This is a genomic window from Streptomyces sp. NBC_01142, from assembly GCF_026341125.1.
Lineage (GTDB): Bacteria > Actinomycetota > Actinomycetes > Streptomycetales > Streptomycetaceae > Streptomyces.
This window is the reverse complement of record NZ_JAPEOR010000003.1, coordinates 1079657-1136873: the sequence shown is the minus strand read 5'-3', so window position 1 is coordinate 1136873 and position 57217 is coordinate 1079657. Positions and strand designations below refer to the sequence as shown.

Annotated in this window: 49 protein-coding genes and 5 pseudogenes (2 of these 54 cut by a window edge); 25 read left to right on the top strand and 29 right to left on the bottom strand. The window is 69.9% G+C overall.

What is annotated here, in order from left to right; genetic code table 11:
• The 6 genes and pseudogenes from OG883_RS39250 to OG883_RS46910 all read left to right on the top strand — a co-directional run.
• On the top strand, window positions 1-193 hold the end of the coding sequence (locus tag OG883_RS39250) for a MarR family winged helix-turn-helix transcriptional regulator (RefSeq protein WP_266551752.1). Its footprint begins 335 nt before the window's first position; 193 of the gene's 528 nt are visible here — the last part of the coding sequence; the start codon falls outside the window, past its left edge; its stop codon occupies window positions 191-193.
• A 507-nt stretch (window positions 194-700) separates the two neighbouring features.
• Window positions 701-943: a hypothetical protein gene (locus tag OG883_RS39245; RefSeq protein ID WP_266551750.1), complete on the top strand. Its 243-nt coding sequence runs from the start codon at window positions 701-703 to the stop codon at window positions 941-943.
• Between the two features lie 56 nt (window positions 944-999).
• Complete coding sequence (locus tag OG883_RS39240; RefSeq protein ID WP_266548504.1) at window positions 1000-2235, top strand: IS701 family transposase; 1236 nt, start codon at window positions 1000-1002, stop codon at window positions 2233-2235.
• Between the two features lie 231 nt (window positions 2236-2466).
• Window positions 2467-2776 (top strand): annotated as a pseudogene (locus tag OG883_RS39235) (transposase); the annotation flags it as partial.
• Between the two features lie 242 nt (window positions 2777-3018).
• The gene (locus OG883_RS39230) at window positions 3019-3630 is read left to right on the top strand and encodes a hypothetical protein (protein WP_266551748.1); all 612 of its coding nucleotides are present in this window, start codon (window positions 3019-3021) and stop codon (window positions 3628-3630) included.
• A 6-nt stretch (window positions 3631-3636) separates the two neighbouring features.
• A pseudogene (locus tag OG883_RS46910) lies at window positions 3637-3975 on the top strand (DUF4158 domain-containing protein); the annotation flags it as partial.
• 108 nt (window positions 3976-4083) lie between these two features.
• Here OG883_RS46910 and OG883_RS39220 read toward each other — a convergent pair.
• Complete coding sequence (locus OG883_RS39220) at window positions 4084-5169, bottom strand: helix-turn-helix domain-containing protein (protein WP_266551746.1); 1086 nt, start codon at window positions 5167-5169, stop codon at window positions 4084-4086.
• Between the two features lie 99 nt (window positions 5170-5268).
• Between OG883_RS39220 and OG883_RS39215 the strand changes: the two genes are divergently transcribed.
• Entirely contained in the window at window positions 5269-6510 is a 1242-nt protein-coding gene (locus tag OG883_RS39215; protein WP_266551744.1) for an MFS transporter, read from the top strand.
• Here OG883_RS39215 and OG883_RS39210 read toward each other — a convergent pair.
• Window positions 6473-6798, bottom strand: a pseudogene (locus tag OG883_RS39210) (site-specific integrase); the annotation flags it as partial. The gene OG883_RS39215 and the pseudogene OG883_RS39210 overlap by 38 nt on opposite strands.
• Window positions 6799-6968: 170 nt before the next feature.
• Between OG883_RS39210 and OG883_RS39205 the strand changes: the two are divergent.
• Window positions 6969-7706, top strand: coding sequence for a cyclopropane-fatty-acyl-phospholipid synthase family protein (locus tag OG883_RS39205; RefSeq protein WP_266551742.1), 738 nt, complete (start codon window positions 6969-6971; stop codon window positions 7704-7706).
• Window positions 7707-7773: 67 nt separating this feature from the next.
• Here the strand turns inward: OG883_RS39205 and OG883_RS39200 are convergent, their stop codons facing one another.
• From OG883_RS39200 to OG883_RS39180, 5 genes are all read right to left on the bottom strand, one after another.
• Window positions 7774-8748 (bottom strand): carbohydrate kinase, encoded by a 975-nt coding sequence (locus OG883_RS39200; protein WP_266551740.1) that lies wholly within the window; start codon window positions 8746-8748, stop codon window positions 7774-7776.
• 3 nt (window positions 8749-8751) lie between these two features.
• Complete coding sequence (locus OG883_RS39195; RefSeq protein ID WP_266551738.1) at window positions 8752-9582, bottom strand: carbohydrate ABC transporter permease; 831 nt, start codon at window positions 9580-9582, stop codon at window positions 8752-8754.
• Window positions 9579-10451, bottom strand: coding sequence for a carbohydrate ABC transporter permease (locus OG883_RS39190; RefSeq protein ID WP_266551736.1), 873 nt, complete (start codon window positions 10449-10451; stop codon window positions 9579-9581). The genes OG883_RS39195 and OG883_RS39190 overlap by 4 nt, the downstream gene beginning before the upstream one ends.
• A 62-nt stretch (window positions 10452-10513) precedes the next feature.
• Window positions 10514-11845 (bottom strand): sugar ABC transporter substrate-binding protein, encoded by a 1332-nt coding sequence (locus OG883_RS39185; RefSeq protein ID WP_266551734.1) that lies wholly within the window; start codon window positions 11843-11845, stop codon window positions 10514-10516.
• Between the two features lie 191 nt (window positions 11846-12036).
• Window positions 12037-13056 carry a LacI family DNA-binding transcriptional regulator gene (locus OG883_RS39180; RefSeq protein ID WP_266551732.1) on the bottom strand — a complete coding sequence of 340 codons (1020 nt, stop codon included), beginning with the start codon at window positions 13054-13056 and terminating at the stop codon, window positions 12037-12039.
• A 213-nt stretch (window positions 13057-13269) separates the two neighbouring features.
• Here OG883_RS39180 and OG883_RS39175 point away from each other — a divergent pair, with 213 nt between their 5' ends.
• Both OG883_RS39175 and OG883_RS39170 read left to right on the top strand, forming a co-directional pair.
• On the top strand, window positions 13270-14598 hold the full coding sequence (locus tag OG883_RS39175) for a mucin-1 (RefSeq protein ID WP_266551730.1): 1329 nt from the start codon (window positions 13270-13272) through the stop codon (window positions 14596-14598).
• A gap of 335 nt (window positions 14599-14933) precedes the next feature.
• Window positions 14934-15494, top strand: a complete 561-nt coding sequence (locus tag OG883_RS39170; protein WP_266551728.1) for a hypothetical protein — start codon at window positions 14934-14936, stop codon at window positions 15492-15494.
• A 121-nt stretch (window positions 15495-15615) separates the two neighbouring features.
• On the opposite strand, the gene OG883_RS39165 is transcribed toward OG883_RS39170, so the two are convergent.
• Window positions 15616-16455 (bottom strand): LysR family transcriptional regulator, encoded by an 840-nt coding sequence (locus OG883_RS39165; protein WP_266551726.1) that lies wholly within the window; start codon window positions 16453-16455, stop codon window positions 15616-15618.
• A gap of 93 nt (window positions 16456-16548) precedes the next feature.
• Between OG883_RS39165 and OG883_RS39160 the strand changes: the two genes are divergently transcribed.
• Window positions 16549-17286 (top strand): SDR family oxidoreductase, encoded by a 738-nt coding sequence (locus tag OG883_RS39160; protein WP_266551724.1) that lies wholly within the window; start codon window positions 16549-16551, stop codon window positions 17284-17286.
• A 97-nt stretch (window positions 17287-17383) separates the two neighbouring features.
• Here the strand turns inward: OG883_RS39160 and OG883_RS39155 are convergent, their stop codons facing one another.
• The 6 genes and pseudogenes from OG883_RS39155 to OG883_RS47075 all read right to left on the bottom strand — a co-directional run.
• On the bottom strand, window positions 17384-18550 hold the full coding sequence (locus OG883_RS39155; RefSeq protein WP_266551722.1) for an oxygenase MpaB family protein: 1167 nt from the start codon (window positions 18548-18550) through the stop codon (window positions 17384-17386).
• A gap of 49 nt (window positions 18551-18599) precedes the next feature.
• Complete coding sequence (locus OG883_RS39150) at window positions 18600-19652, bottom strand: polyprenyl synthetase family protein (protein ID WP_266551720.1); 1053 nt, start codon at window positions 19650-19652, stop codon at window positions 18600-18602.
• Window positions 19645-19929 carry a polyprenyl synthetase gene (locus OG883_RS39145; RefSeq protein ID WP_266551718.1) on the bottom strand — a complete coding sequence of 95 codons (285 nt, stop codon included), beginning with the start codon at window positions 19927-19929 and terminating at the stop codon, window positions 19645-19647. The genes OG883_RS39150 and OG883_RS39145 overlap by 8 nt, the downstream gene beginning before the upstream one ends.
• A gap of 709 nt (window positions 19930-20638) precedes the next feature.
• A complete protein-coding gene (locus tag OG883_RS39140; RefSeq protein ID WP_266551716.1) occupies window positions 20639-21112 on the bottom strand; it encodes a nuclear transport factor 2 family protein in 474 nt (157 codons plus the stop codon).
• Between the two features lie 20 nt (window positions 21113-21132).
• A complete protein-coding gene (locus tag OG883_RS39135) occupies window positions 21133-21867 on the bottom strand; it encodes an SDR family oxidoreductase (protein WP_266551714.1) in 735 nt (244 codons plus the stop codon).
• Window positions 21868-21903: 36 nt separating this feature from the next.
• Window positions 21904-22047, bottom strand: a pseudogene (locus tag OG883_RS47075) (Atu4866 domain-containing protein); the annotation flags it as partial.
• A gap of 183 nt (window positions 22048-22230) precedes the next feature.
• Between OG883_RS47075 and OG883_RS39130 the strand changes: the two are divergent.
• Together OG883_RS39130 and OG883_RS39125 are read left to right on the top strand one after the other, a co-directional pair.
• Complete coding sequence (locus tag OG883_RS39130) at window positions 22231-23130, top strand: helix-turn-helix transcriptional regulator (protein WP_266551712.1); 900 nt, start codon at window positions 22231-22233, stop codon at window positions 23128-23130.
• Window positions 23131-23627: 497 nt separating this feature from the next.
• Complete coding sequence (locus OG883_RS39125) at window positions 23628-24011, top strand: hypothetical protein (protein WP_266551710.1); 384 nt, start codon at window positions 23628-23630, stop codon at window positions 24009-24011.
• A 144-nt stretch (window positions 24012-24155) separates the two neighbouring features.
• Here OG883_RS39125 and OG883_RS39120 read toward each other — a convergent pair whose 3' ends face one another.
• From OG883_RS39120 to OG883_RS39100, 4 genes are all read right to left on the bottom strand, one after another.
• On the bottom strand, window positions 24156-25013 hold the full coding sequence (locus tag OG883_RS39120) for an endonuclease I family protein (protein WP_266551708.1): 858 nt from the start codon (window positions 25011-25013) through the stop codon (window positions 24156-24158).
• Window positions 25014-25436: 423 nt separating this feature from the next.
• Window positions 25437-26552 (bottom strand): AI-2E family transporter, encoded by a 1116-nt coding sequence (locus tag OG883_RS39115; protein ID WP_266551706.1) that lies wholly within the window; start codon window positions 26550-26552, stop codon window positions 25437-25439.
• A 118-nt stretch (window positions 26553-26670) separates the two neighbouring features.
• Window positions 26671-27144, bottom strand: a complete 474-nt coding sequence (locus OG883_RS39110) for a S26 family signal peptidase (RefSeq protein ID WP_266551704.1) — start codon at window positions 27142-27144, stop codon at window positions 26671-26673.
• Window positions 27145-27470: 326 nt separating this feature from the next.
• Window positions 27471-27686, bottom strand: coding sequence for a hypothetical protein (locus OG883_RS39100; protein WP_266551703.1), 216 nt, complete (start codon window positions 27684-27686; stop codon window positions 27471-27473).
• 288 nt (window positions 27687-27974) lie between these two features.
• Here OG883_RS39100 and OG883_RS39095 point away from each other — a divergent pair, with 288 nt between their 5' ends.
• Entirely contained in the window at window positions 27975-28190 is a 216-nt protein-coding gene (locus OG883_RS39095) for a heavy-metal-associated domain-containing protein (RefSeq protein ID WP_266551702.1), read from the top strand.
• A 109-nt stretch (window positions 28191-28299) separates the two neighbouring features.
• Here the strand turns inward: OG883_RS39095 and OG883_RS39090 are convergent, their stop codons facing one another.
• From OG883_RS39090 to OG883_RS39060, 7 genes and pseudogenes are all read right to left on the bottom strand, one after another.
• Entirely contained in the window at window positions 28300-29115 is an 816-nt protein-coding gene (locus OG883_RS39090) for an ABC transporter ATP-binding protein (RefSeq protein ID WP_266551701.1), read from the bottom strand.
• Window positions 29112-29806, bottom strand: a pseudogene (locus tag OG883_RS39085) (FecCD family ABC transporter permease); the annotation flags it as partial. The pseudogene OG883_RS39085 and the gene OG883_RS39090, both read right to left, overlap by 4 nt.
• Window positions 29807-30193: 387 nt before the next feature.
• Complete coding sequence (locus OG883_RS39080; protein WP_266551700.1) at window positions 30194-32722, bottom strand: acyl-CoA reductase; 2529 nt, start codon at window positions 32720-32722, stop codon at window positions 30194-30196.
• Window positions 32719-33867, bottom strand: a complete 1149-nt coding sequence (locus OG883_RS39075; RefSeq protein ID WP_266551699.1) for an acyl-protein synthase — start codon at window positions 33865-33867, stop codon at window positions 32719-32721. Before OG883_RS39075 ends, OG883_RS39080 begins: the two co-directional genes overlap by 4 nt.
• A complete protein-coding gene (locus OG883_RS39070; protein WP_266551698.1) occupies window positions 33864-35000 on the bottom strand; it encodes a GNAT family N-acetyltransferase in 1137 nt (378 codons plus the stop codon). The genes OG883_RS39075 and OG883_RS39070 overlap by 4 nt, the downstream gene beginning before the upstream one ends.
• The gene (locus OG883_RS39065) at window positions 34997-36331 is read right to left on the bottom strand and encodes an MFS transporter (RefSeq protein ID WP_266551697.1); all 1335 of its coding nucleotides are present in this window, start codon (window positions 36329-36331) and stop codon (window positions 34997-34999) included. Before OG883_RS39065 ends, OG883_RS39070 begins: the two co-directional genes overlap by 4 nt.
• Window positions 36328-37599 carry a phenylacetate--CoA ligase family protein gene (locus OG883_RS39060; protein ID WP_266551696.1) on the bottom strand — a complete coding sequence of 424 codons (1272 nt, stop codon included), beginning with the start codon at window positions 37597-37599 and terminating at the stop codon, window positions 36328-36330. Before OG883_RS39060 ends, OG883_RS39065 begins: the two co-directional genes overlap by 4 nt.
• A gap of 1007 nt (window positions 37600-38606) precedes the next feature.
• Between OG883_RS39060 and OG883_RS39055 the strand changes: the two genes are divergently transcribed.
• The 8 genes from OG883_RS39055 to OG883_RS39020 all read left to right on the top strand — a co-directional run bounded on the left by OG883_RS39055 (window position 38607) and on the right by OG883_RS39020 (window position 50733).
• The gene (locus tag OG883_RS39055; RefSeq protein ID WP_266551695.1) at window positions 38607-39605 is read left to right on the top strand and encodes a 3-oxoacyl-ACP synthase III family protein; all 999 of its coding nucleotides are present in this window, start codon (window positions 38607-38609) and stop codon (window positions 39603-39605) included.
• Window position 39606: 1 nt separating this feature from the next.
• Window positions 39607-40554 (top strand): hypothetical protein, encoded by a 948-nt coding sequence (locus tag OG883_RS39050; protein WP_266551694.1) that lies wholly within the window; start codon window positions 39607-39609, stop codon window positions 40552-40554.
• The gene (locus OG883_RS39045; RefSeq protein ID WP_266551693.1) at window positions 40554-42515 is read left to right on the top strand and encodes a fatty acid CoA ligase family protein; all 1962 of its coding nucleotides are present in this window, start codon (window positions 40554-40556) and stop codon (window positions 42513-42515) included. Before OG883_RS39050 ends, OG883_RS39045 begins: the two co-directional genes overlap by 1 nt.
• Window positions 42512-43546: an NAD(P)-dependent oxidoreductase gene (locus OG883_RS39040; RefSeq protein WP_266551692.1), complete on the top strand. Its 1035-nt coding sequence runs from the start codon at window positions 42512-42514 to the stop codon at window positions 43544-43546. The genes OG883_RS39045 and OG883_RS39040 overlap by 4 nt, the downstream gene beginning before the upstream one ends.
• A 2-nt stretch (window positions 43547-43548) precedes the next feature.
• Complete coding sequence (locus OG883_RS39035; protein ID WP_266551691.1) at window positions 43549-46701, top strand: non-ribosomal peptide synthetase; 3153 nt, start codon at window positions 43549-43551, stop codon at window positions 46699-46701.
• Window positions 46698-47381 carry a formyltransferase family protein gene (locus tag OG883_RS39030; protein WP_266551690.1) on the top strand — a complete coding sequence of 228 codons (684 nt, stop codon included), beginning with the start codon at window positions 46698-46700 and terminating at the stop codon, window positions 47379-47381. Before OG883_RS39035 ends, OG883_RS39030 begins: the two co-directional genes overlap by 4 nt.
• A gap of 190 nt (window positions 47382-47571) precedes the next feature.
• Entirely contained in the window at window positions 47572-50076 is a 2505-nt protein-coding gene (locus OG883_RS39025; protein WP_266551689.1) for a SpoIIE family protein phosphatase, read from the top strand.
• 309 nt (window positions 50077-50385) lie between these two features.
• Window positions 50386-50733 carry a hypothetical protein gene (locus OG883_RS39020; RefSeq protein ID WP_266551688.1) on the top strand — a complete coding sequence of 116 codons (348 nt, stop codon included), beginning with the start codon at window positions 50386-50388 and terminating at the stop codon, window positions 50731-50733.
• A 93-nt stretch (window positions 50734-50826) separates the two neighbouring features.
• Here the strand turns inward: OG883_RS39020 and OG883_RS39015 are convergent, their stop codons facing one another.
• Window positions 50827-52059: an MFS transporter gene (locus OG883_RS39015; RefSeq protein WP_266553230.1), complete on the bottom strand. Its 1233-nt coding sequence runs from the start codon at window positions 52057-52059 to the stop codon at window positions 50827-50829.
• A 55-nt stretch (window positions 52060-52114) separates the two neighbouring features.
• On the opposite strand from OG883_RS39015, the gene OG883_RS39010 reads away from it, so the two are divergent.
• Window positions 52115-52870, top strand: a complete 756-nt coding sequence (locus OG883_RS39010; protein ID WP_266551687.1) for a helix-turn-helix domain-containing protein — start codon at window positions 52115-52117, stop codon at window positions 52868-52870.
• 333 nt (window positions 52871-53203) lie between these two features.
• Here OG883_RS39010 and OG883_RS39005 read toward each other — a convergent pair whose 3' ends face one another.
• A complete protein-coding gene (locus OG883_RS39005; RefSeq protein WP_266551686.1) occupies window positions 53204-53875 on the bottom strand; it encodes a nitroreductase family protein in 672 nt (223 codons plus the stop codon).
• 68 nt (window positions 53876-53943) lie between these two features.
• Here OG883_RS39005 and OG883_RS39000 point away from each other — a divergent pair, with 68 nt between their 5' ends.
• Together OG883_RS39000 and OG883_RS38995 are read left to right on the top strand one after the other, a co-directional pair.
• Complete coding sequence (locus tag OG883_RS39000; RefSeq protein WP_266551685.1) at window positions 53944-54336, top strand: helix-turn-helix domain-containing protein; 393 nt, start codon at window positions 53944-53946, stop codon at window positions 54334-54336.
• A gap of 591 nt (window positions 54337-54927) precedes the next feature.
• Window positions 54928-55497, top strand: coding sequence for an SMI1/KNR4 family protein (locus tag OG883_RS38995; protein ID WP_266553227.1), 570 nt, complete (start codon window positions 54928-54930; stop codon window positions 55495-55497).
• A 97-nt stretch (window positions 55498-55594) separates the two neighbouring features.
• Here the strand turns inward: OG883_RS38995 and OG883_RS38990 are convergent, their stop codons facing one another.
• Complete coding sequence (locus OG883_RS38990; RefSeq protein WP_266551684.1) at window positions 55595-55795, bottom strand: hypothetical protein; 201 nt, start codon at window positions 55793-55795, stop codon at window positions 55595-55597.
• A 662-nt stretch (window positions 55796-56457) separates the two neighbouring features.
• Window positions 56458-57217: the 3' portion of a hypothetical protein gene (locus OG883_RS38985; RefSeq protein WP_266551682.1), read on the bottom strand. It continues 95 nt past the right edge of the window; only the last 760 of its 855 coding nucleotides appear in the window; its start codon lies off the right edge, out of view; its stop codon occupies window positions 56458-56460.

Below are 57217 nucleotides of genomic sequence, written 5' to 3'. Positions count from 1 at the left end.
CGACGACGTCACTGCCAGGCGCCGCCAGGAGATCGCATCGATTGTGGAGCGCATCGCCCCCGAACAGCGGTCCGCCCTGATCGGCGCTCTGACCGCGTTCACGGAGGCAGGCGGAGAACCGGATGCGACCACGGGAGACGGCGGCCTCCACCCCCTGGGCTGGCCCGATGCGCCCCTGAATCAGGGCAGTTGAACGACTGCGATCGCCTCGATCGCCGGCATCAACCCCGCGTCACCGAGCGCGCCCGCCATACCGTGAATCTTCTCGCTGATGAAGCAGGGCATGCACCGCCGACGAAGACGACGATCCCTGCCCAGTTCCGGCAGTCGTTCACGATCCTCCGATCAGTCACTCCATGAGGCGGGCGGCGGTCATGGCACCTACCACCTGATCCCCCTCGCGGTCGATGACCGGTAACCAGCGGACTGGGCGTCCGGTCCACCTTCACCTCGTTCATGCTGCCGGTGGCCGTAGCCCTGAGCGCCGACTGGACTCCGCCTTGGATGCCCAGTCCCCACGGGCCGGTCCGGCTGTTCGGAGCGGCAGGCTGAGTGCCGTAGGGCGATTGTCCTGGTCAACAGCGTTCCACGCCTGGCGCGGGGGCCTGCGGAGATCCTCGGCTGCGCCGGGACGGCAGTCATCTGAATGTCTCCCTCGACCGGGAGATCACGCACAAGTGACACAGGGAAGGGCTGGAACATGGATAGGGGGCAGGCGGCCGAGGACGCGTTCCACTTCTACGCGGAAGTCCGGGTGGTCAGTTCACCCAGGCGTCCGGCACTGAAGGGCCGGCTGGGGGCCATCCTCGGAATCACCGAGCCCACCAAACCGGACATTCCGCCGGCCTACGCGGTGATGCTGGACGACCACGACTTCTTGGTGCAGTTCGAGCGGGAGGAACTGCAACCGACGGGACGGGACCGCAAGCAGGACGACTACTAGTAGTACTTCGTTAGGTCGATTTGGGGGTGTGGTGTTGGTTCGGGCATGGTGGTGCGGTGGACTTGGGGGAAGTTGAGGGACTGCGGGGCGAGTTGGCTGCGTTCGTGGCTGAGGTGTTCGCTTCGGTGCCGCGCCGGGATCAGCGGGCGAAGGGCGACTGCTATCTGCGTGGGTTGATGCTGGACGGGCGGAGGAAGTCGATCCAGCCGATGGCTGAGCGGCTGCCGGATGGTGATATGCAAGCCTTGCAGCAGTTCGTGAACCAGTCGCCGTGGGACCACGCAGCGGTGCTGCGGGCGGTTGCCGTCAAGACGGTGCCGGTCGTCGATCCCATGGTGTGGGTGATCGATGACGTGTCGTTCCCGAAGGACGGGAAGATGTCGGTGGCAGTGGCCCGGCAGTGGTGCGGGGCCCTGGGGAAGCAGTCGAACTGCCAGGTCGCGGTCAGCTTGCATGCCGCGTCGGACACTGCCTCCGTGCCGGTCTCGTGGCGGCTGTTCGTCCCGGCCGAGTGGGATCAGGATGCTGAGCGCCGGGCCAGGGCAGGGGTGCCCGAGGAGGTGGGGCACCGGGAGAAGTGGCGCCTGGCTCTGGATCTGATCGACGAGGCGATCGCCTGGGGCCTGGCGCCCAGGGTGATCGTTGCGGATGCCGGATACGGCCAGAACACCGCGTTCCGTCAGGCACTGTGCGACCGCGGTCTGGACTTCATCGTCGCCGTGCGGGCCGACGAATCCGCCCACCGTCACGATGCAGTGCCCACGGCGCCGGTCTGGAGCGGAAGGGGACGCAAACCGGCTGCCCGCTACCGCACCCCGGCGCTGCCGCTGAAGGCCCTGGCCCCTGCAGAGGGACGCAGGAGCTACCGCCAGGCGACCTGGCGCAAGGGCTCCAAAGGCCCGATGCGCTCGCGGTTCAAGGTCCACACGGTGCGTCCGGCCGGCGTCGCGACCCGCAGAGTTGCGATTGCCCAGGCGGGCGGCTCCACCGCCTGGGACGGCGTTCTGCCTACGACCACCCTGCTGAGCGAGTGGCCCACCGGAGAGAAGGTGCCGACCGAGTACTGGCTGACCAGCCTGCCCGCCGACACCCCGTTGCGAGACTTGGCCCGTCTGGCGAAGATGCGCTGGCGTATCGAGCACGACTACCGAGAGATGAAACACGGCCTGGGCCTGGACCACTTCGAAGGCCGCACCTGGCGCGGCTGGCACCACCACGCCACCCTCGTCACCGCCGCCCACGCCTTCCTCACCCTCCGCCGCCTCGACCCAAAAGCAACAGCGCCGGCCTGACCTTCTACCAAGTCCTCCACACCTTGCAGGACCTGCTGTTGTGCTGGACCGGCGCGTGCCCCACCTGCCACCGCCAGTTACCAACACCCACGAGGAAACAACACCCCCCACCCGACTCAACCTAACGAAGTACTACTAGCTGATCATTTCAGAATTGAGATCGGTGTGTCGGCTGGCAGTTGACGATGCATCTGGGCAAGGTCTGCGGGGTGTCTGCGGGTCTTGTTCCTGATGCCCCTCTGGGAGCGCATAGCCCCGCTGTTGCCCGAGCGGCCGCCCCGACGCCACCGCCGTCCCGGACGGCTGCGAGTGCCGGACCGGGACGCGTTGACCGGCGTCGTCTACGTGCTGCGCAAGGGCGTGACCTGGCGCGACATGCCGACCCGGGTCGTGGGCTGCTTGGCGGAGGCTGCGGGACTGGACCGAGGCCGGCGTCTGGCGGGGGCGGCGCGGGCGCCCCCGCAACCGGCCCAAGCGGCTCTTCGCCGACCGGGGCTACGACTACGACGAGTACCGCCGCCTGCTGTGGAAGCGCGGCATCAAGCAGGTGAGGGGCAGCCTGCTGACCGGCCTTGCCGAGTCCGGCGACGTTGTTGCTGGCGCCGGTTTCCAGCCGTGGCGGGTGAGAGAGCGCGGCGGACTTCGTCGGTCCCTCGGCGGCCGCACCCCCGGCTTGCCGACCCGGCCAACCGAGCGGGATTTCCGAGCAGGTCCGGCATGGTGCCGGGCCGACGGCACGAGGTGACCGGATGCTGGCGGCCTCCGAGCCATGCGGGAGAGACCGTGGACGACCCCAGCCTTCAACGAGCCGGGAACCAGGCAACCACCGGCGCAGGCCATGACACTCCCAGTCAGCCGGGGGTCATCGGCATTGCGCTCGCCGCCGTGCTCACAGCCGCGCTCGCACAGGGTTCCTGGCAATGGTTCGCCACATACGTCGGGGTGACGCTTCTTACGCTGATCTTCACCTTCTACCGGCTGCCGACATGGATGCCTGGCGTCGCTCTATCTGCGTACATGCGGAATCTCACTGCGTACTCGCTGATCGTCGGCCTGTGCGTAGCGATCACATTGGCCCCGGCGCTGCAGCGCTGGGCGTGGCTGTTCCCGATGCAAGGCACCCGCGCCGCATGTCCTGAGCTGGGCAAGTACGAGGGCATCCACGCGGAGGCCGCACTGGCCAACCTCGCCGGTCGCGACCGTGCCGCCATGATTCACGCGCAGGAAATCCAGAGCCATACCGCCGTTTCCGACTGCCCGTCAGCCACTACGACCCAGTGGCTGCCGGTCTACGCAGCCGGGGCGGCCGTACTGGTGGGCCTGAGCGCGTGGTCCCTTGACCGAGCTCGGGTCAGGAAAGAGGCGGCCGCGGCCGGCCGACCACGCCAGGACTGAACGCGAGTGCGAACATCACAGGGCAGCGAGGAGCAACTGCCGGTCCGCTGCCGACCTGTGAGCGACCGCGACGATCGGCGCCCCCTGTCCACCTGGTCGGGTCGGGGAGAGCTCTGTCGAACGACGTGTCGGCCGAACACGTCAGATGCGTGCCGCTGTCGAACACTATCCAGTGCTCATCACCGCACGGTGGTTCACCCCTCGCGAGCGGCAACGGATTTTCGCGGGGTGGCCACGCTGAGCGGCGAGTTGGGGCGGTTCTTCGTCCTGGACGACGCCGCCCGGGAATTGATCGAGACCAAGCGTCGGTCCCACAACCGGCTCGGCTTCGCGGCGCGGCTCACGAGCGTGCGCTATGCCCTGGCCCGCACCAACGGACAGGGCTCGGCTGCCTGCCGATCGGACGATGCCGCGAAGGCGGCGGTCGCCCGTGTTCTGGCAGACCGAAGCTGCTCAGCGCAGTACGGCCGCCAGCAGGTCGGCGCCCAGCGCCGTCAGAGCGGGCAGATTGAGGGTGTGCCGGACGTAACGACCGTCCCGCCGGGCCGTGAGCAGGCCCGCGCGGCGCAGGACGGCGAGGTGGCGGGAGACCTCCGGGGGTGAGAGTTCCCAGGCGTGGGCCAGCTCGCTGGTGGTGTGCGGGCCGCGGGCCAGGGTGCGCAGCAGCCGCAGCCGTACCGGATGTGCGAGTGCCTCCAGCCGTAGTGTGACCGTTTCCAGCGATACCGGCTCTGAGGGACTCGGCTCGGCCACGGGGTATTGCACCACCGGCTGCCACCCGGGCGCGTGGACCGCCACCAGGTGCGGGCGGCCGAAGACACTGGGGATGAAGGTGACCCCGGTGCCGTGGGCGGCGGTCGCCTTGTCCTGCACCTTGTCCACGATGATGCAGTCTCCGTCCGGTGCCAGGGTGACTGCGGCGGAGACCGATGCGAGTGCCGACCCGATGCCCTGGCGCTTCAACAGGTCGTTCTTCAGGCGCAGGTCGGTGGCGAGCTGCACGGCGACGCCCGTCCAGGCGGCGTCGAAGAAGGCCTCGGCGCACTGTTCGAGGGTGTGGCGCACCCGCGCCCGCACAGCGGCCGGGTCCGCGAGCAGCCGTTCCGCGAAGGCCTCTTGCAGCGCGCCGCGGGCCTGGGCCAGGTCCAGGGCCCGCTCGCGCGCAGTCGCGTCGGTGAGCGGCGACGGCGCAGCGAAGTGGACCCGGCTGCTGCCGCACGTGGTGACGAGCGCAGCGGTCACATACGTTTCGTCGTCGATCCGGTCCACGTCGTCCAACTCCTCGGCGAGGGTCGGCCGAGGTCGGGCGGGGAGCAGGAAGTCGGCTTGTGAGGAACGCCAGAGGAACTCGGCCTCCCGCAACCGCTCGGCCAGCTCCGGCCGCAGCCCGGCCCAGACATCGCCGGCCCAGCCGGCGAGCTGCGGATGATGCCCGGGTTCGGCCAGCACGTGCAGCATCGCGGTCAGCTCGGCCAGCGGGGAGGCGGCGAACCGCAGTCGCTCGGACGGCAGGCCGCTGATGTCGATCCTCAACGTCATCCCCCCAGCATCCCTGACCGGATGGCCGGCGACGGCGTCGGTTGACGGTGTCCGTCAACCGACGTAGCAAGCCAAGCGGCCGTACGCACCGTTGACGCCATGGCAACCACCACCAAGATCCAGCCCCGCGCCCTCGTCCGTGCCTCCGGAGGCCCCCGCTATGCCGTCGCCCTGGCCGTGGACGCGCTCGGCACCGGCCTGCTGCGGCCCTTTCTGCTGCTCTACGGGGTGACTGTGCTGAGGCTGTCCGCGCCGGCCACCGGCATCGCCATGACGGTCGGCATCGTCGTGGGTCTGGTGTGCATGCCCGCGGTGGGCCGATGGCTGGACCGGGGCGCACGCAGCACGGTCGTGGCAGCGTCGATGCTGGTGCGGGTGCTGGGCGTGGCGCTGCTGCTGGCCACCCCGGCGGGGCACGCCTGGCTGTTCGCGACGGCGGCGCTCTTCCTCGGCATCGGCAACCAGGCATGGCCGGCCGCCCACGCAGCTCTCGTGGCCACGGTCGCGCACGGCCGGGAACGCGACGTCGCTCTCGCGGGAGGCCGCGCCCTGCGCAACGCCGGCCTGGGCGCGGGTGCGCTCCTCGCCACCGCATGCCTGGCGGGCGGCACCACCGCATTGCAGGCGCTGGCAGCCGTCACCGGGCTCGCCTATCTCACTGCGGCGGCCTTGGCGTGGTCGGTCCACCTACGCGCGCATCCGGCCGCTAGCCCGGCCAAGGACAGGGACGACGGGCCAGCACCCCGGATGCGCGCGCTGCTGGCCGCCAACGTGGTCTACGTCTTCTGCCTCAACATCCCCGAAATCGCGCTCCCTCTGGTCCTGGTGACACAGTTGCACGCATCCCCGGTGTGGTCGGCAGCCATCTTCGTGGCCAACACGGTGCTGGTGGTCACCCTGCAGGTTCCGGTCACCGTCCTGATGTCCCGCTTTTCCCGGCGGACCGTGCTGGCTCTCGCCGGCGTGGTACTCACCGCGTCCTATCTCGGCTTCCTCGCGGCCACCTCGCTGGGACACGGCTGGGGTGCCCCGGCCGTCGCCGCGGTGTCCGTGCTCTGCACTGTCGGCGAGATCATCTATGCCGGCAGCGCCACCGCGCTCGTCACCGACCTCGCCCCGGCCCAGGTCCTGGGACGCACCCTCGCCCGCTTCGAGCTCTCCACGGGCTTCGGCCTCGCCGTCTCCCCGGCGGTCATCACCACTCTCGCACCCCACGGCTCGGCCGCCCTCTGGGGCAGCCTCGCCGCTGCGACGCTCCTGTCCGCCTCCGCCGTTGCCACCGAGAAGGATCAGGGAACGCGGCTCAGCGGTTGCTGCCGCCGGGCGCGAGCAGGCTCGTGAGCCCGGCAATCGCCTCTGGCGACGGTTTGACGTATCTGAAGTACCGGCGGACGCTCTCCGGCTTCTTGTGCCGGGACTTCGCCATCAGTATCAACAGGGACGCGCCCTGCTCGCCGCGGTGGGTCAGCGAGGAGTCGCGGTACTCGTGCAGATCCCAGCCTGTGCCCGGCCCCGAAGGGCGGTGTACTCGTCCAGCAGGGCGCGCGCCTGGCCGTAGGAGAGCCGGGCCGGCCCGGTGTCCGGGCATACGTCGCGCGGGCTGACGACCTTGCCGGGGCCGGGGCGGCGGCCATGGCCACGCCCCGGAGAGGGGGATCGGCGGGAGCGGCGTTCACCGCACTGGCGACGGCGCTGATCCTCGCCCTGTCCGGATGCCGGGGCGGCTCAGCGGCATCACCCCGCTCCTCCGTGGCGGAAATGCAGATGCGCGGCCCGTACGGCCCTGGCAGGCTGCGCCGGTGAACCGTGATGAGATCTCTCTGCTCGCCCATGCCGACCACCCCATAGCCGCCCCGCTCGACGACGACTCGGTGCGCCGACTGCTGGAGCGCGCCGTTCCGCGAGGCGACGAGCGCGTACTCGACCTCGGCTGCGGCAGCGGCCAGTGGCTCCTGCACGCACTGGCCGCGCATCCTCGCCTACGGGCCGAAGGCGTCGACCTCTCCGAGGCCGCCCTCGCTCGTGCGCGCGAGCATGTGAAGGACCTCGGCGTCGAGGACCGTGTCGTCCTCCACCGGGGCGACGCTGCGGAGTTCGCCTCCCCGCACCCGTTCGACGTGGTCCTCAGCGTCGGGGCTGCGCACGCCTTCGGCGGACTGCTGCCCACGCTGGCAGCGGCCCGCAAGCACCTGGCGCCGGGCGGGTGCGTCCTGATCGGCGACGGGTTCTGGCACCGCGAACCCACCCCGGAGGCCGTCGAGATGCTCGGCGACTTCGGTGATCTGCCGACCACCGTGGACCGCGTCGTCGCCGACGGATGGACGCCGGTGTACGGCCACGTCAGCACCCGCGCGGAGCTGGACGAGTACGAGTGGAACTGGACGGGGACGCTGGCCGCCTGGGCGCTCGGCCACCCGGAGGATCCCGACGCCGCCCAGGCGCTCGCCGCGGCTGCCGCCCACCGCTCCGAGTGGCTGCGGGACTACCGGGAGAGCTGGGGCTTCGTCAGCCTCGTCCTGCGGCGGACCGCCGACTGACCTCCGGCGGCCGGCCGCCGACCGACCTGAGACCGCCCCCCGGCGGAATTCGCCGCCCCGCTCCGGGTCAGAGCACGCGCCCTGCGCTGCGCTCCGCGTCGGCCATCTCCGCGGCGGCCATCTCCGCGGCGGTCGGCGGCCTCGCCCCCGGGCGGGTGCAGGTCACGGCGGCTGCCAGGACCGCGGTGCGCAGGATGCCGTCGAGGTCGCTCCGGTCGAGGGACGCGAGAAGAGCGCGGCGGGAGGCCCCGAGGCAGCCCGCGGTGCCGAGGCCGTGCAGGAGCGCGGACATGAAGGCGTCTCCCGCGCCGACGGTGTCGGCGACGGCGACCGGGACCGCGGGGCATTGGGCCTCGGCGGCTCTGCCGAAGGCCAGTGCGCCCCGGCCCCCGCAGGTGATCACCACCAGGCCGGGTCCCCGGTCGAGCCAGTCCGCGACGACCGCCTCGGGCGGGGAGTCGCCGTACAGCCAGCGCAGGTCCTCGTCACTGGCCTTGACGACGTCGGTGAGCGCCAGCAGGCGTTCGAGCCGTCGGCGCGCCGTGTCCCGGTCGCCCATCAGGGCCGGGCGGCAGTTGGGGTCGAACGTCACCGTGGCTCGTCCCCGGGCCACGGTGAGCATGTCCTCCACCGCGGTCGCGCCCGGCTCCATGAAGGCCGCGATCGACCCGGTGTGCAGGGCGACGGCGTCCGACGGGGCGAGGGGGACGGGCGGGTTCCACCTGACGCGGAAGTCGTACGAGGCGGAGCCGTCGGGGCCGACCGCGACGAGGGCCATCCCGGTGGCGACGGCGGGGTCGGGCGGCACGGCGAGTTCGACCCCCGCTTCGGTCAGATGCTGGTGCAGCAGCCTGCCGAAGGGGTCGTCCCCCATCTCGGTCACCAGGGTCACCGGTCGGCCCAGCCGGGCCAGGCCGTAGGCGACGTTGGCGGGGCTGCCGCCGGGGTGGGCGATGAAGGTCCGCCCGTCGGGAGCGCCCTTCAGATCGATGAGGGCCTCTCCGACGACGACGATCCTGGATGTCTGCTGCGACTGCGTCATCCTTCAGCCCTTCACTGCCGAGCCGGCGACACCCTGGACGAACCAGCGCTGGAAGAACGCGAAGACGATGAGCACCGGGGTGACCAGCAGCACGCCGAAGGCCAGGATCTGTCCCCAGTCGGGAGGCTGCTGGCCCTGGAAGACGCTCATCTCCAGTGGCAGCGGACGCAGGGCGGGCTCGGAGATCATCAGCACCGGCCAGAGGAACGAGCCCCACGACATGAGGAAAGTCAGGATCGCCACCGAGGCGAAGACCGGTTTGCTCATGGGCCAGATGACCGAGAACAGAATCCGCCAGGGGCCCGCTCCGTCGAGCCGTGCGGCCTCGTCGATGCTGCGCGGGATGCTGCTGAACGCGGTGTGGAACTGGTAGATCGAGAAGGCGTTGGCGATGAACGGCAGGGCGAGTACGTACAGCGTGTTCCGGTGGTCGCCGAGCAGATGGAACAGCGGTACGGCCACCGACTCGAACGGCACCAGCATGAGCAGCAGGACGACTGTCAGAACCGGTTGCCGGCCATGCCATCGCAGCCGTGACAGCGCGTAGGCGGCCATGGAGTTGATGACCAGTCCGCCGACGACGACGATCACCGACACGGAGACCGACACGGCCATGAACTGCCAGAAGTGGCCGGTGCTGTCGGAGGAGAGTCCGTCGAAGACCGCGCGGTAGTTGCGCAGGGTCAGATCGGTCGGCAGGAAGCCGGTGAGTCCGTCGAGCACCTGGTTCGACGGCTTGAAGCTGCCGAGGACCAGATAGAGCGCGGGCAGCGCGAAGACGAAGGCGAGAGAGCCGAGTACGAGATAGTCGGCCGCGCGACGCAGCTTGGTCATGATTCCTCGCTCTCGGGCCGGACGAGGCGGCGCTGGAGCATGGTCAGGGCGATCACGATCACGAAGAAGACCACGGTGATCGCGGACGCCATACCGATGTTGTTCTGGTCGAATGCGGTGGTCACCGCTTGGTACATGACCGTCCTGGCGGAGTCCTCGTCGAGCCCGCCGCCTCGGATGAGGACGTAGACCTGGTCGAACACGCGGAAGGCGAGCACCAGGGTGAGCATGGCGACGAAGACCAGCGTGTTGCGGATGCCCGGCAGGGTGACATGGCGGAACTGCTGCCACCGCCCGGCCCGGTCCAGCCTCGCGGCTTCGTAGAGTTCGCCGGGGATGCCCTGCAGACCGGCGAGGATGATCACCATCTGGAAGCCGACGCCCTGCCAGACGGACAGCACGATCACCGATCCCATGCCGGTGGCGGTCGATCCCAGCCAGTCGAACGCGCCCCAGTCGCCGAACGTGAGGGCGGACAGCGCCGCGTTGAGCATTCCTTCGTCGCTGCGGGACAGGATCAGGCGCCAGATCACGGCGACCAGCGCCATCGGGAAGACGACCGGCATGAAGAAGACCGAGCGGAAGAATCCGATGCCCTTCAGCTTGCGGTTGAGCAGCAGGGCCAGTGCGAGGGCGAGGCCGGTCTGCAGCGGGACGACCACCGCCGCGAAGGTCAGGTTGTTGAACAGCGCGCGCAGGAACGGGCCCGACAGATCGGGGTCGGTGAAGAGCCGGCGGTACTGCTCCAGTCCGACGAAGGACGGGGGCCTGGGCGAGCCGAGGCGTACGTGGTGGAAGGAGAGGAAGACGGCGTAGAGGAACGGTACGCCGACGAGGGCGACCAGCCCGGCCAGGGCGGGCGCGGACATGAGCAGTCCGTGCCACCCGTCCCGGCCGTGCCGTCGGCGCCCGGCCTTCGAGGAGCCGAGCATCAGTACGCGTACCCGTCGTTGTCGGCGAAGTCGCGGTCGATCGCGCGTGCGGCCTTGGAGAGTTCGGCCTTCGGGTCGGCCCCGCCGTAGATGGCGTTGAGGGCCTTGCTGAACTCGCCGGTGACGACGGGGTATCCGGCGGTCACGGGCCGGGTGGTCGCCACGCACGTGGGGGTGATCCGGTTGACGCCGCAGGGGACCGAGAGCTGCTCGGCGAAGAGCTGAAGCGGGCCGTTCTCGCCGTACAGCCGGCTCTTGGCGAGCGCCGACTCCGTGGCGGGCGGTGCGCCGTTGGCCTCGGTCATGGCGGTGACGTTGTCGTCGTTCAGCAGGAACTCGAGGAACTTCCCCGCCGCCTTGCCGTTCTTGGTGTCCGAGCCGATGCCCCAGGCCCAGGACCCCTGCCCGGTCTTGGGACCCTTGCCGAAGTCGGGCAGTGGCATGACGACGAGGTCCTTGCCGAGCGCCTTGTCGTACGCGGGGTACATCCAGTGCCCCACCCAGCTGAGCGCCACCTTCCGCTCGGCCATCGCGTTGCCGTCGGTGTTGGGGTCCACGAGCGGCTTCCAGGACTGGAACGTCTTCAGTCCCGCCACTGCGGCGTCGCTGTCGAGCGAGCCGGACGCCTTGCCGTCGTCGCCGACGAGACGGCCGCCCGCGGACCAGAGAACCGGAGAGAAGCCGTACGTACCCCACTCGGTGGCCATGCCGTTGGCCTCCTGGAGGTCGAGGACCTTGCGGTCGGGGTCCTTCGCCGCCAGCTTGGTCAGCGCGGCGCTGAACTCGTCCGCGGTCCAGGCCTCCCCGGCGCTCTTGGGATAGTCGACGCCGGCCGCGTCCAGGAGCTTCTTGTTGCCGTACAGACCGAGCCCGGAGTCGTACATCGCCAGCCCGTACAGGTCGTCGCCCACCGTGCCCTGCTGGGCGATGGCCTTCGTGGCGTTGGCGACTGTGCCCTTCGGCACGAAGTCGTTCAGGGGCGCGAGCTTCTCGTTGTAGACGAAGTTCGCCATATTCGGTCCGTCGAACTCCATGACGTCGGGGAGTTCGGAGGGGGCCGCCGCGGTGATCGTCTTGGTGTAGTCGTTGCCGGGGATGAGCTTGAGGCCGGCCTTCACCTCGCTCTGTGTGCGGTTGAAGGCGGCGACCGCGTTCTGCAGGGCCTTGTTCTCGCTGTCCTGGCCCTGGTGGGCCCAGACGCTGATGCTGCCCCTGCCGTCCCCGGCTTCGACTCCGGAGGTCGAACCGCCGCCGCAGGCAGCCAGCGCCCCGACCGGGAGTGCGAGTGTCACGCTCAGGCATATCGCCCGTCGCCTACGTCCTGTGGGCATGGTGAATCTCCTCATGTGTGCGGGTGTGTCCGGTGCGGCTGTCGCGATCCGGGTGGAATCGAGGAAGTCGGGGAGGCGGGAAGCGGGGGAAATCGGCGCGCCTGAGCGCACCGGCCACTCAGCCGCTGCGAAGCAGCACAGCTGGGCCGGTCGAGGTCACGCCAGTTGACGGGTAATCAGCTGTCGTCGCGTCAGTCGTGATCGCGGCGGGGCGGGGCGGTCGTCTCGCGGAGCACGAGCCGAACCGGCATCTCGACGTACTCGGGCGCGGGTTCGGACGGCGACGCCAACTGCTTCAGCAGCAGCCGGGCCAGCTCGGCGCCCTGCTCCGCCACGGGCTGCGCGACGGTGGTCAGACCCACCACCTCGGCCAGTTCGTGGTCGTCGAAGCCGACGATCGAGATGTCCTGCGGGGTCCGCAGCCGGTGGCGGCGCAGGGCACGCAGGGCACCCATCGCCATCTCGTCGGACTGAGCGAAGACTGCGGTGGGCGGGTTGTCCGCGGCCAGCAGTTCGGTCATGGCCCGTTCGCCGCCCTCGACCGTGTATCCACCGTCGAGGTCGAGCCGGGGGTCGTAGGGGATCCCGGCGTCGGCGAGCACGTCCAGGTACGCCGCCCGCCGGGTGAGCGGGGTGGTCCAGTGCATCGGGGCGGTGGGCCCGGTGCCCAGCATCCCGATCCGGCGGTGCCCGAGGTTGACCAGGTGGCGGACCGCGAGGCGGGCGCCGGCGTGGTCGTCGATGCCGACGGTGGTGAAGCCGGGTCGCGGCTCGCCGACGACGATGCCGAGGGGAAGGCCCAGCGACCGCAGGACGTCGGCCTCCTCCTCGGTCGGGATGAGCAGGGAGAGGACGGCGTCGACGCGCTTGCGGGCGGGCATCCGGGTGAAGAAGCGATTCCGGGTCTCGTCCGTGGCCACGTTGTAGAGCAGCAGGTCGTAACCGGCCGCGCTGAGCTCGTGCTCCGCCGCGTCCAGTACGTGGCCGAAGAACCAGCGCCCGACGTAGGGGGCGATGACCCCGACCGTGGACGTCCGGCCGCTGGCCAGGCTGGACGCGTACCGGGAGGCGGTGTAGCCGAGCTCCGCCGCGATGCGGGTGATCTCGTCGCGTACGTCCTCGGAGACCCCCGACCGCCCGCGCAGGGCACGGGACACGGTCGACGCCGAGACTCCGGCCACACGGGCGACCTCGGTGATCTTTACCGTCACTGCGCCTCTCCTCATCTCTGGCGGTCACACTCTGCCACCCGTCGTCCGGGGGTGACCAGAACGTAAACCCGAGGATGGTGTTGCGCAAGCGTTTGCGTTCATATTTATCAGCGATGTTTCTGCACCATGACGTCGATGTACGCTCACCTGCGCACACGTTTGCGAACCCCTCTTTCCGCCCGCTTCGGGCGACGGACCGACAGGAGCTCCCCCATGCGCTACGCGCCGCCCGGCCTGTGTGTGAACGACTTCGCCCTGCTGGCCGGCGAGGACGGATACACCGTCCTGCATCTGCAGGGCCCCTGGACCGACCGCTTCGACCATCTGCGGATGGAGACCTCCTACGGGCGCGCCACCTCGGCCGACCTCGTCGCGTGGGAGCCCGCGGGCCCCGCGTTCGGCGTCGGCCTGCCGGGACGCTTCGACCAGCAGGCGGTGTGGACGATGCACGCCTTCCCCCACGGCGAGGGGATGGCGATGCTGTACACCGGTGTCGAAGGAACCACCCCGGGCGGCTGGCCCCTGCAGTCCGTGGGCCTCGCCTGGTCGGACCGCCGCGACGGGACCGGCTGGCGTCGGCACTCCGCCGACCCCGTCGTACGAGCCGACCCCCGCTGGTACCGCACCGGTGAGCAGATGGGCTGGCGCGACCCCTTCGTCGTCCGCAACGACGACGACAGCGGCTGGGTCATGGCGGTCTGCGCCAGCGACGCGTCCCTGCCCGTGGAGCGCGGCGGCTGCGTGGGGCTGGCGACCTCCGACGACCTGGTGCACTGGGAGGTCCGCCCGCCGCTGCTCTCCCCCGGCGACGTCGACGAGTTCGAGTGCCCGGTTCTCGAACGGCTCCCCGACGGCTGGCTGTTGCTCGGCTCCGTCGGCGGCGCCCACACCATCGAGGCGTGGACCGCACCCCGGCTCGACGGCCCCTGGCACCGGCACGGCCCGCTCGCCCCGGCCGGTGCGTACGCCCCCCGCGTGATCACCGCGCCCGGCGGCGGACGCGTCGTGCTGCACACGACACCGCGCCGCGTCGGCCTGCGGGACGAGGGCGAGCGCTGCCGCGGGATGCTCGCCCAGCCCAAGGCGCTCGTCGTCCCCGCCGACGGCGCCCCGCGGCTGGAGTGGTGGACCGGCCTGGACCGGTGGCTGGAGGCGGCCACGGACCGCCCTGTCCTGCACGCCGTCGGCGAAGTCGAGCTGAACGGCCCGGCCGACGTCGCACTGCGCACCGATGGGGCGGAGACGGTGCTGGCGATCGGCTACGACGGCGCGGCGGTTCGGGTCACCGGCGCCGGCGGCGCCGTGCTGCGGGAGGCGGCTCTCCCCTCCCCCGCGCGGCGGCTGCGCATCCTCACCGTCGGCGAGTACGTCGAGGTCTACGCGGACGAGGTCTTCGTCCTCACGGCACTGAGCTACCGCGGCCGGCCCGCGCAATGGACGGCGACGGCCGAGGACGGGACCCGCACGAGCGTGCCCGTACGCCCGGTACGGCTGCCGCAGCCACACCGTGACGATGCGTCAGCCGTCTGGCCGGGCCGCTGAGCCGCGCCTGCTCCTCGCTGTTCTCCCGGGTTGAGGTTCACACCGGTGCGCGGGTCGAAGGCATGCATCGGGGAGACGTCCACCCACAGCTCGGTGTGACTGCCCTCCCTGATCCGGGCGTCCGTGCTGAGCCGGGTGATGATCTGGTGGCCGCCTGCGCCGGTGTCGGTAACGCCGGAGTAGGTGGCGAGCTCCTGGAGGTGTCCTGGCGGCCGTCGGGGCTTCGTGGAGTGGACGGCCGCCTCCGGTAGGCGAGTGCCCTTGTCGTGGTAACTGTCTCTCCTTGAGGGAAGCCAGTGGCATTGCGGTGTCCGGCGCTGGATAACGTTGTGGACATGGCAACTGACGGAGTGGGACAGCAGCCTGTCGACGCGCTCTGCCCGGGCTGCGGCGGGGCAGAGGTGCATTCGGTCGAGGAGGCGCGCAGCGACAAGAGGGCTTCGGGCAAGAACCTGCACAGCCGACTGGAGAAAGGGCCGGACAAGAACGGCGATGGCTGCCTGCATTTTGTTGAAGGCATGGTCCTGGTCGGCCTCGGGGTTGGTCTCGCGTATACGGGGGTGGAACGAGAGGAGCCGCTGTACACCCTCGGCGGCGTTGTGCTGGCGGTGCTGATGCTCATCGGGACCATAGCTGTGGTTCGCAGTGACGGGCAGGAGAAGGCCGCCGCGGAAGCCGGGGAGGCGCGGGCCGACCGGCTGTGGCGGACAGCGCTCTACTGCTACGGGTGCGAGTCGGTGTTCTGCCTCGGCGGCTCGCCGTGGCGGGGTGCGCTGACGCCGGAGCAGTTCAAGAAGCTGGTGTGGACCGAGTCCGGTTACGGCGACCAACTCGTCGCCGGAGACAAGGCGAAGGACGCCGAGGTGCCCCCGGGCATTGTGCCGCCTGGGCGTTAGCTTGTTCTTCAACGCCCGGCCCGGGAGCGCTCCATGAGCGTCTCGGGTCGTTTGACGGTTTTGCCGACCGACGATGCGGACAGTCGGCAGCATTCCACGCGAGCGGAGAGAGAACAGCCGGTCAAAGACGTGTTGCTACGCGGATCAGGTCGGCGACTGCGCGAAGTCGGCTCTGCGACGGCCAAGCGATCACCGTTGTCACGGGCGGAGCATCCAGGACCGGCACGGCGGCGAGATCCCGGCGCAGGTCGGTGCTGGCGGACTCGGGCATGATCACGGTGGTACGGCCGAGCGCGATCAGCTGGAAGAGCTGCGTCAGGTTCCGTACCTCTGCCCCTGGTCCCTCCGGGTAGCTGCCGCCAGGACCGGGCCAGCTAGCCATCGGGAGTTCCGGCAACGCGGTGACCTCAGCCACCCGGATCCGAGAGCGGCCGGCAAGGGAGTGAGAGGTGGGCAGGATCGCCACCTGTCCCTCGGTGTACAGGGTTTCGGTGTCGAGTCCGACCGTCGAATCGAATGGCAAGTGCAGCAGAGCCACGTCGGCTTGCCCATCCTGCAGCAATTTCTGTTGCTGATGCGCCTCACAGAGCAACAGATCGACGGTGGCTGAGCCGGGCTCCGCGCGGTAGGCATCGAGCAGTTTCGCCAACAACTCGCCGGCGGTGCCGGATTTGACGGCGAGGGCGAGGCGGGGGCGCCGTTGCGCAGCCTGCTGGGTACGCCGCTCAGCTGCGGCTACCGCGCTGAGGATCGCGCGCCCCTCGGACAGCAGCACGGCCCCGGCCTCGGTGAGCGTGACCTTGCGGCTGGTGCGCTCCAGCAGCGTGACCCCGAGCTGTCGTTCGAGCCGGGTGATCGCGCGGGACAAGGGCGGCTGGGCTATCTCCAGACGCCGGGCAGCCTTGCCGAAGTGCAGCTCCTCGGCGATGGCGACGAAGTACCGCAACTCCCGTGTCTCCATGCATTCACAGTAACTCCGGCGGACGGTCGATCGATGTCGCTCAGGTAATGCTGCATTACCGAGATGGTGTTGGTGCCTGGTCGAAGCACAGCCATGCTCGCTGTCATGAGTGAGAAGACAATCGCGCTGGTCACCGGCGCGAACAAGGGAATCGGGTACGAGATCGCGGCCGGGCTGGGCGCATTGGGCTGGAGCGTCGGTGTCGGCGCTCGAGACGAGCAGCGCAGGAAGGACGCCGTGGCGAAACTGCGCGCGGCAGGTGCCGACGCGTTCGGCGTGCCCTTGGACGTGACCGACGACGAGAGCGTGACCGCTGCAGCGCAGCTCATCGAGGAGCGAGCGGGACGCCTTGACGTGCTGGTCAATAACGCCGGCGCTGCAGGCGGTTGGCCGGAGGAGCCCACAACCATCGACCTCGAGACCGTGCGGCGGCTGGTGGAGACCAACGTCATCGGCGTCATCCGGGTCACCAACGCGATGCTGCCGTTGCTGCGCCACTCGGCGCACCCGCGGATCGTCAACCAGTCCAGCCATGTCGGCTCGCTGGCCCTGCAAACCACACCCGGTGTCGACCTTGGAGGGATCAGCGGGGCGTACGCGCCGACGAAGACCTACCTCAACGCCGTCACCATCCAGTACGCCAAGGAGCTGAGCGACACCAGCATCTTGATCAACAACGCCTGCCCCGGTTACGTGGCCACCGACCTCAATGGGTTCAGCGGTACTCAGACCCCTGAGCAGGGCGCGGTGATCGCCATCCGGTTGGCGGCTCTGCCTGACGACGGCCCTACCGGCCAGCTGTTCGACGACAATGGAGCCGTGCCATGGTGATTTCCTGATGTGTTTCCGCTCGACTGGGCTGCGGCTCAACGCGTCCGATCAGCGCCCTGTGGGCAGCACCGCTACGAGGAACTCACCTCCTGACCCGTCAGAGCGCGGCAACGGCGGGGGCCGGGGGTGTCCAGCGGCGGGTGCGGGGGACGCTGGAGGGGACGTCGTAGTCCTTCTTGAGGTGCTCAGGAATGGCGTAGTGCATGACTCGGCCGCGGGTCAGTGAGCTGAGTTCGAAGAGGGTGGTCAGGTGGCCGAGCCGGTCCAGGGCCCAGGCGCCGAGCGGGGAACTGTCCTCGATCGTCTCCAGGATGCCCAGGAGCGCCGGCGCGGCTTTGACGGCGGTGTCCCATGGGGTGCGCGGGACCTGCAGCCAGTCGGCGCAGGTGTCGCCGATGAGGTGGCGGATGAGGGCGCCGACGAGGGGATCGAAGAAGGTGCCCGGGACGACCTCTTCGAAGAGGTCGATCAGCTGGCGGGTCAGGTGGGCGCCCTCCTCGGAGGGCCCCATGTGGCGGGTCATGTACAAGTCGGAGAACTGCCGGGCTTGTTCCAGATCCTGTGGCGCGTGGGCCTGGTCGATGCCGAGCATGGCACCCACGACCCGCCAGGCGTAGTAGTAGGACTCGGCTCCTTCGGTGGTCATGTGGATGCCGAGCCGGTGCAGGGCGTCCAGGACCTGGATGGAGAACATCATCTGTCCGCCGATCATGTCCTCCTGGCAAATCGCGGTGCCCAGGTTGTCGGTGTCCCAGCGGTCTTCGCGCCGCAGGTGGTGGCGGATGGACGCGTGCAGGAGACGGACCTTCTGGGCTGCCGGGATGAAGCGGCTGCCGGCTTCGAAGGCATCGGGTTGCATGAGGTAGACGGTGAACTGCCCGGTCTCCGCCATCCGCTTGGAGGGGTACTGCAGCCCATGGGTCGCGGACAGGAGTTTGGCGACGTGCGGCAGGACGTAACAGGCCGGCATCGAGGCGAAGGACAGGGCCGTGGAGATGTGGACGTTGTTGTCGATGAAGAACAGCCGGGCCTTTTCCATCTCGTCCCAGTCCACCCAGGCCGGCGGGCTGCTGGTCTCATGGAGGTACTCGCGGGCCACGTCCGGCAGCCCCTCGGGCAGGTCCTGGCCCGCGGTGGAGACGTATCGCATGAGGTTGTTGAACGTGCCGACCTCTCCGCGTTCGAAGAGGGTCGCCACCGTGGCGTCGGCCAGCTCGTCGCCCGTCAGGCGCAGGCTTTGGAGGGACTGCTCGGTGTAGGGCATAGGGGCTCCTTGCAGGAAGAGGCGAGAGGTGCGCCGGAGGGAGGAGTGTTCAGTGATGGCGAACGGTGGCCATCTGCGCCAGGTCGGCCAGCGCCCGGGCGGCTTCGGCAGGCAGGCTGGTGTCGTCCAGGACGGCCGCGGCGATCCGGATGCGCTCGCCGATCATGTGCTCGATGCGGGCAGGAGCGCCGGCGGTGTGCATGATCTCCCGCACCCGCCGCAGCCCCTCCGCGTCGAGGTCCCGCGAGCCGAGCAGCTGCCCCAGCTCGCGCCTCGCCCCGGGTGAGGCGTTGTGCCAGGTGTGTGCCAGCAGTGCGGTGGGCCGGTGTGCGGTGATGTCGTCCGCGTTCGCCTTGCCGGTCCGCTCCGGGTCTCCGAACAGCCCGAGCAGGTCGTCCCGTAGTTGGAACGCCTCTCCCAGCGGCAGCCCGTAGTCGGAGAAGGCCTCGCGTAGACCTGGGGAGGCTCCGGCCAGGGCGCCGCCGATGTGCAGCGGGTGTTCCACCGTGTACTTGGCGGTCTTGTAACGGATCACCTTCAGGGAAGCGTCCGTGTCGGGGCGGGCACCGGTGTGCAGGATCTCGAGGCACTCCCCCGCCAGGAGCTCGCGGGCCAGCACGGCCCACAGCGGGCGTGCCCGCGAAAGGTAGGCACCCGGCAGACCGCAAGTGGCAAACAGCTGCCCGGCCCAGGACATCAGCAGGTCACCCACCAGCATGGCCAGTGAGCGGGCAGCGGCCTTCGGGTGCGGGCCGGCGGCCGTGGCGGAGCGCAGCGCCATGTGGGCGGTGGGCACACCGTGCCGGAGCGCGCTGTGGTCGATGAGGTCGTCGTGCACGACGGCTGCGGCGTGCACGAGTTCCATCGCGGCCGCTGCCCGCACGAGGGCGTCGCTGTCGGGTTGCCCAGCGGCCCGCCATCCCCAATAGCAGAACGCCGCCCGCAACCGCTTGCCGTGGGCGGTGGCGACATGGAGCTGGTCGGCCATCGGAGCCAGGTCCACGTCGATCTCCAGCAGCGCGTCGGTCTCCTGCCCGACGAAGTGCTGGAGCACCTGGTCCACCCGGGCCTTGAGAGCCGCCTGCCAGGCGCCTTCAGACATCGTCGGGTTCACTGCGCCGGGCGACCACATGCCGGGCGAGCACTTCCATGTGCGCCGGTGGAACCGTGGCGTAGCGGTCCAGGGCCAGCCGCCCGCGGGCCTTGATCTCCTGCTGCCCCTCCTCCGCCAGCCCGGCCACGTCCGACCGGCCCAGCAGCCCCCGTACTTCCCCCACCGCACTGCTCAGCGCGGTGACCGCGATGTCGGCCAGGCCCGCCACCAGCAGCACCGCATCGCTCGGTCGTGTCCCGTGCGCCGGTCCACTCTCGTATGGCATGACTTCTCCCCTTCGGCCACCTGCCGTCCGACAGCACGCGGCCGGCTGCCGAGGCGGGGGCCGGTGGCCCACCCCCGTTCTCGTAAGAGAGCCTGACCGGGTGCGACCGGCGCCGCACAGAAGATCACCTTTCGCGTGACCCGCCGGACTCATGTGCCACCTTTGGGGCGCAGTCACACGTGCCCGGCGTCTCACCCGTGCCCTCGGCCGGGAGGGGGAGGGGGCCGGCCGGGGCGACGCCTCCAGGAGACGGCCGCGCTCCTCGACATGCGCGCCATGAACGGTCTTCAGCGTCCGAGGACGCGCAGGACGGCCGCGGCCCCGGCCTCATGGAACGGAGACCTGACGGGCGGCACATGAGCTCCCGGACGGCGTACCCGCGGGCCGCGGAAGACCCGGTCAGGACGAGAGGATCGCCGAAGCCGTGGTCCGCCAGCCGGCGTCCGTCCTGGCCGCGAGGTACAGCACGCGGACCCGCACGTGCCGTTCACGTACCGCGTCCCGTCCGGGGAAAAGGCGGAGACCGACTCTCGGTCATCGGCATGCGCTGGACGCAAACGCCGGCGCCCCCGATACGGGCCGGGCGGAGAGATTCTGCCCAGCCCGTTGCTGACCGGTGCCGACACAAGAAGGTGCTCGGCCAGCAGATGCGAACGAGCATCGATCGAGGCAACCAGCGGAGGGCGTCCTGCGAAGCGGGGACCGGTGTCTACTCGAAGGCCCTCTGGGTGTCTTCGCCGTTTGTCCACCAGACGCCGAGCCGTTGGCGGGTCAGGAGCCAGCCGTTCGGGCTCCGCCTGAACTCCCAGTCGTAGGGGCCGCCCATGGAGTAGGGGGAAGAGGTCTTCCCGGGTTCGGTGACCGCGACGAACCACATGTAGCCGATGCCGGTCGCCCGGTCGCCCTCTACGTCGAAATGCATGTTCAGGATGTGGTGCTGCATGCTCGGATAGGGCGATTCCGCCGCTGCCACCTTCGCCCGGACAGCGTCCTTCCCGTGGGTCTTCTCCCAAGGCCCGAACTCGAGGACCGCCTCCTCGGCCCAACATTCGCTCCAGGTCTGCCAGTCCTTACGGTCCAGCGCCCTCCATCCGTGGATCATGAGGGCGCGCAGAGCTTCTTTGTCCTCCAGTTCCCGCAGTCTTCGCACCAGGCTGTCGTAGTCGGCGTCAGTGGGCGGCATGTCTGTCCTTCCGAGGTGGGTCACTGGGCGCTTGCGGCGGGACGGATCACGATTTCATTCAGGTCGACCTGTGAGGGCTGGGCGAGGGCGTAGGCAATGGCGTCCGCGACGGCCGAGGCGGGCAGCGCTACGGCGCGGTAGGTCTTCATCGCCTCCCTGGCCTCGGGGTCGGAGATGCTGTCGGCGAGTTCGGACTCGGTCACGCCCGGAGAGACGAGGGTGACCCGGATGTCTCCGCCGGATTCCTGGCGCAGTCCTTCGGAGATCGCCCGGACGGCGAACTTGGTGGCGCAGTAGACGGCGGCGGTGGGCGAGACCTCGTATGCGCCGACGGAGGCGATGTTCACGAAGTGCCCACCGCCCTGTGCGCGCATCGCGGGCAGGGCGGCGGCGATTGCGTGCAGGACTCCCCGGACGTTCACGTCGATCATGCGGTCCCACTCATCGGTCTTCAGCGCTTCCAGCGGAGAGAGAGGCATCACGCCCGCGTTACTTACGACGGCATCGATCCGTCCGTACGCGGAACACGCCGCATCGATGAACGCACGCATGCTTGCCGCGTCGGTGACATCCAGCTTCTGGAAGGAGGCGGTCCCGCCCTCGCTGGTGATCTCCTCGACCAGCCGCTCCAGCCGGTCGGTTCGTCGTGCCCCGAGAAAGATCCGGTGTCCGTCTGTCGCCAGACGGCGTGCCGTCGCCTCACCGATACCGCTGCTCGCACCGGTGATCGCTACAGCCTTGGTTGCCCGCGTCATGCTTTTACTCCTTGTAGAGAACGGGTGCTCTTGGGGGAGCACTTCGTGACGGATGTCGCCCGTGGTGGTGAAACCGGTGTGATCCACACCGTCGAGGGGACTGCCGGTCATCTTGTAGCGGCCGGCAAGGGGAACTGCGATGCTGCTGCGGGCCGCATCACGGCGGTCGCGAGTGCGCAATCGGCCTGTCTGCGGCCAACCCCGGCCCCTCCCGCGGAGCTCGACTGCTCGCTCACCACGTCCCGTTTCCGTTCACGGATGCTCTTCGGAGTCTGGGAGATGACGAAAGGATCGGCCAGGACAGGCTGTGCCTGGGTACGGCGCACCCAGGCACACCACCGAGAGCCGCTCTAGCCTGTAAAGATGACCAGTAACGATCTAGGGGACTTCCTTCGCGCGCACCGCGCACGACTGAGGCCGGGCGACGTAGGGCTGGCCTCCTACGGCCGACGCCGGGTGGCAGGGCTGCGGCGGGAAGAGGTCGCCGTTCTGGCCGGCATGAGCGCCGACTACTACACCCGTCTGGAACAGGGCCGCGAGCACAGCCCCTCGCCCCAGATCCTCGACGCCCTCGGTGAAGCCCTGCGCATGAGCCACGAGGAGCGCGACCATCTGTACCGCCTGGCCGGCACCGTGTCGGACAGCCACCGAAGGCAACCGGCGGAGACCGCAAGTCCCGTGCTGAGACAGTTGCTCGACGGGTACACGAACACTCCCGCGTTCGTCCTCAACCCCGCTCTGGACCTCCTGGCGGCAAACGTCCTGGCCGACGCCCTCTTCTCCCCGTTCCGGGAAGCGGACAACCTCGCCCGTATGACCTTTCTCGACCCCGCAGGCCGAAGCTTCTACGCCCAATGGCACCGCGCGGCCGAGTCAGTCGTCTCCCACATGCGCCAGACCACCGGCCTCGAACCCCACTACCCGCCGCTGCACGAACTGGTGCGTACCCTCATCGATACCAGCGAGGAATTCGCCACGCTCTGGACCTCGCACACCGTCTATGGAAAGACCCGCGACGCCAAAGAACTCATCCACCCCGAAGTCGGAGCCCTGTCCCTGAACTACCAGTCCTTCGACGTCCGCGGAGCACCTGGTCAACAGCTCGTGATCTACCACGCAGAACCCGGAAGCCCCAGCGCTCAGGCGCTCTCCCTGCTCGGCACCCTCAACGCGACACACCGCCGGGAATCGCCGGCACACCAGGCCGACCACGTCACCACGGCACCCCGCCCCACGAAGTCCGCATCCAGCGGACCGATGTGACACGCGCCAGCCCTCCACCCAGGCGGCAGCTTCCCTTCGCGATCAGCCTCTCGTGCCGGGCCACTTCGAGCCTGTCGTAAAACCACGAGATGGGGAGCGTGCAGTCTCGGCGGGTCCGCGGAAGCCTGGCCCAACCGAGGCGGCGCCCCCGCCTGACCCCACCGGTCGCCCCGTAGGCTCGAGAGCTTGCGGATCTCCGCGGGTTGCTGCGTGGTCGAGCGGGACAGGCTGCTCTCACGCCTACACCGAACGGGGTGCAACAAGCGGTCTGCTGGCGTGTCCGACATGCCGCTGAGCCGCGCAAGCCTGGGCTGCGGACCACGTGCCGAGTTCCGACAGGCGGGCGGTTCCCGGAGGGAACGGCGGCCTGGCAGATCCCCTCTTCGAGTGCGCCCCCGACTGTCAGTTTCCCCGGAGAAGGAGCACAGATGGCCCGCGCAGAACTGGACAGGTCTCGGTCGCCGAGGGCCGTGGGGTTGGCGTTCACGCTGTCAGTCGTGGCGATTGCCGTGGACGTGATCGGCTGGGGACTGTGGGCGTGGGTCATTCACCCCACAGGGTTTGAGGAAATGCGTCACGAGATGGGCCTGCGCGGCGCGAAACGGCAACTGGCTACTTCGGCCGGTGCCCTGGTGGTCGTGAATGCGCTGTGGCTGGGCTTCGCCCTCAGCATGCGTGCAGGCCGTAACTGGGCGCGGATCGTGCTGGCTGTCGTCGGCGCTCTCAGTGCCCTCTGGCTCCTCAACAGCGTGAGTATGAGCGGCATCGAGAGTTCTGCGATACCCGAGGTCATCCACGATCTGCTGGCCATCTGCGCAGCTGTGCTGATGTTTCTGCCGACATCCCACTCGTACTTCTCCACACCGGCGCACACTGACTGATCGGGTGTTCACGATGCCCCGGACGCCGAGGGCGCGGCACTCGCGCGCAACGGGCTCGGAGCCCCGATCGAAGCGGCCCAAGCGTGGCGGCGCCCCCGAGGGTGGCGCGTCGCTGTGGATGCGCCACCCTCTGAGGAGGTCTGGTCAGGTCGAGGCGTTGTCCTTCTTCCAGATCTCGTCGACCCATTCGGGATGGTCGATGAACGGGTTCCGGTTGTGCTGGAACGTGTCGTAGATGATCTGGTTGCGCTTCTGCTCGAGGGCGTCCGGCGGGTCCTGCTTGCTCCATTCCTTCAGGACCGACAGACGGCCGATGTGCGGGGCGGAGCCGTTGCCGACCTTGTCGTTGGGCTCGAGGTCCACGAAACCGTCCTCGCCGTCATAGCGGACAGCCATGTAGAAGATCATGCGTGCGACATCGCCCTTGACCGCGTCGCGAGGCTCGAACGAGTCACTGTCGGAGTAGTTTCCCGGCGCTTCCTCTACCGCGTCGCCGCCGGCGTCGAAGTCCTTGTTCCCACGGGTGCTGTTCACCGACACGTCTGCCGGGCGCAGGTGGTGGACGTCCGTGCCCGGGCCTACGTCCGTGCCGAGGTCGCCGTGGGACTTGGCCCACACGTGCTCGCGGTTCCAGTCGTCGTTCCCGGCGCCGTTGCTGTCTTTGCTCTGTGACCGGCCGGTGTAGAGGAGGATGACGTTCGCGGAGTTCTTGGGGTCCTCGTCAGTGGCCTTCAGGGCGTCCCAGACCTCGTCGTAGGAGAGTTTGGTCTGGTCGCTGACTATGGTGTGCAGCGCCTTCTTGAGTTCCGGGCCGGTCTTGCCCAGCGCGTCCTTGTAGTAGGTGTCGTCAAACGCACCCACTGCGGCCGCCGACCGGGTGTGGACGGGCGTGGGGGAAGTCTGGGTGGCGATCGCGGCGGTAGGTGCGGCGATGCCCGCAGCGGCCACGGCGACGGCGGCCATGCGCCAGGGTTTACGACGGTGCAAGCGGTGGGTGGACATGGTGTGGGGGGTGTCCTCTCCCTGGACGGGCGTCCCCATGCCCTCAACAGCGGGTGCAGGGACGCAAGTACGGTTGTTCGAACTCTGGGAGCCTTCCATGCACCGGGCCGCACTGCGTGGACACGCTGCGCCCATCGTGTGCCGACACCGTGAACGAACAAGGCCGCGCAGCCGCGTAGTTACCCCCGGTCCGAGCACCCCAGGTCCGCTTCGCCCAGCACTGTCATGCCGTTGCGCTTGCCATGACTGATCTCATCGAGGGGCCGCCAGGCCTGATCCGGTTCGAAATCACCGCGGACGACATGAAGGCTGTCGAGCCACGAGGCTGAGATACAGGTGACGCCGTTGTCCCCCGACGCCGGGAACAACGGCTCCCGCCTTGGACCGTAACCATGCCGCCGCCGTCCGGACCCGTCGTGGCTCTCACGACGGGACAGCGGCTGCGGTGTGCGACTCGTCGGTCTCCGGCTCCTGCGGCGGATCACTGAGCTGCTCGCGCAGGTAGTTCCAGACCACCGCGATCAGCGCGGCTACCGGTACCGCGAGCAGACTGCCCACGACGCCGGCCAGACTGCCGCCCAACGTGACCGCCAGCAGGACCACCGCCGCGTGCAGGCCGAGCCCGCGGCTTTGGATCATGGGCTGGAACACGTTGCCCTCGAGCTGCTGCACCACGACGATGATCGCCAGCACGATCAGCGCGTCCGTCAGGCCGTTCGAGACCAACGCGATGAGCACCGCGACCAAACCGGCGAACAGGGCACCCACGATCGGCACGAACGCGGAGACAAAGGTCAGCACCGCCAGCGGGAGTACCAGTGGAACCCCCAGGACCCACAGGCCGAGGCCGATGAGGACGGCGTCGAGCAGGCCGACGAATGCCTGGGAACGCACGAACGCGCTCAGAGTGTCCCAACCGCGCGCGGCCACGATCGGGACGTCGGTGGCGAGCCGGCCGGGCAGCTGGCGGCTGAGCCACGGCAGGAACCGCGGGCCGTCTTTGAGGAAGAAGAACATCAGGAAGAGCGCCAGGACGGCAGTGACCACGCCGTTGACCACGGTGCTCACCCCCGTGACGACAGTGGTGACCATGCTGCCGACGCTGTTTTGCATGCGGGCGACCGCGGCGTCGAAGGCTCCTGTGATCTGGTCGTCGCCGATGTTCAGCGGCGGCCCGGCGGCCCACTCGCGCACCTTGTGGATGCCTTCGACCACACCGTCGGTCAGCTCGCCGGACTCGGCCGCCACCGGCACCGCGATCAGCGCCACGATGCCCGTAGCGACCAGGAGGAACAGCACGGTCACCACCGACGCGGCCAGGGCGGGACGCCACCCGTGCCGACGCAGGAAACGAGCCAGGGGCCACGTCAACGTCGTGAGGAACAGGCCCACTATGAGCGGCCAGACGACCGACCACATCCGGCCCAGAACCCACAGGGCCACCGCAGCCATCACGAGGACCAGCAGCAACTCAACGGAGACACGCGCCGATGCGTGGAGGGCGGCGCGGGTTCTCGTGGAACTCAACGTGGGAGACATAGGATCAGCCTATTAGTACTCCGTTCACGCTTCGCTATCGCTACTGTTCAGGGGCTCCTTTGCGGGTTGGCGGTGGTGTCGCCAGCCGTTGCATCGCGCTTGCTTCATAGCGCAGAGATCAAGCTTGGTGCCCGACCACCGTGCCCAGCACCCGTTCCACCGGGAAGTAGCCCGCCTGGCGCGAGTCGTCACTGTTCATCGGATTGTCGCCGAGGAGGACGAGTCGACCAGGCGGCACCATGTGGTCCGCTGACGGTCCAGGGCCGGCACGCGGTCCAGCGGGCTGGGTCGCCGGGGACCGCCCCACGCGTTTGATGATCCACCGCCGGGCCGCCACCGCGCGGGACGAGGCGGCGCGGTGCACCGACGGCAGGTGCCGGCTCACGGCCGGCACGGGGCACTCCAGCACGACCACCCGCCCCACCGCGATCCGGCCGCCGCGGTGTACGAGGACCCGGGCACCGGCCTCGCACACCGGTGCCATGCTGCTGCCGCGCACGGTTACCCGGACCACCGTGTACCGCAGCAGCACGGCGACGCCCGCCAGGCTGAGCGCGGTGGCGGACACGGCCCAGTACCTACGGCGCGCCACCGGCGGCCTACTTCCTCGATACCGGGCCGACTGTCCTCCACCCGGTAGCCGGACGCCTGGAGGGCGAACAGCCGCGCGTACTCTCCGCCCGCCGTCATGAGGGCCGCGTGGCTGACTCGTTCGACGACCTGTCCTGCCGCCAGCACCACGATCAGGTCGGTCTGTTCCCCCCAACTTCCGCCGGAGGTCCGCCATGTGACCACCCCTCCCCCTGCAGCGGTCCGCGCCGGCGCGTTCGCCGGTGCCGGCGCAGGCTGCGGAAGAGTCCGTCCCCCACACCGTGCACCGAAACCGGCCGCCCACCGGCCACGGACCGGAGGGAGGCGTCAGGCCGTGGCTAAACCGTCCAGCTTTCCGGACTTGGCATCCTCGACCAGCGACGAGAACTGATCCGCACTCATCTGCACGCGCTGCCCGAAGTCGTCCGTGAGAACCACGCGGCGCTCTACCGGAGCAGCGGAGTCGACGAACAACTGCGGACAGCCGCAATTGCAGTTTCCACAGAACGTCGCCACGGGCTCCAGGCCATCGATGTCGCTCATCGTTCACAACCCTTCGGGGCTTGGGGGCGCTCACGGGTGTGACCGCCGGGACTGACCCGGGGATACCCCCGCTCGCGCGCCGCAAGTCTCCGAAACGGATGCTCCATGTCACAGCAACTCTCCGGAACTCACCCTCCCGCTCGGCCGACTGCTGAGGTGGAACGGCCGCTTCCGTCGTACGCGCCCGGCTACTACGTGCCGCTGCTGCGCGCGGTTCCGGACCTGAGCACCTCCACCCGTCCATCCGTAAGCCACCAAAAGCCCCTGCTGGCACCAAGGAGTCACCCCATGGCCCAGAAGCGCTACAACGTCACGGGAATGAGCTGCGAGCACTGCGCGGCGAGCATCACCGAAGAGGTCTCCGACGTGCCCGGTGTCAGCGAGGTCGTCGTCGACCTCGCCGCGAACGCCGTCACCGTGCGCGGCGCCGACCTGGACGACGAACTGGTGCGGGCCGCCATCGTCGAGGCCGGGTACGGCGTCGGCGAGCCGACGGCGGCCTGACGTCGATAGGTGCCGCGACCCGGCGGAGAAAACGGGCCGCGGCACCCGTCGCAAGCAGCCGGCGGGGCCGCCCCTCAGGAGGCGGGCATGAGCCGGACCGGCCACCGGCTCACGCTTCCGCCGCCGCGGCCAGGTCCTCTCCCACCACCCCGTCCGCCGGGGCCCGGTGGTCGAAGGCGATCAGCGGATCGCCGGTCAGCGGGTGGTCCACCACTGCTGCGCGCACGCCGAACACCTCGGCCAGCAGGGCAGGGGTGAGCACCTGCCGCGGCGGGCCGGAGGCAACCACGGTGCCACCGTGCAGAACGTGCAGCCGGTCGCAGACGGAGGCGGCCGCGTTGAGGTCGTGCAACGACACCAGGGTCGTGCGGCGCCGGGCGCGCAGCAGGGCGAGCAACTCCACCTGGTGTCGTACGTCGAGGTGGTTGGTCGGCTCGTCCAGGACCAGGACGTCCGGGTTCTGGGCGAAGGCGCGGGCCAGCAGGACGCGTTGGCGTTCACCGCCGGACAGCTCCGTGAACCGGCGGTTGGCCCGGCCGTCCATGCCGACCTCGATGAGGGCCCGCGCGATCGTGTCGCGGCCGGTCGCGTCCTCCCCCGTGAACGCCCGCTTGTAGGGGGTGCGGCCCATCGCGACGACCTCGCGCACGGTCAGCTCGAAGTCGCCGCCCCGCTCCTGCGGCAGTGGGGCCACGTGGCGAGCCGTCTGAACGGGGGTGAGCTCGCGAAGGTCGGTGCCGGACAGCAGCACTCGGCCCGTGATGGGTCGCAGATGCCGGTAGACCGTGCGCAGGAGTGTGGACTTGCCGCTGCCGTTCGGCCCGACCAGGCCCGTGATCTCGCCCTCGGCCGCGAGCAGATGCGCCCCCGCCACGACCGTACGGCCACCGTACGCGACGTGCAGGTCTTCGATGTCGATCCTCAACTTCCGTTCCCCAGCCGCCGGTCCAGCAGATACAGCAACGCCGGAGCGCCGATCAGCGAGGTGACCACACCGACCGGCAGTTCCTGCGTGTCCATGGCGGTACGGCACACGATGTCGACCACCACCACGAGCAGCGCGCCGAACAGCGCGGAGACCGGCAGCAGGCGGCGGTGGTCGCCGCCGACGAGCAGGCGGCAGGCGTGCGGGACCATCAGGCCGACGAAGGCGATGGCGCCGGAGACGGCCACCAGGACGCCGGTCAGCACGCTGGTCACCAGGAACAGCTCTCGGCGCAGTCGTACGACGTCGATGCCGAGTCCGGCCGCCGTCTCGTCGCCCATCAGCAGGGCGTTGAGTCCCCGGGCCCGTGCCTGGAGCAGCAGCAGAGCGGCCGGAACCGTCACTGCGGGGACGGCCAGTAGCGGCCAACTCGCCCCGCTCAGGCTGCCCATGAGCCAGAACAGGACGCTGTGCGTCTGCTGCTCGTCCCCGGCCTGGAGCACCAGATAGCTGGTGAACCCGGACAGGAATGCCCGATCGCCACCCCGGCCAGCACCAGCCGCAGCGGCGCGAACCCGCCGCCCCGCCGGGCCACCGCCCACACCAGGGCGAAGGTCAGCAGAGCTCCCGCGAACGCCGCTCCCGACAGCCCGAGTCCGAGCACCCCGCCCGCCCCGGCACCGAGTACGATCGTTCAGACGCGTTGCCATCAGCGCCGTGCGTTCCGCCGCGGCTCGGCTGGGCGCGTGCTGCGGGGCACTGGCCCCGCCAGACGACATTCACCCCGTGACCGGGGAAGGGGCCCTGTATCCAGTTGGTCATGCGAGCACCCTAGGCTCGGAGACTGACAGCCGAACGCCGCTCCCGTTCCTGGGACGCCGACACCGGAACGACACCGCGAGGATGCGTCCCCGACTGCCAAGCGTGCAGCCAGTCGTTCTTGAGGCTCGTGGGTCGGCCGCCGCCGCATTGGCGCGTTGCACTTCTTACTGCGTCCACGAGCGCTCGAGGCCGCGCCCACCGCCCGCCTCCCGGCCGGCGCGGTCCCGGTGACCGCGCCGGCCGGGAAGACAGCCGCCTATCGGCGGGCGTCCACCACTGAGCGCAGCTTGCCGCTGGTCGGGCTGCGGTCCAGGGACGAGCCGTCCACCGCCTCGATCGTGAGGTCGAGCAGCCGCTCCTCCACTGCCGCGCGCAGCTCGGGGTAGCCGGCCAGGAAGGCCTCCCGCAGCCGCTCGGGGGCCGGTGTGCCGGAGCGTTCGACGCGGACGGTGAGGTGTTCGCGGGTGTCGGGAGCGGTGAGCAGGATCTGGAGTTCGCCGGTGTAGCGGCCCTGCTCCTCGGCTATCGCCACGAAGCGGCGGTGATTGAGCAGATACGTGGCCACGCGCATCACGTCCCCGGTCCTGCCGCGCAGTTCGAAGCGGGGGGCGTGGCTGCCGCAGGGGCAGCGGCCGGGGACGATCCGGCCGAGGTCGCCGATGACGTAGCGGCCGAGGTTCTGGCCGCGCCGGGCGTGCGTGGCGAAGACCAGGCGGCCGGTCTCCCCCGGCGCTACCGGCCTGTCGGAGGTGATGTCGAGGATCTCCATCGTGTGCAGGTCGGCGTGGAGGTGGTGGACGCCGCCGGTGCTCTCGGCGCACTGGTAGCCGAGCGGGCCCAGGTCGGTGCTGCCGTAGGTGATGGAGCGGACGACCTCGATGCCGAAGGTGTCCTTCAGGGTGCGCTGCTGTTCGGCGGTGAAGTGCTCGCCGCCGTAGAAGATCTTCCGGAGGCCGCCGTATGCGCGCAGAGAGTCCTTCTCCTCGTGCAGCAGCTGCCACAGGTAGGAGGGCATTCCGAAGAGAGTGTCCGCCTGGTGGGCGATCAGAGCCTGGGCCGTGGCCCGGTGGTCGGGGCCGGCGGACAGGGGCAGTTGGACGCCGCCGAGACGCTCAAGGATGGAGAAGAAACTGATGAAGCTGCCGTACATGCCCCCGCAGTAGAAGAGGTTGGCCGTGCGGTCCGCCACCGGGTCGTAGCCGGCGGCGAGCAGACCGCGGGCGGCGGCGTGCATCTGGGTGTCGTAGTCGTCGTAGCTGAAGAGGGACAGTGCCGGGGCGCCGGTGCTGCCGCCGCTGCGGAAGTACAGCTCGGCATCGGCTCGTGCGACGTGGCGGTTGAGTTCCTGGACTTCTTCCTTGCCGAGCAGCGGCCCGCCGGGCGGCGGGAGGACGACCGGGCGGGCCAGGTCGTCCAGGCAGGCGGTGGTGGCAAAGCGGGCGTCGGTCTGGACCGCCACGCGGCGGCTGTAGCGCTGGAGCGCGTAGACGCCGTCGTGGGGCTCGCCGGGGTAGCTGGCGAGCATGGCGCCGATGGGCGTGATGCGGGTGACGCCTGCGGCCAGGACGGTGCGGGAGAGTTCGGCGATGTCGATGCGACTGCCGGCGATGCCCGCGGTCTGCAGGTAGCGGCGCATGGGCCGCAGTGCGCCGAGCAGTTTCTTGCGCGGCAGCGGCTTGATCCACACGCTGCGGTGCAGGGGGGAGGCGGTGAGGGCGGGCCTGGTGTCGGCCATGACGCGCCAGGAACCGTCGGGGGCGGCGAACACCCGGGTCAGGTCGAGGTGTTCCTCCAGTCGGGCGATCAGCTCGGTGGTGGTCAGCTCGGCCTGTTCGGCGGGGTCGAGATCATGGCCGTCGGGCGGGGGCGCGGCGGCGGGCCGGGTGGCGAGCACGCCGGCGAAACGCTCGGCGAAGGCGAAGACGTCCCGCTCGTCCTCGGTGTCGAGGTAGACCACCTGGGGGCTGGAGCAGGCCTGTTGCTCGTACAGGCACACGTCGGCTGCCAGGGCGCCGAGCGTGTCCGGGTCCTGCCAGGCGTCGCGGGTGAGGTAGGCGAAGGAGATGCGGTGGCCCCACTCCACCAGGCGGCAGCCGGGCGGGACATGGGCGGCGACCCCTTCGACGGCGCTCTCGCCGCCCCAGACGGCGATGGCGTCGGCGGGTGCGCACATCAGGCGCAGCCACTCCTGCCGGGAGGAGGAAAAGCGCAGCACGACGACGCGGTCGGCGATGGCGCCGGTGGGGTCCAGGGCGGCGAGCTCGGCCAGCAGATGCTGGGTGAGCAGGGTGTCGCCACTGCTGGTCTTGAGGATGTTGACGTTGCCGGCGAGCAGGCCCTCGACGATGCTGAGCGGGGCGACGGTGGCTGCGTTGCCCGGGGCGATGTGGGCGACCAGGCCCACGGGGGCCCATGCCTCGTAGACGGTCTCCCGTGCGTCGGGGCGGTTCAGCCGGCCCGGTGCGGCGCCGCCGAGTTCGCGACGGAGCTTGCGGGTGAGCTCGGTCCGGCTGAGATGGGCGGCGAGTTCGGTGAGGACGGCCGGGTCCTCGCCCTCGGGCAGGTGGCGGGCGAGCCGGGTGCGCACCGGGTGCTCCGGGGCGCGCAGGACGGTGGCCAGGGCGTCGCAGGCGGCCAGGACGGTCTCGGTCTCCAGCGGGGTGCCGAGGGCGGCCTCGACTGCGGTGGACAGGCCGGCCAGACGGCGCCCTGCCTCCTCGTCGCCGATGAAGGCGCCCTGCCAGTAGTGGTGTTCGTGGGTTTCGGCGGGGTGGTGCACGGTCACGACATTCCCTTCATCAGTTCGGCGGCGGCCACCGCGCAGCTGCGGTTGCGACTCACCCCGGCGCGGCCGTGGACGGTGAACCAGTCGGTGGTCAGCTCGCATCCGCACGCGTCGCCGGGGTGCAGGGAGGCGAGGTCGCCCATGAGGACGCTCTGCGCCGGTACGGAGGTGATGTAGGGCGAGACGAGGTGCAGGTAGCCGATCTCGCCGTACGGCAGGGGTTCGAGGGTGCGGGTGGAGCGGATGGCGACCCGGGACCAGACGGGGGCGTGCAGGCGGTGGTGGTCGCATTCGATGTACGGGATGCAGTGCTCGACGGATCCGAAGGTGTCACGGATGCGCTCGCCGGGGATGCCGAGCTGCTCGGTGACGCGGGCGTACAGCTCCTCCTTGCCGATGCGCCGGTCGGCGTGGCCCTTCCAGCCGCCGCCGAGGACGACCAGCGAGCCCTCGGGCAGGCCCAGCGGCGGCAGCCCCATGGCGCTCATCCGCTCCAGGGTGAAGAAGAGGAAGGCGGGAAAGCCCAGGATGCGGACCGGGGCGTCGTCCCGCTCGAAGCGGCGCAGCGCGGCGACGCAGCCGAAGGGGTCGAACTCGTGGTCGTTGCCGGTGTTGCGCAGCGCGTACTCGACGGTGCGGGCCGGGGCGAAGTCGCAGAGGTAGTTGTCGGTGAAGGAGGTGCCGAGATTGAGGGCGGGGGCCGGCTCGTAGCTGTAGAGGAGGTAGTTGACCTCCTGTTCGGGGGTGATCCAGCCGTTGCGCTCGAAGATCCGGGCGACCATGCGCTGGGCGGAGCGGATGGTCCAGTTGTCGAAGAACATCTGCGACTTCTGGCCGGTGGTGCCGGAGGAGGTCAGGTGCAGGTCGACCTCGTCGCGCGGGATGGACAGCACCTCGTGGCGCTTGAAGAAGTTGGCGTGCACCAGCGGGGCGCGGTACGGCTGCGCGGGCTCTGTGGCTTCGTACAACGAGCGGAAGAACGGGGAGCGTTCTGCGTGCCAGGCGTTGGTCTCCGCCATGGCCGCGGCGAACAGTTCGTCCTCGGCGGGCCCGCAGGTGTACGGGTCGGCCAGGTCGCACAGTTGCTGCACGTGCGGCAGGAGGGAGGGGTCGGGGACGCCGACCGGGGCGAGATGGGGGTTCATGAGGCAACCTCGAGTGTGGGCAGGTAGGTCGACGCCCAGGCGGACAGGTAGCAGTCCAGGTAGGGCTGGAGGGGCGGTTCGACGACCACGCCGCGGAAGTCGATCTGCTCGGTGGAGCGGGAGAGGACGACGTAGTCGTGGAAGCCGTCGCCGTCGGCGCGCATCGCCGGGTAGAGCGCGCCGGCGACGAAGCCCTGGGCCAGGAAGGCCGAGAGGGCTCCGTGGTGCGCCAGCGGCACCAGGGCCTCCACATAGCCCGCGCCGGCCCGGGTCAGGGCCTGGGTGACGGGTTCGAGATAGGCGGCGGCAGCGGCGGGGTCGGGGTGGGCGGTCAGCAGCGAGCAGTACCGTCCGGTGCGGTTGAGGTACGCGTAGACCTCGAACCGCCCGTCGTCGGGGGTGAGCAGCACGTTGGGTGTGTGCAGCGGGTAGAACCAGCCGCCCGCGTCGGGGAAGCGCTCGCGGAGGCGGCGGCGGACGAAGGCCGGAGCCTCGATCATCTCCAGCTGCTCGGCCGGCCCGTGCGCGGCCGCCGGGAGCGGGTCGGTGGCGCGGGTGCCTTGGTAGCTGATGCCCAGGCAGCTCTCAACTGTCCGCAGAAGCGGGAGCAGTGGGGCGGGCGCCTCGGGCACGGGGACGCGGCGGTCCAGCACACCGGCGGAGTGACGCGCGTAGAGGGCGAGGCTCTCTCGGCTGCTGAGATCTACCGCGTTGGGCAGGATGCCCAGCGGGCGGAAGCCGTTGCGCGCGACGACGCGCTGCGGGCCGGCGCTGACGGTGCGGACCGTGGCGTACACCGAGTCCAGCCGCCCGGTGTCCAGCATCCCGGCGCACAGGGCCCCGGTCAGCGTGGCGGCCAGTCCATCGGACCTGTGGTCCGGGTGCACAGCGAGGCCTTCCAGGCGCCCGATCCGGCTGCCCGGCTCGCCGTGGATGGCCGCCGACGCGGCCAGCGCTCCGGTGTCCGGGCAGCGGGCGACGAGCCAGAGGGAGTGCGGGTCCTGGATGAGCCGGGCCATCTCGGCGGGGTCGGTGCCGAGCGCGGCGGGGTAATGGGGCCCGTAGACGGCGTAGTAGAGCTGGCGCAGTTCGGCGATGTCCGCGTCGGCAGCCGGGGCGATCCGTGCGTTCACCGCTCGCCTCCGACAGGTTCGGGAGTACGGTCGGCCGCAGGCCCGGTCGCGGCCTCGGCGGTCGGCCGGTCCGCGGCCGGCTCGGGGGTACGGGCACCCAGCAGGGCCAGCGCGCAGGCGGCGGGCACCAGGCCGGCGGCCTGCACCAGGCACAGTGTCTGCGCCGAGAGGTGGTCCCCGGCGAGTCCGAACAGCAGCGAGGCCACCGGGAACGTGGCCCCCAGCACCGCCTGCATCACGGCGAAGAAACCGGGCTTGTCGGCGGTGGGCACCAGCCGCTGGAACAGGGCCACGAAGCGGACCCCGATGACCCCCACGCACCAGCCGGCCACGGCGAGGCAGCAGGAGATGACCAGCCGCTGCGCGACCAGGCCCGGGAGGGCCAGGGCGAGGGCCATCAGACCCAGGCAGTACGCGCCGGTGACGGTGGGCCGGCCCGGCACCCGGGTGCCGGTGGAGGAGCCGATGAGCGTGCCGGCGCCCAGGGACGCCTCCAGCAGGGCCACGGTGCCGCCGCCGTCACCCAGCACGTTCCGGGTGTAGAGCGGAATGACAACGAAGACGGCGGTGGTGAAGAGGTTGGCCGCGGCGAAGCAGACCAGGATGCGGCGGACGTACGGCAGTTCCCGGAGGATGCTGCGGAGCGTGCGCTTCCGGGGTGTTGCCGCCTCACCGGCGCCGCCGTCGTTTTCGCCGTGCGCGGCTGCGGTACGGAAGCGCACACCGGCGATGAGCAGCGCGGCCGCGAGGTAGGCGGCCGCGCACCCGGCGGCGAGCCCGGCCACGCCGGCCCGGTCGACGATCAGGGCCCCCAGCAGGGCCCCGCCGAGGCCGGCCAGGGACTGGGTGGACAGCTCGAATCCCGTGGCCGTCTCGATGTCCTCGTCGTCAACGAGTTCGGGCACCGACGTGGTCAGGCAGGGGTCGAAGAAGGCCTGGCACGCGGCCAGGGCGAGGGTCGCGCCGTAGGCGGCCGCCAGCGGCAGGTCGCTCGACCAGGCCCAGACGGCCAGCGCGGCAGCGGCGGCGCCCGCCAGCGCGGCGGCCGCCCGCAGGACGGAGCGGTGGGCGATCCGGGCGACGGCGCGGGCCACGACGGGAGCGAGGGCCACGGCGGGCAGCGAGCTGACGGCCATGAACAGCCCGGAAGCCAGTCCGCGCCCGTCGTCGACGGCGTAGGCGACCAGCCACCAGGAGACGCCGACCTGGAACATGCGGACCGCGGCCTGGGTCAGGACCTGGCCCAGCCAGACGGCGCCGAAGGCGCGGTTGCGCAGGACGAGCGGCAGGCGACGGCCCTCGTCGGCACGGGTGTCGGGAGTGGCGCTCATGCGGTCGGCCTCTCGTCGAGGACGCGGACGAGCTTGCCCGAGCGCGGGTTGACGGCGAGGTCGCGGTGGCGCGCCCATTCCACGGACAGCGGGTGGACGAAACCGGCGCGCACGCTGTCCGGATACAGCGGCCGGGCCGTCTCCAGTTCCGTGACGACCCCCTTGGCGAGCGGCTCCAGGCCGGCCGGGTCGTCGTCGCCCGGAGCGGTGGCCAGCCGCAGCACCAGACCGTCGCGGCCGTCCCAGCGGCGGACGACCAGCTGCATGCCGACGACACGGCCGGCGGTGTCCGCCGCGGCCACGGCGTCCTGCGCGTCCTGGGAGTACAGGGACACGGGCCCCACGCGTACGCCTTCCTCGGCGCGGCCGAGGATGCGGAAGTGCCGGGCCCGGTTGTCGGTCCACTCGGCGCGGTCGCCCGCGGGGTAGCGGATGACGGGCATGAGGCGGCGGAACAGGCTGGTCACCACGACCCGTCCGGGCCGTCCGGGTTCGGTGACGGGCTCGTCAGTGGTGTCGTCGAGGATCTCGACGACGGAGTGCGGGGTGAAGGCGCGGTGCACGCGGGGGTCGGAGCCGGGCACGGGGCGGCCGAGCAGGCCGGCGTCGACGCTGGCGTAACCGACGGAGCGGGCCTCGGCGTTGGGGAATGCGGCGGCCAGCAGGCGCCGCTGGTCTGCGAAGAGCGCCTCGCCGCCGAACAGGACCAGCTCCACGGCGTCGAGCCGGACGCCGGAGGAGATCAGGTGCTCGGCCAGCCGGCACAGGGTGGTGGGCGTGCCGGCCACGACCTCGGCGGCGAAGTCCTGCAGGGTGGGGACCGTCGACTCCAGCGGCGCGGCGCCGCCGATGGGCAGCCGGACGTTGTCGACCGGGGCGTGGGCGAGCGAGTCGAGGATGAACAGGAAGCTGGCGTAGAGCTCGCCCGCGTAGAAGAGGTCGGCGACGCGGTGCCCCGGGCGCAGCCCCGTGTCCAACAGGCCCTGGCCGAAGGCGGTCACGAAGGTGCGCCATTCGTCGCGGGTGTAGACGGAGAACTTGGGGGCGCCGGTGGTGCCGCCGGTCTTGTAGACGGTCGCCTCGCTGAGAGGGCCGGTCAGGACGCGGTTGTCGTGCAGGGTGTTGGCCGACCAGAACTCCTGCTGGTCCACGACCGGGAGATCGGTGAGGCGGTCGGCGTCCGGCGGCAGGGACGCGTAAAGGTCTTGGTAGAAGGGTGAGTTGTGACGGACGAAACGTATGAGGTCCGATAGCTGATGGGCGGACATGCGGCCTTTGCCTAGGTGAACGGAACGGAGCGGGAGTCACCGCGGCATGGCGAGATCATGAGCTCGCCGCCTGCGGGATCGATCGACCGGTGTACGGGGGAACCCCACGCCGACGCGCGCCGGAAACTGACGCGCAGTCACGATCATGGGACATTCTCGCGCGAATCGCAAAATCGACCGCACATCTCTCGGCCTTCATGGCCAGGAACAGCGATTCTTGTGGTGGCACTCGCTGCGCCGGCCGGTGTGCGACTGCCCAGCCCCAGCGCCCGGCGCCGCGCCGCAGGCGAGCATCGCGGCCACCTTGGTCCCGCCCTCCACCTTGGCGAGAATCCGGTCGGCCAACGCCGCGACAGCAGCCCCGCCCCGAGGGATCCCGCGGCGTTCAGCCTCGTGCCGGGCCTTGTCGACTCGGGCCGGGTGGCCCATCCAAGGGCAGACAGGCAAGGCGAATCGCATGATCGGAAATCGGCCAGGAGTGTCCGGCCGATTGTGCACAATCGGGAGTCTCGCGCGCCGTTCTCTCGCGCCCGCCCCCTCGGGGCACGGCGAGTCGGACAGCGCGGGTCCTCCGCGATTCAAGTGCGACGGACCGAAATAACATAGGCGCTTCCGCTTTCCGAGGCAGCGTCAGATCGGCATGCCGCCGATACCTCCCCGCCATATTCGGCCGCCAATTTCTGGCCATCACGCACGGCAATCCTCCATGAGCGACGAGTGGTGATCATCACAGGCTCGCAGCGTGAGACCTGCCCGAGCGGTGCGCTAACGTCATCGGGCAGCGCACCCCGATGTCCGGGATTCCCCGAAGCGGGACCAGGCCGGATCGGCAAAGAAGCCGAATTCATTGAGGCCGTCATCGGAAATAACACGGCACGGGTAGAGGTCGCCTGACGTCTATTCACTTTCCACCGAGCCGGTGTGCCGTATGAACGAGAGACCATCAGGAGAGGTTTGTGCACAACAGTCGCTTAGAGTCCATCGGGGCATATCTCCCCTCGGCGGTCATGACTACTCCGGAACTCCTCACCCGCATGGAGAAAACACCGGAATTCGACCTCTTCAAGATCACCGGAATGGCCGAGCGCCGCGTCGCGGACGACACCACCGACGTCCCCGAGGACTGCCTCACGATGGCAGTCTCGGCAGCGCGCGACTGCCTGGACCGCTCGCGTTACGCTCCGGACGAGATCGACGTCGTCATCTCCTGTTCCATCAGCCGCACGACAGACGGCCGACGCCAGCAGTTCGAGCCGTCGTTCGCCCATCGCATCGCCCAGGAGCTCGGCGCGACCAGCGCCATTCACTTCGACGTCTCCAATGCCTGCGCGGGCATGATGACCGGCGTCTATCTGCTGGACCGGATGATCCGCTCCGGTGAGGTGCGCAACGGCCTGGTGCTCAGCGGGGAGCACATCACCCCGATCGCCTTCACCGCCGCGCGCGAGATGGAAGACAGCCGGGACCCCCAGTTCGCGTCCCTCTCCGTCGGCGACTCGGCAGTCGCCGTGCTCGTCGACCGCGCCACCGACGACGCAGACGTCATCCACGACATCGAGCTGATGACCTGCTCGGAGTACTCACACCTGTGTCTGGGCATGCCCAGCGACGACACCGGCGACCTGGCGATGTACACGAACAACCAAGTGATGCACGCCGAGGACCGCCTCTCGCTGTGGCCGACCTTTCACCGCGACAAGCTGGCCGACGACGGTCGTCGATTCGCCGACGAGGGATACGACTTCGTCGTCCAGCACCAAGTCGGCAGCCGGTTCATCGACTTCATGAACAACGTGGGAGAGAAAATCTTCGGCACACCGATGCCGCAGTCGCTGTCGGTCGTCGAGAAGTTCGCCAACACCGCGACCACATCCCACTACCTGGTACTGCACCAGGCACTCGCCGAACGCCGAATACCCAAGGGATCCAAGATCCTCCTGGTGCCCGCCGCCTCGGGTGTGGTGACCGGTTTCCTGTCCGCGACCGTCTCCTCCCTGGAGGTATGACATGGCCACCGTCATCACCTCCACCGCACTCAGCCCGGCCGACGACGCCGGCAGCGCGATCGGATACGCGGCATCGGCCGGCAGCGCCTGCCTCCAGCAGGCCGGGCTCTCGCCCGCGGACGTCGACGTTCTGATCAATGTCGGCGTCTACCGCGACTCCAACATCTCAGAGCCCTCCGTCGCCGCACTCATCCAGAAGCGCATCGGCATCAACCTGGACTACCTGCATGACATCGACAGGCAGGCCGCGTTCTCGTTCGACCTGATGAACGGCGCCTGCGGTGTGCTCAACGCCGTCCAGGCCGGCGGTTCGCTGCTGGCAGCCGGCAGTGCCCGCCGGGTGCTGGTGGTCTCGGCCGACACGCACCCCTCGATGGACCCGACCAGGGCGGGCACCGCCGAGTTCCCGTACGCGAGCACAGGCGCGGCACTGCTGCTGGAGCGCAGCGACGACGCCCGGGGCTTCGGCCGGGTGCACCACCGGTCGCTGCCGGGCTCGCACGGCGTCAACGGATACATATCGCTGAACGAGGCCGGCTCCGAGGGCCGGAACACCATCGCCGTCGACCGCGACGGCGGCGTACTGGAGCGGATGCTCGATCTGGCCATCGACTCGGTGCACGGCGCTCTGGCAGCCGAGTACGGCACGGATGCCGCTGCGGCGGGGGCCGCCCTCGACCGCACGCTGCTCATCACCTCCCAGCCGTCGCCCGACTTCGCGTCCCGCCTCGCCAAGCGCCTGGGCCTGGCAACCGATGCCGCCGTCACCGTCGAAGGCGTCAAGGGCGACCCGCACACGTCGGCACTGGCCTACGGCTTCCGACAGGCACAGGACGCGGGCAGGCTCGCGGGCCATGACCGGCTCCTCTTCCTCGCCGTCGGCGCGGGGCTGAGTTCGGCAGCCTCGCTCTACGACCTGACCGGCGACGCCGAGGGAGCCGCGCGCTGATGCCCGGCACGACGACCGGACTGCGCCGGGACGCGTTCCTGGCCGAACTTCTCGCCTGGCACGCCGCCCGTACGCCCGACAAGGCAGCCGTCATTCATCCGGACGGCCGACTGGAGCCGGCCGGCCGGCCCGGCTACGCCTCGGTCGACTACGCCGAGCTCGCCGCCAAGGTCTCCATGTGCGCCGCCGGTCTCAAGGGGCACGGCATCGCCCGCGGTACCCGTACGGCCCTGCTGGTGACTCCTGGGGCCGACCTGCTCACCCTGGTCTTCGCGTTGATGCACATCGGCGCGGTACCGGTGGTGGTCGATCCCGGCATGGGGCTGGGCCGCATGCTGGACTGCATCCACCGGGTGGGTGTCCAGGCCTTCATCGGCGTACCGTCCGCGCACATCCTCCGGCGCCTGCGCCCGCGTGCCTTCGCCGGAGTGCAGAGCGTGATCAAGGTGCGCCAGAAGAACGGCACCGGACTCGAGGAGCTGACCGCCCTCGGCGCAGGCCTGCCGCACCTTCCTCCGCTGGAGCCCGGACCGGACGATCTCGCGCTGATCGGCTACACCACCGGCAGTACCGGCCCGGCCAAGCCGGTCGAGATCACCGTCGGCATGCTGCAGGGAATGGCGCACGGCGTCGAGAGCGGTCACTTCACCGCCGACATGACCACCACTCTTCTCACCCTGCCGCTGATGGGCGTGTTCGACCTCGCGGCGGGCCGCACGGTGGTGGTGCCGAAGATGAACATGGGCCGGGTCGGCGCCGCCGATCCCGCGCTGCTGACCGACGCGATCCAACGCTTCGATGTGAACGCCATGTTCGCCTCCCCCGCACTGCTGGGCCCGCTCTCGGCCCATCTGGCGGAGGCCGATGCGCGGGTGCCGTCACTGCGCATGGTCGTCTCCGGTGGCGCTCCGGTGAGCCCCGGGCTGATGAGCGCGCTGCGCGCCGTACTGCCCGGTGAGGCACGCGTGTTCAGCACCTACGGGTCGACCGAAGCGCTGCCGATGGCACTTGTCGAGAGCAGGGAGGCACTGGCCGGGCCGGCCGACGGCCCGGCCGAGGGCATGGGTGTCTGCGTGGGCCGGCCCGCACCCGGCACCTCGGTGCGCACCATCGAGGTCAGCGACCGGCCGGTCCCCCGCTGGACGCCCCACCTGCCCGTGGGAGAAGGCGAAATAGGCGAGATCGTTGTCAGCGGCCGGGCGGTCAGCCCCCGCTACTTCCAGTCGTCCCAGGCAGATGCCGAGCACAAGATCCAGGACGGCGAGCGTCGTTGGCACCGCACCGGTGACGTCGGATGGATCGACGGTGAGGGGCGCATCTGGTTCTGCGGACGCAAGAGCCATCGCGTCCGCACCTCGGGCGGCGACCTGCACACGGTGCGCTGCGAAGGCGTCTTCACCCCCCATCCGCAGGTCAAGCGCACAGCGCTGGTGGGTTTCGGCCCGCACGGAGAGCAACGACCCGTGCTGTGCGTCGAGCTCGAGCCCGGCGCCGAGCGGCACTGGCCCAGCATCGAGAGCGAGTTGCGCGCCTTGGGCGCGAACAAGGCGGTGACCAAGACGATCGACGACTTCCTGCCCCATCCCGCCTTCCCCGTGGACGTCCGCCACAACGCCAAGATCCGCCGGGAACTGCTGGCCGGCTGGGCCGAGGACCGGCTCACCGGAAGCCGCCGCCCGTCCGGCGCCGACCAGGCGCTGCGCGCCGTCCCGCTGCTCGGATGGGCCTACCTGGCGGCCTGGCCCCTGCTGCCCTGGGACCATGCGGCGCTGACCGCGCTGTGGTGGGTCGACGCCTTCCTCAGCGTCGTCGTCCATGCCGTCCAGATACCGTCCGCGCTGCGCGCGGAGCAGGAACTCGCCACCGGGCGCAGGCCATGGGCGACGGCCGCGCTCACGATGGTGTTCGGAGCCACGTGGTGGCGTCGGCGCAGCAGCAAAGCGAAGGGTGTTGCCGCGTGAAGACACTGGTGACGGGCGCGTCCGGGTTCCTGGGCAGCCATATCGTCGACGCCTGCGTACGCGTCGGCGACGAGGTGCGGGTACTCGTACGCGAAGAGAGCGATCTGAGCCATCTGCGCACCGTTCCCGGTGTCGAGTTCGCATACGGAGATCTCCGCGACGCCGCCTCCCTGCGCCAGGCGATGGACGGCATCGACGTGGTGCACCACAGTGCGGCCCGGGTCACCGACAGGGGTACCCGCGCCCAGTTCTGGGACGAGAACGTCGCGGGCACCGAACGCCTCGTGTCGACGGCCCGGGCAGCCGGCGCACGACGCTTCGTGTTCATCAGCAGCCCCAGCGCGCTGATGGGCATTCGCGGCGGCGACCAGCTCGACATCGACGAGAGCGAGCCCTTCCCCGCACGCCACCTCAATCTCTACTCGGAGACCAAGGCCGCCGCGGAACGCCTCGTGCTGGCCGCGGACCGTACGGACTTCACCACCGTCGCACTGCGCCCCCGGGCCGTGTGGGGTCCGCGTGACCACTCCGGCTTCATGCCGCGGCTGATCGCGAAGATGATGACGGGGAGCCTGCCCGATCTCTCCGGGGGCAGGCGGGTGTACGCCTCGCTGTGCTACTGCGAGAACGCCGCCGACGCCTGTGTACGGGCGGCGCGGGCCGACGGAGTCGGCGGCCGGGCGTACTTCATCGCCGACCAGCAGCCGGTGGAGATCTGGAGCATGCTCGCCCTCCTCGCCGAGCGGTTCGGCGGCAAGCCCCCGACCAAGCAGGTCTCCCACGGCCTGCTGCGCGCGCTCGCGTTCACTGCGGACATGGTCTGGAAACTGCCGCCGCTGGCCGAGCGCTCCTCGCCGCCGCTCTCCCGTTACACGCTGGCCCTGTTGACCCGTTCCGCGACGTACGACACGTCAGCGGCGCGGCGGGATCTGACCCCGCCACTGGTGGACCACGACGCCGGGATGGCGCGGCTGGAAGCGTGGATCGACAGCATCGGCGGCGTCAACGAGTTCGTCAGGAAGGTGAAGTAGTCATGACCGCGCAGCATGTCGCCTCGGCCAACGGCGCCGGGACCGGTCCTCGCGGCACGGCCCCATTCCGCCGTCCGGTCTCTGCGACCGAGTGGTCCTATCTGGCCGCTGCCCGACTGGGTGAGCTGCTGGTGCTCCAGCTCGTCGTCGAGGGCGCCGGGCCGATCGACGCCCTGGCCCTGAGCCGGGCCGTGGCCGAGGCCTCGGCGTCCTGCCCGGGCTCGCGGCTGGTGCGCCGCGGCAGGACGTGGGTCGACAGCGGACGTCCGGCCCGGGTCGTGGTCGCCGAAGGAAGGGGCTTGGACCGCACGACGTTCACGGGCCTTCCTGAGCTCACCGGCCCGTTGGCCGAGTCGGAGGGCCGTCCGGGCTGCGAAGTGCTGCTGCTCACCGGCGAACCGAGCACCGTGGTCTTCCGCGCCTCCCACGCCGTGATGGACCTCAAGGGCACGGCGATCTGGGCCGCCGAGGTGTTCCGCGCTCTGCGTGGCGAACCGCTCCACGGCGCCGCCGACTCGCTGGCCGACTACGCGCTGCTGGATGCGGTGGGCCGGACCGGTCAGCGGCCTCGTCTCGGGCTCGACAAGTGCTCGCCGCTGGGCGGCCGCCCGGGGAACGGCTCGGTATGGCGGCGGCGTACGCTCCCGGGCCGGCACGCGGCGCTGGCCGCGAAGGTGGCGGCCGCGGTTGCCGGAGCCGGAGCCGTCGCAGGCTCCACCGCCCGGATCATGGTCCCGGTGGATCTGCGGCGTCACGCTCCCGGCGTGTCATCGACAGCCAATCTCGCCCTGCCGGTGTTCCTCGACATCCCGGCCGGCCAGGGCACGGACGCGGTCCACCGACAGTTGCTCACAGCGCTGGCCTCCCGGCAGGAACTGGCGGCCGGGGCGGAGGCTGCCCTGGCCCGCCTGCCACTGCCCGCAGCCGCAGCGCTGGTTCGCGCCTCGCGCGCCGCCACTGCGGCACGGCACCGGTATCCGGCGTCGGCCATCGTGTCCCACGCCGGCCGGCTGGCGCCGGAGGATTTCAGCGCCGGGGAGTTCACCGCGACGAGCGTGTACGCCCTTCCGGTGCATGCGCCCCTGATTCCGGTCAGCATCGCGCTGCTGGAACTTCCCGAGCACATCGAGCTGGTGGTCTCCGCCCGCGGGGCGGCGGACGTCGGCGAGCGCTGCGAGGAGCTGCTGGACCGTATCGAGTCCGCACTGGGCACAGCCCTCCCGGCCCCGTACGCACCGCCCGTGGCACCGCCGCGGGAGCCCGTCGCGGCCGAACTCCTGCTTGCGCCCGGCCCCGGCGGGCTTCCTTCGCCGGAGACCACAGTGCTGCAGCTGTTCCGTGCGCAGGCCGCCCGCCGTCCGGACGCACCCGCTGTGCTCGGCGACAACCTGCACTGGTCGTACGCGGAACTGGACCGCCGCTCCGACGCCGTCGCGGCCGAACTGCTCTCCCGGGGAGTCGGGCGCGGCGACGTCGTCGGTGTCCTGGCGGACCGTTCGGCACTCGGCCTGGCCGGAGTCTGGGGCGTTCTCAAAGCCGGCGCGGCCTTTCTGCCCGTCGACGTACGCAATCCGGCGCGCCGGGTCGAGGAGCTGCTGCACGACGCGCAGGCCCGCTTCTGTCTCACGGAGACGCCCGCGTGCGCCAAGGCGGAGGGAGGCGGCTGCACGACGATCCTCCTCGAGGACATCGCGAGCGACGACGCGACCGTCGACGAGCACCAGCGAGCGGCCCTCACCGCGGCCGCTCCCGGCCCGGACGATCTGGCGTACGTCATCTACACCTCGGGGTCCACCGGCAAGCCCAAGGGCGTACAGATCGAGCACCGCAGCCTGACCAACGTCGTCGGCTGGATATCCCCGTTCATGCGGTGCGACGAAGAGACCCGGGCCGCGTACTCCTTCTCCCCCGGCTTCGACCTCTCGATCATGCAGATCTTCCCGCCCCTGCTGCACGGCGGCGCCGTCGTACCGGTGCCCGGCGAACTCGACCACCTCAAGCTGCGCGAGATGTTCTCCGGCCGGCAGGCCAACACGCTCGGGATGACGCCGACCCACCTCGACCTCGCCGCACGCCTCGGCATCCGCCCCACGGGCATCCGGGCCCTCCAGGTCGGCGGCGAGAACCTCACCGCGGCCGGCAGCAGCCGGGCACGCGCGGCCTTCGGACCTGACTGTCTGTTCGTCAACATCTACGGTCCCACCGAAGCAACGGTGGCCTGCACCGTCGCCGTCGTCGGCGACGACACCGTACGCCCGTCCGCGCCGATCGGAGTGCCGGTGCACCGCACCTCCGTGGCGGTTCTGGACGAGCGGGGGAACGAAGTCCCCGACGGCGAGCTCGGCGAACTCCATGTGACCGGCGTTCAGCTGGCCCGCGGATACCTCGGCCGCCCCGACCTGACAGCCGACCGATTCGTCTGGCTCCCGGACGGCCGACGCGCCTACCGCACCGGCGACCTGGTGCTTCGCCTGGCCGACGGGCAACTCGAGTACGCGGGCCGGATCGACTCCCAGGTGAAGATCCGCGGTCACCGGGTCGAGCCGGGCGAGGCCGAGGCAGCGCTCACCGCTCTGCCGGGCATCGCACAGGCCGCGGTGGTCGCCCGCCCCCGGCCCGACACCGGCACGCCGGCCCTGTGCGCCTTCGTGGTGCCGGCCGGGGGCGCGGCTGCCTTCGACGAGGCTGCCGTACGGGCGGAGCTGGAGCAGTCGTTGCCGTCCCACCTGGTGCCCTCGGTCGTACGCGCGGTCTCCGGGCTGCCGGAGACCGCCAGCGGCAAGACGGATCGCAATGCGTTGCCGAATCCTTTCGGCCATGGGCCGGTGGAACCGGAGAGGGCCCCGGCAACGCCCCCTGCGGGCCCAAAGCCTCCGGCGACCGGGAACGGTCCGGGACCCGGCACCGCAGCGGCGACGGCCGAGATCTGGGCCCGCGTCCTGCACTGCGAAACCACGGACCTCGATTCCTCGTCCGACTTCCATGCACTCGGCGGCGACTCACTGGCCGTCCTGGAAATGCTGGCCGCACTCGGCGAAGACCTCTTGAGCCGAGCCTCGGAGCAGCAGTTCCTGGCCCGGCTCGGCTCCCTCAGCGAGAATCTGACGCTCGGCCGAGTCGTCGAGACCGTCGAGGCGCTGCGGAGCACGTCGTGATCTTCGTCGGAGAGGGCGCGCTGCTCTGGCGCGCCGTACAGCACACACTCGACCACAACCTGGCCGTGGACCTGGTCTGCGGCCCTGCTCCGGCCGCAGAGGCTGCTCGGGCCGACGTTCCCTATCGTGCCGTCGCGGACGTCAACTCCGTAGCCGCCGAGCTGGTCGCCGCCGGCACGGATGGCGTCGTCTGGTCGCTCAACAACCGGATGATCTTCCGCGCACCGGTGCTGTCCACCGGACTGCGCATCCTCAACATCCACCACGGCCCGCTGCCCGCCTATCGGGGGCTGCCCGAAGTAGCCCTGGTGTACGCGATGCTGCACGGCGAGCGGAAGTTCGCCGCGACGCTCCACCAGGTGGATGAGGGCATCGACACCGGACCCACTCTGGCCGCCGATTCCTATCCGATCGGCCCGGACGAGCCGTACCACGTGGTGCTGCGCCGCGGATTGCAGACCTGCCACCAGCTGTTCGAGCGCTGCGTGCCCCTTGTGGCGGCCGACCCCGCCTGGGCCGGCGAGCCCACCCCACCCACCGGCGCGGACGACGGCGACTACTTCGGGCGCAAAGCACTGGCGCGCCTCACCCAGCACCGCAGCCACCCGAACTTCGCCCGCGCCACCGACCTGGGTTTCCTGGCCGGCTACCTCCCGGAGCTCGCCACAGCCCTGCGATGACGCGAGCCATCCATGCGCCGGCCCGGCCCGGCCCGAGCCGGCGCATGGGCACCACACCTCTGACATCTGTCAGGACCGCGCCGATGCCGGCCCCGCCCGGGCACGGCCGGCGCGCTGCGATCTGTGATCAGCATGTCTCGCTGGGTTGCCGTAGTGGGCCGGTGGGGCCGGCTCTGCGCACACTGGGATTATGCGCGGGACGATCGCCGGTGAGACTGCGGAGCGCGAGGATCTGCTTGCTGCCGCCGTGGTCAAAGCCGTCACAGGAACTGGCACGCGCGCCGGGAGTGTCTTTCTCCGCTCCGGCGACCGCCGCTCGATCGTGCTTGCCGCGACGTGCGGAGTGCCGCCCTCCCTGCTGGGCGGCTGGCGCCTCATTCCGGTGAGCAGCCCCATCCCGGTCGCCGTGGCGTACAGCTCCGGGCGCACCATCCACCTGACCGGCGCCGACGAGACGATGCGCCGGTTTCCCCAGCTCGCGGTGGCTCTGCCGTACGCCTTCGGCTCCTGCTCCGTGCCGGTGTGCGCGGGCGGGGAGACCTTCGGGGCACTGGCGGTCGTCTGGGGGGCGTCTCAGGGTGGCGAAGGGCTGTCCAAGGCGCAGCGCCGCCAGGTGCGCACCATCGCCAACCGACTCGGCGCTTCCCTCGCCGCCCTCCGGGCCCGTACCGGCGACCCCCTCGAGTGCGACGCGCGGACGGCTCCCGTCGAGTCCCCGGCTCCCTCGGAATCGGCTGTGCGGGTCGGGTTGTTCGACTGGGACCTCGTCGCCGGCACCTTCACCGTGGACGACGAGCTCTGCGAGATCTTCGGTATCGACCCGCGCGCTTTCGACGGACGAGCCGAAACACTTGCTTCCTGCCTGCACCCCGGTGACCTGGCCGCCTTCCGGGCCGGGGCCCGCGCGGCAGCCGCCGAGGGCCGCATCATCGCGCGGCGCCTGCGCCTACGAGATCGCGGGGACGGCGGGGGCGGACACCGCTTCGTCGAGTTGTGGGGCCGCGCGCCGGAGATCGACGACGCGCGGGCGCGCACCCATCTGGTCGGCGCGGTCGTCGACGCGCGGGCCGGCAGTGCGGCCGTCGCTGCGGTCGAGCGGCTGCGGGACGGGCTCCTCTCCCTCGCTCCCGACGGACGGGTCAGCTACGCCAACCACAGCGCGGAGCAGCTGCTGGGCGTGCGCGGCGACGAGCTGCTGGGCCAGTGTCTCTGGGACGTGCTGCCGTGGCTGTCCGACCCCGATTTCGAGTACCGGCACCGGTCGGCGATGATCTCGCAGGCGCCGGTCTCCTTCCTTGCATGCCGCCCGCCCGACCGGTGGCTCGCCTTCTACCTCCATCCGGAGGCGGACGGGGTGACCGGCCGGGTGGTCCTCGTGGGGCATCCTGCCCCGGCCGCGAGGGCACCTGCCGCCCCGGCCGCGACAACAGCACCTGCCCCGTCGGCTGTGCCGGCACCCGCGGCCGCACCGGCGCGCCTGGGCGTCATGTATCACGTCCTGCAGCTGGGCAGCGCGCTGACCGAGGCAGTCACCGTCCGCGAAGTCTGCGACGTCGTCGCCGACCAGCTTCTCCCTGCCTTCGGCGGCCAGCAGCTGGCGATCTACCTGGTCCGTGAGGGAACGATGCACCTGCTGTTCCACACCGGCCACCACGAGAATTTCCTCGACTGGCTGGAGGGCGTGCCTCTGCACGCCCGTCTGCCCGGTACGGAGGCCCTGACCTCCGGGGCTCCGCTCTTCATCGAGTCGCGGCAGGACCTCTCCCAGGGATACCCGGACATCCCCACGGGCGAGGTGAACTCCTGGGCATATCTGCCGCTGATCGCCTCCAGCCGCCCCGTCGGCACCTGCGTTCTCGGCTTCGACGAGACCCATCCGTTCACCGCCAAGGACCGCGGCGTCCTCACCGCACTTGCCGGACTGATCGCGCAGGCCCTGGAACGAGCGCGGCTCTACGACTCGGAGTTCGCTCTCGCCCGCGGTCTGCAACAGGCCCTCCTGCCGCACCGGCTGCCGGCAGTCCCGGGCGTCCGCACCGCCGCGCGATATCTGCCCGGCACCAGCGGAATGGACATCGGCGGCGACTGGTACGACGTCATCCTCACCGATGACGAGTTGTCCCTCGTCATCGGAGACGTGGAGGGGCACAGCATCGCCGCCGCGGCCACCATGGCTCAACTTCGCAGCGCCGTAAGGGCCTTCGCAGCGGTGGGTCACACGCCCGGCGAGGTGCTGGCGGGCGCCAACCGGACCCTCATCGACCTCGACCCCGGGCTGCTGGCCAGTTGCTGCTACATCCGTACCGAACCCCGCAGCCACCAGGCGTACGCCGTCAGTGCCGGCCATCCTCCGCCACTGCTTCGCCGCCCCGACGGGACGACCGACGTCCTCGAGCTGGATATCGGCCCTCTCCTCGGTGTGGATCGTGCGAGCACCTATCCGGGAACCCTGATCGCCCTCCCACCGGGCTCCGTACTCGCCCTCTACACGGACGGCTTGGTCGAGGAGCGCGGCACCGACATCGACGTGGGGATCGACCGTCTGCGGGCGTCCCTGGCCCACGGCCGCGCGGACTCGCTGGACGAACTCGCCGACCGGCTTCTGCACGACGCCCGGCGCTCCTCGCACCGCGCCGACGACATCGCCCTTCTGCTCACCGAGTACGGCCGGTCAGGGCGCCCGGATGACGTCTGAGGGAGACCTTTGTGCCGACGCCGGGGAGGGGCCGACGAGGAACGGTGAAGGCTGAGGACCATGGCGAACACCTGCCGCAGCACGGGCACGCCACCGTCTTCCTCTGCCGCAGCGTCGTGACGACGGCGGCCCGGAGGCCGAATCCGGCTGCCCCGGCAGCAGGCCCGCGGTAGCTCGCCCGGCGCCGCGGGGCGTTCTCCCTCCTTCGGCCGTCATCCCGGCGGGTGCGCACCGGATGCCTCCCGGCGCGCGGCACGCCAGGCTGCGGTCAAGGGCAGCGGCCATCACCGCACAGACGAGGACCGAACCATGTCCCACCGCCGGCGTATCCGCGTCATCACCGGGGCGGCACTGCTGCTGCTCACGGCCACGGCCTGCTCGGCCGGCAAGACCACCGTGGGCACACTCAGCTTCCGTGCCCACGACTCCCCGGTCGAGGTTACGTACTCGAACACCCCCGTCCAGGGCTGCCACAGGATCGGCCTCCCGCACGGCGCAGCCCACGTGGAGAACAACACCCTGGTCGACGTCGTCCTGTACCGGACACCGCAGTGCCAGAAGACCGACGAAGCTGTCGGCATCTACGTCCCCACCACCACCTCGAACGTGACCGCCCCCGGCAGCCTGCCGTGGCGCAGCTTCAGCGTCGTCCACTGACCGGTTCCGGGGCCGTCCCGGAACCGCGTCGTGTCCCGGCGCCACCGCCTCGTCGGACCGCTGCGGTCGTCCGGCTGCCGGACGTGCAGGTTGTCAGCGGTGATCGCGCGCGGGAGAGAGTTCGGCATCCGTATCGTCTCCGGTCTGCTGCGCCGCGTCTCCGGTCTGCTGCGCCGCGGCCGTGGGCTTCGGCGCGGTGGGTTCGGGCAGTGTGCGGAACAACAGCCAGCTCAGGGCGGGCATCAGGATCAGTGGTGTCAGGGCAGTACGCAGGGAGGTCGCGTCGGCGACACTGCCGATGAGAGGGCTGACCAGGCCGCCGATGCTGACGGTCAGCCCGAGGGTGATCCCGCCGGCGGTGCCCACCCGTGTGGGCAGGTAGTCCTGGCCGAGGGTGACCTGCAGTGAGAAGGGCACATACAGGCCGGCGGAGGTCAGCGCCACGAACACGTAGATCGCCGGGCCGGGTATGAACACGATCCCCGCGACGGCGGCGACCGTGACGAGGTACGACCAACGGGCGACGGCGACCCGGTCCCAGCGGTCGGCCAGGCTGCCGCCCAGCACAGAGCCCACAGCGCCGCCGAGATAGAGCACGAACAGCGCCGCGGTGCCCGCTGCCGTACTGCCTCCCAGACGCTGCTGGGCGTACAGCGAGATGAACGTGCTCAGGCCGATGAAGACGATGGACCGGCAGACCACGGCCAGCGACAGCTTCACGAACGAGGCCTTGTCGTCCGCGCCCGTCACAACCGCGGTGCCGGAGCCGCCGCGTACTGTCTTCTCCAGTGCGCGCAGGACGGGCAGGCACAGCACGCTGCCGGCGAGGGCCGGCACCACAAGCAGCGGCGACAGGCGCAGACCGCCGGAGGCGACGACGGCGGTGACCATGAGTGGCGCGGCGGCGAAGCCGAGGTTGCCACCGAGGGAGAACCAGCCCATCGCGCTGTGGCTGCCCTCGCTGACGAGCCGCGCAACGCGGGCGGACTCGGGATGGTAGGCGGCGACCCCGACACCGGACACCGCCACGAACGCCAGCGTCAGAGTGTAGGAACCACTCAGACCGCTCAGGGCTGTACCCAGTCCGCCGAGGATCGTACTCACCGGCAGGAGCCAGGGCATCGCCCAGCGGTCGGTGAGCGCACCGAACACCGGTTGCGCCACCGAGGACAGCACAGACGCGGCGAGCACGATGCCCGAGACCGCGGCGTAGCTGTAGGCGCGCTCGGCGACGAAGAACGGGACGAGCGAGGCGACAGCGCCTTGGTAGATGTCCACGCAGGCATGGCCGACCGACAGCATGATGATCGTTCTATTCCTTGGCACATCGGCCATGGTCATCGCTGAGCAATGTGTCGCGCTTCCGATAAACTGCCAGTCAATGACGAAAATCCGCCACGAGCCCGTAGCGCCGACCCGCACCCAGTGGCTGGCGCCCGGTGCCGCCATAGACGCCCACCGCCACGACGACCACCAGATCGTCTACGCAGGCCGGGGAGTGCTGGCCGTGACGACCAGCGCGGGCTCGTGGATCGCGCCGGGTACTCGCGCCATCTGGGTGCCGGCCGGCACCGTGCATGCCCACCAGGCCCACGGCGAACTCGAACTGCACCTGGTCGGCCTGCCCGCGAGTGACAACCCGCTCGGCCTGGACGAGCCGACCGTGCTGACCGTCGGCTCCCTCCTCCGTGAACTGATCCTCGTCTACACGCATACCCCTCACGACGAGAGCCCCGAACGCGGGCGGCTGCGGGCCGTGTTGCTCGACCAGCTGCGGGCCTCACCCCAGCAGCCCCTGCACCTGCCCTCCCCAACCGCCCCTCAGCTGAAGGCAGTGTGCGAGATCCTGCGCACGAATCCGGCCGACGACCGCACCCTGGCCGCACTGGGCAGGGAGGTCGGCGCCAGCGACCGCACCCTCTCCCGCCTCTTCAAGGCCGAACTCGGCATGACCTTCCCGCAGTGGCGCACCCAACTGCGTCTGTACCAGGCCCTGGTCCTGCTTGCCGAGAACATGCCGGTGACCACCGTGGCACACATGTGCGGCTGGTCGTCCGCCAGTGCGTTCATCGATGTCTTCCGCCGTACCTTCGGACACACTCCAGGGACACACCAACCCCGCCGGCGGACCGAGTGACTGGTGGCGTGATGAGGCGTCGCTGAGGAGCCAACTGGTGGGGAGCTGACCGGATTTCGATGCTCGGGTGAGACGGGGCTGTGCGGCGGTGCGGGCGCGCACCATGAGCGTGCAGGCGAAACCAAGCAGTGCCTGCGCGACCACCAGGCAGACGAGCTCGGAGTCCGTCAACCGGGGTGGCCTGCCCATCCACCGGTCCAACCCCAGGTCGTCGTGGTCGATCTTCACGTGCAAGGCAGTCAGCAGGGCGTCCTGGTCATTCTTCGTCATTCTTCACAGGCCGATCTTGGACACCCTGCTTGCCGTCCCCGGACGCGGAGTTGGGCAGGATGCCTATTCCAGGTGTGCGGTGCTCTGTTGTGCAGTGTGCCGTTCGTAGAAGACGTTGCGTTCCAGGGGACGCCGGCCGGGATGGCGCCGTTCCTCCGCCGGGTAGCCGACGGACACGAGCAGTGCGATGGCCAGGTCGTCGCGGTCGTCGATCCCGATCACCTTCTTCACCTTGTCCTCGTCCCAGCCGTTCATCGGCGACGTCGCCAGGCCCATCTCGGTCGCGGCGAGCATCACGAACGAGGCCGCGATCATTGCGTCCTTGACCGCGTACTCGCGGAGAAGACCGCGCTTGTCGAGGTCTTCCTGGAACGTTGTCGATGCCGCGGAGAACATGGCGATGAAGTCGTCGTTCCATGCTCCGTCGCGCCGGGCGCGGTCGTAGATGTCGCTGTGGTCGTCACGCCAGGACTGCGGCTCCGCGACGAAGACCAGCACGACGGGGGCTTCCTGCGGCTGCGGCTGTCCACCGGTGGCCCGGGCGAGCCTTTCGCGACCCTCGTCGCTGGCGACCACGACGATCGACCGGTCTTGCAGATTCCAGCTGGTAGGCGCTTCGACGGCGAGTTCGAGCAACGATGACAGGGCGGCTTCCGGGATCGGATCGGGCTGATAGTGGCGCACGGTGCGGCGCGTGCGGATCGCGTCCGCGACAGAGAGCATGCGATTCGTCATGACACTCACTATTGGAGAGGGACTCTCCATAGGGAAGAGGGCACCTTTTGGTGCGCTACTCTCCCGATATGAAGACCGTGGTGGAATCCTCCGGACTACCGGCCGACGCCTACTCCGCGAAGTGCCCGACGCGCCAGGTCCTTGACCACATCGCCGGCAAGTGGACGATCCTGGTCGTCGACGCCCTCCTCGAAGGCACCATGCGCTACACCGACTTGAGCCGACGGATCGAGGGCGTCTCGCAGAAGATGCTCACCCAGACACTGCGCAGTCTCGAGGCTGACGGCTTCATCACCCGCACGGTGCACCCGACCATCCCGCCCCGGGTCGAGTACAACCTGACCGAGCTCGGCGAGAGCCTTGCTGAGCCCATCACCGCGCTCCGGCAATGGACGGAAGCCCACATCAACGAGATCGAAGGGGCCCGGGCCCGTGTCACCGCCGAATCCCCAGCCCAATGATCTGCTGCTCCGAATGCAGGAGGCAGTGACACTCGCGGGGAGTCGTCACTTCGGTGACTCCCCGCCCCGACACAGGACTTGATCGTCCAGATGATCAAGTCCAAGGGATGCCTGCGGAGGGTGTGGGGTGGGCGGCGGCCAAAGCCACCGCGAGACGGTCAGGCGGCGGGCTGCCGGCCCTGGTTGTCGAGGTGGCAGCGGGCGGTCAGGCGTCAGGGTCGACTTCGGGGTGCGTGAACCGCACGGGCTTGCCCAGCGACCGCGCGTAGGCGATTTCGGCTCGGGTGCTGTCTCCGATGTAGTCGCCGACTAAAGCGCCTGAGTTCGCGATTACTGAGGCGCTGGCACCACGAACTTGGCCCGGCCGCCCGGGATCCTCGGCTGTGTACGGCTCGGTTCCGACTGATTCGGTGTCGAAGTGCATGACGTTTTATGTGCCCGGGGCAGTGAACGTTTTCAGTCTTGCCACTGGGGAGGGGGCCAGGAAGCATGCTCGAAGTACTATCCCTGCAAGGTCCTCCGGTCGGCACTTCGCAGCCTCGGCCGTGACACGGTCGGAAGGAGGCATTTGTGCAGAGAGGGCAGAGGGCAATGAGTGTGGCTGAGAGTTGGTCTCGCGTGATGACTCTTCTTCAGCAGCACGCCCCGGCTGATCACGCGGATCTGCCAGGGCCCGCTACGGAGCAGATGCTCGCGGCCGCCGAGGAACGAATGGGCATCTCCCTCCCTGGGGATCTGCGGACGTGGCTGTTGCAGAACAATCTGGATCTGCCTGAGGAAGATGTCGACGACGAAGTGGCATGCTGCGGCTTCGACGGGTTCCCGGACGAGGGGAGCTTCTTTCTGGGCGTCCGGGCGATGGAGAAGCTCTACGCGAACCGCTCCAGGCCCGGTGGATTCGACCCTCCGGACCAGCCGGGCAATCCGTTCTGGCGTAATGAGTGGATCCCGTTCCTTTCGGACCAGGACGGCTGGATGGGAAAGTTCATCGATGTGCGGGACGGGCGCGTCGGCAGCTGGTTCGTGGGTGAGATCACGGTCACGGGCGAGTACGAATCGATGGCCCACTATTTCGACTCCGTAGCGGAGATACTGACGAAGATCGCCGATGGCAGCTACCCGGTCTGTGAGGTCGCCGAAGGTCGACTCGTCTGGTCGTGAGACGGTTCCCAACCGCGTGACTGCCGTTGCCAATCCGCCCTCGCCCTGGCTGGAGCGAGGGAGTCGGTGACGGGGGCACAGTCGGGGCGGTTGCCAGTTACGGCTTGTCCTCCTGGTCTCGGTCGGACAAGGGGTCGGGGTGGAATGTCCGGGTGTAGCGCAGTCCTGTGTCGGGGGTGATGTTGAATACCGCGCACAGATGTTGCGGGTCGGCGCCGGTGACGGCGGCCTCTTCGAGGATCCGGTCCTCGCGGAGGCGTTGGGCGGTGACCGGAAGATCCTTGAGCAGGGGCTGCATCCAGCCGATGGTGACCGTGTGCAGGAGTGGGCGGTCTGCGAGCTGAGGAACAGGCGGGGGTTGCGGGCGTGTGGCCAGCGTGAGTACCGGAGTTGGATGTAGTCGGCGGCGGCCTGACGGGTGAAGGCGTCGAGGGGGTGGTCGATGTCGCCGTGCAAGAGCCGGCCGCCGGTGAAATCGACGGCAGCTAAGGGCAATTCGCGAGCCTGGTGGGGGTAGAGCGCGTGAATGCCGATGAGGGCGATCAGTAGCTTCAGGGCGGGGTCGCCCTCGGCGGCCGCGGCCAATGTCTGGATCGTATCGGGGCTCAGCGGCATGGGCACCGAGCTGGGCTTCGCCCCTAGGCTCAGGCCGCGTGCGGGGTTGGCGAACAGCAGCCGTTGGCTCTTGAGGGTCTTGAACATGTTGCGCAGCGCGACGGCTTCGTTGTGCGGTGCCGCGCACTGGGACAGCCACTCTGTGAGGTCGGCGCGGGTGACCTGGCGAAGGGTGCGGTAGCGCTTCGAGCAGTCGAGGAGGAATGGGATCGAGGCGTCAACCTGGTTGCGGACGGTGGCGGTCGAGCGGGGACGGCGGCGGGGCCCGCCGTGTCTGACGATGCGGATCCACACGAGGGCTTCTGCACGGATCTCCGGGTGCACGTTGCTGAGCCGGCGGTGGATTCACGCGTCAAGGGAGTCGATGCGGTCATCATCGAGGAGGTCGAGGTGGGCGAGCACCTCAGTGACCCGGGTGACGGCACGTGTGGCTCGCTGGCGCGGCAGAGTGGCGACGGTGCTGGCCTTGATGTTTTCATGCGGGCCGTGGACGGCGGTCAGCAGGTACAGGCTTCGCAGCACCCGCTCGCTCAAGGCTGGTGACCAGCCTTGAGCCTCGGCGCTTGCCTCGGCCTGCACGGAGACGTAGGCGGTGAAGGTGGGATCGATGGGTTCGACATCGGGCACGGTGACGCGCGACATGTCCCGCTCGGCGATGAACAGCGGCTCCTGACGCCACCGAGGCATCGCCCTGGATGAAAGGCCAGTGTGCTGGTGCGCTTCGGGTGAGCCGCGCTCCCGCGTCTGGGCGGCAAGGTGGACCCGCCGGACCAGATCGGCGATGAACAGCTGCTGCCCGGTGGTGGCCGCGGTGGTGAGGTCCGGTCGCTGCCAGGTCCGTGGAACGGCTTGGGCCTGGCAGCGGCACAGTCGGCATACTCCGTGCTTGAGGAGCGGCACGGTGCGGCGGCAGGTCGCGCAGGTGCCGGTCTCGTGCCCGCGGTTTCGTAAGGAGGTGCAGGCGGCACAGCGGCCGTGGCGGTGCCAGGTGCCCCAGGCGAGGCAGTCGCTGCAGCTGTCCGCGTACGGCACGCGGGGATGACAGCGACGGCAGTAGCCGCCGACGTAGTGGGCGTCGCTGCCGCATGCTTTGCAGGTCGGCGGC

Bases quoted from the DNA above. Each gene is read 5' to 3' on its own strand.
- OG883_RS39245 (WP_266551750.1), top strand. From the start codon at position 701: ATGGATAGGGGGCAGGCGGCCGAGGACGCGTTCCACTTCTACGCGGAA.
- OG883_RS39220 (WP_266551746.1), bottom strand. From the start codon at position 5,169: ATGACGTTGAGGATCGACATCAGCGGCCTGCCGTCCGAGCGACTGCGG.
- OG883_RS39215 (WP_266551744.1), top strand. From the start codon at position 5,269: ATGGCAACCACCACCAAGATCCAGCCCCGCGCCCTCGTCCGTGCCTCC.
- OG883_RS39200 (WP_266551740.1), bottom strand. From the start codon at position 8,748: ATGACGCAGTCGCAGCAGACATCCAGGATCGTCGTCGTCGGAGAGGCC.
- OG883_RS39195 (WP_266551738.1), bottom strand. From the start codon at position 9,582: ATGACCAAGCTGCGTCGCGCGGCCGACTATCTCGTACTCGGCTCTCTC.
- OG883_RS39190 (WP_266551736.1), bottom strand. From the start codon at position 10,451: ATGTCCGCGCCCGCCCTGGCCGGGCTGGTCGCCCTCGTCGGCGTACCG.
- OG883_RS39185 (WP_266551734.1), bottom strand. From the start codon at position 11,845: ATGCCCACAGGACGTAGGCGACGGGCGATATGCCTGAGCGTGACACTC.
- OG883_RS39175 (WP_266551730.1), top strand. From the start codon at position 13,270: ATGCGCTACGCGCCGCCCGGCCTGTGTGTGAACGACTTCGCCCTGCTG.
- OG883_RS39170 (WP_266551728.1), top strand. From the start codon at position 14,934: ATGGCAACTGACGGAGTGGGACAGCAGCCTGTCGACGCGCTCTGCCCG.
- OG883_RS39165 (WP_266551726.1), bottom strand. From the start codon at position 16,455: ATGGAGACACGGGAGTTGCGGTACTTCGTCGCCATCGCCGAGGAGCTG.
- OG883_RS39160 (WP_266551724.1), top strand. From the start codon at position 16,549: ATGCTCGCTGTCATGAGTGAGAAGACAATCGCGCTGGTCACCGGCGCG.
- OG883_RS39155 (WP_266551722.1), bottom strand. From the start codon at position 18,550: ATGCCCTACACCGAGCAGTCCCTCCAAAGCCTGCGCCTGACGGGCGAC.
- OG883_RS39150 (WP_266551720.1), bottom strand. From the start codon at position 19,652: ATGTCTGAAGGCGCCTGGCAGGCGGCTCTCAAGGCCCGGGTGGACCAG.
- OG883_RS39145 (WP_266551718.1), bottom strand. From the start codon at position 19,929: ATGCCATACGAGAGTGGACCGGCGCACGGGACACGACCGAGCGATGCG.
- OG883_RS39140 (WP_266551716.1), bottom strand. From the start codon at position 21,112: ATGCCGCCCACTGACGCCGACTACGACAGCCTGGTGCGAAGACTGCGG.
- OG883_RS39135 (WP_266551714.1), bottom strand. From the start codon at position 21,867: ATGACGCGGGCAACCAAGGCTGTAGCGATCACCGGTGCGAGCAGCGGT.
- OG883_RS39130 (WP_266551712.1), top strand. From the start codon at position 22,231: ATGACCAGTAACGATCTAGGGGACTTCCTTCGCGCGCACCGCGCACGA.
- OG883_RS39120 (WP_266551708.1), bottom strand. From the start codon at position 25,013: ATGTCCACCCACCGCTTGCACCGTCGTAAACCCTGGCGCATGGCCGCC.
- OG883_RS39115 (WP_266551706.1), bottom strand. From the start codon at position 26,552: ATGTCTCCCACGTTGAGTTCCACGAGAACCCGCGCCGCCCTCCACGCA.
- OG883_RS39100 (WP_266551703.1), bottom strand. From the start codon at position 27,686: ATGAGCGACATCGATGGCCTGGAGCCCGTGGCGACGTTCTGTGGAAAC.
- OG883_RS39095 (WP_266551702.1), top strand. From the start codon at position 27,975: ATGGCCCAGAAGCGCTACAACGTCACGGGAATGAGCTGCGAGCACTGC.
- OG883_RS39075 (WP_266551699.1), bottom strand. From the start codon at position 33,867: ATGAACCCCCATCTCGCCCCGGTCGGCGTCCCCGACCCCTCCCTCCTG.
- OG883_RS39065 (WP_266551697.1), bottom strand. From the start codon at position 36,331: ATGAGCGCCACTCCCGACACCCGTGCCGACGAGGGCCGTCGCCTGCCG.
- OG883_RS39060 (WP_266551696.1), bottom strand. From the start codon at position 37,599: ATGTCCGCCCATCAGCTATCGGACCTCATACGTTTCGTCCGTCACAAC.
- OG883_RS39055 (WP_266551695.1), top strand. From the start codon at position 38,607: ATGACTACTCCGGAACTCCTCACCCGCATGGAGAAAACACCGGAATTC.
- OG883_RS39050 (WP_266551694.1), top strand. From the start codon at position 39,607: ATGGCCACCGTCATCACCTCCACCGCACTCAGCCCGGCCGACGACGCC.
- OG883_RS39045 (WP_266551693.1), top strand. From the start codon at position 40,554: ATGCCCGGCACGACGACCGGACTGCGCCGGGACGCGTTCCTGGCCGAA.
- OG883_RS39035 (WP_266551691.1), top strand. From the start codon at position 43,549: ATGACCGCGCAGCATGTCGCCTCGGCCAACGGCGCCGGGACCGGTCCT.
- OG883_RS39025 (WP_266551689.1), top strand. From the start codon at position 47,572: ATGCGCGGGACGATCGCCGGTGAGACTGCGGAGCGCGAGGATCTGCTT.
- OG883_RS39020 (WP_266551688.1), top strand. From the start codon at position 50,386: ATGTCCCACCGCCGGCGTATCCGCGTCATCACCGGGGCGGCACTGCTG.
- OG883_RS39010 (WP_266551687.1), top strand. From the start codon at position 52,115: ATGACGAAAATCCGCCACGAGCCCGTAGCGCCGACCCGCACCCAGTGG.
- OG883_RS39005 (WP_266551686.1), bottom strand. From the start codon at position 53,875: ATGACGAATCGCATGCTCTCTGTCGCGGACGCGATCCGCACGCGCCGC.
- OG883_RS39000 (WP_266551685.1), top strand. From the start codon at position 53,944: ATGAAGACCGTGGTGGAATCCTCCGGACTACCGGCCGACGCCTACTCC.
- OG883_RS38995 (WP_266553227.1), top strand. From the start codon at position 54,928: ATGAGTGTGGCTGAGAGTTGGTCTCGCGTGATGACTCTTCTTCAGCAG.
- OG883_RS38990 (WP_266551684.1), bottom strand. From the start codon at position 55,795: ATGCAGCCCCTGCTCAAGGATCTTCCGGTCACCGCCCAACGCCTCCGC.